39 protein-coding genes, 1 tRNA gene, 1 pseudogene and 1 riboswitch are annotated in these 40,426 nt (G+C 60.1%); of the genes and pseudogenes, 20 read left to right on the forward strand and 21 right to left on the reverse strand.

The features are described 5' to 3' along the window. Nucleotides 1-48: 48 nt before the first annotated feature. Together MR935_RS05120 and MR935_RS05125 are read right to left on the reverse strand one after the other, a co-directional pair. Entirely contained in the window at nucleotides 49-300 is a 252-nt protein-coding gene (locus tag MR935_RS05120) for a DUF6061 family protein (protein ID WP_290571647.1), read from the reverse strand. 80 nt (nucleotides 301-380) lie between these two features. Continuing rightward, nucleotides 381-503 (reverse strand): annotated as a pseudogene (locus tag MR935_RS05125) (helix-turn-helix domain-containing protein); the annotation flags it as partial. Nucleotides 504-877: 374 nt separating this feature from the next. Between MR935_RS05125 and MR935_RS05130 the strand changes: the two are divergent. Beyond that, nucleotides 878-4,384, forward strand: coding sequence for an S-layer homology domain-containing protein (locus MR935_RS05130; protein WP_290571649.1), 3,507 nt, complete (start codon nucleotides 878-880; stop codon nucleotides 4,382-4,384). A gap of 121 nt (nucleotides 4,385-4,505) precedes the next feature. On the opposite strand, the gene MR935_RS05135 is transcribed toward MR935_RS05130, so the two are convergent. Continuing rightward, a complete protein-coding gene (locus MR935_RS05135; protein ID WP_290571651.1) occupies nucleotides 4,506-5,105 on the reverse strand; it encodes a TetR/AcrR family transcriptional regulator in 600 nt (199 codons plus the stop codon). 127 nt (nucleotides 5,106-5,232) lie between these two features. Between MR935_RS05135 and MR935_RS05140 the strand changes: the two genes are divergently transcribed. From MR935_RS05140 to MR935_RS05150, 3 genes are all read left to right on the forward strand, one after another. Continuing rightward, on the forward strand, nucleotides 5,233-6,411 hold the full coding sequence (locus MR935_RS05140; protein ID WP_290571653.1) for a transglutaminase domain-containing protein: 1,179 nt from the start codon (nucleotides 5,233-5,235) through the stop codon (nucleotides 6,409-6,411). 12 nt (nucleotides 6,412-6,423) lie between these two features. After that, complete coding sequence (locus MR935_RS05145; RefSeq protein WP_290571655.1) at nucleotides 6,424-6,984, forward strand: hypothetical protein; 561 nt, start codon at nucleotides 6,424-6,426, stop codon at nucleotides 6,982-6,984. A gap of 157 nt (nucleotides 6,985-7,141) precedes the next feature. Beyond that, the gene (locus MR935_RS05150; RefSeq protein ID WP_290571657.1) at nucleotides 7,142-8,329 is read left to right on the forward strand and encodes a pyridoxal phosphate-dependent aminotransferase; all 1,188 of its coding nucleotides are present in this window, start codon (nucleotides 7,142-7,144) and stop codon (nucleotides 8,327-8,329) included. A 395-nt stretch (nucleotides 8,330-8,724) separates the two neighbouring features. On the opposite strand, the gene MR935_RS05155 is transcribed toward MR935_RS05150, so the two are convergent. After that, the gene (locus MR935_RS05155; protein ID WP_290571659.1) at nucleotides 8,725-8,898 is read right to left on the reverse strand and encodes a hypothetical protein; all 174 of its coding nucleotides are present in this window, start codon (nucleotides 8,896-8,898) and stop codon (nucleotides 8,725-8,727) included. A gap of 142 nt (nucleotides 8,899-9,040) precedes the next feature. Here MR935_RS05155 and MR935_RS05160 point away from each other — a divergent pair, with 142 nt between their 5' ends. From MR935_RS05160 to MR935_RS05175, 4 genes are all read left to right on the forward strand, one after another. Next, nucleotides 9,041-9,970 carry a DMT family transporter gene (locus MR935_RS05160; RefSeq protein ID WP_290571661.1) on the forward strand — a complete coding sequence of 310 codons (930 nt, stop codon included), beginning with the start codon at nucleotides 9,041-9,043 and terminating at the stop codon, nucleotides 9,968-9,970. Between the two features lie 79 nt (nucleotides 9,971-10,049). Further along, a complete protein-coding gene (locus tag MR935_RS05165; RefSeq protein ID WP_290571663.1) occupies nucleotides 10,050-11,423 on the forward strand; it encodes an MBOAT family O-acyltransferase in 1,374 nt (457 codons plus the stop codon). A gap of 11 nt (nucleotides 11,424-11,434) precedes the next feature. Then, a complete protein-coding gene (locus MR935_RS05170) occupies nucleotides 11,435-12,493 on the forward strand; it encodes an alginate O-acetyltransferase AlgX-related protein (protein ID WP_290571665.1) in 1,059 nt (352 codons plus the stop codon). Nucleotides 12,494-12,546: 53 nt separating this feature from the next. Beyond that, nucleotides 12,547-13,050: a hypothetical protein gene (locus MR935_RS05175; RefSeq protein WP_290571667.1), complete on the forward strand. Its 504-nt coding sequence runs from the start codon at nucleotides 12,547-12,549 to the stop codon at nucleotides 13,048-13,050. 49 nt (nucleotides 13,051-13,099) lie between these two features. On the opposite strand, the gene MR935_RS05180 is transcribed toward MR935_RS05175, so the two are convergent. The 3 genes from MR935_RS05180 to MR935_RS05190 form a co-directional block, all read right to left on the reverse strand. Further along, nucleotides 13,100-13,681, reverse strand: a complete 582-nt coding sequence (locus tag MR935_RS05180; RefSeq protein WP_290571669.1) for a sugar O-acetyltransferase — start codon at nucleotides 13,679-13,681, stop codon at nucleotides 13,100-13,102. Nucleotides 13,682-13,693: 12 nt separating this feature from the next. Continuing rightward, nucleotides 13,694-13,867: a DUF6472 family protein gene (locus MR935_RS05185; RefSeq protein ID WP_290571671.1), complete on the reverse strand. Its 174-nt coding sequence runs from the start codon at nucleotides 13,865-13,867 to the stop codon at nucleotides 13,694-13,696. Nucleotides 13,868-14,112: 245 nt separating this feature from the next. Next, complete coding sequence (locus tag MR935_RS05190; protein ID WP_290571673.1) at nucleotides 14,113-15,834, reverse strand: S-layer homology domain-containing protein; 1,722 nt, start codon at nucleotides 15,832-15,834, stop codon at nucleotides 14,113-14,115. Nucleotides 15,835-16,176: 342 nt separating this feature from the next. On the opposite strand from MR935_RS05190, the gene MR935_RS05195 reads away from it, so the two are divergent. Then, nucleotides 16,177-16,250, forward strand: a tRNA-Gln gene (locus MR935_RS05195). 239 nt (nucleotides 16,251-16,489) lie between these two features. Further along, nucleotides 16,490-16,726: an S-layer homology domain-containing protein gene (locus tag MR935_RS05200; RefSeq protein WP_290571675.1), complete on the forward strand. Its 237-nt coding sequence runs from the start codon at nucleotides 16,490-16,492 to the stop codon at nucleotides 16,724-16,726. Between the two features lie 133 nt (nucleotides 16,727-16,859). On the opposite strand, the gene sigK is transcribed toward MR935_RS05200, so the two are convergent. Then, nucleotides 16,860-17,555 (reverse strand): RNA polymerase sporulation sigma factor SigK, encoded by a 696-nt coding sequence (gene sigK / locus MR935_RS05205; RefSeq protein ID WP_290571677.1) that lies wholly within the window; start codon nucleotides 17,553-17,555, stop codon nucleotides 16,860-16,862. A 141-nt stretch (nucleotides 17,556-17,696) separates the two neighbouring features. Between sigK and yajC the strand changes: the two genes are divergently transcribed. From yajC to MR935_RS05235, 6 genes are all read left to right on the forward strand, one after another. Further along, entirely contained in the window at nucleotides 17,697-18,029 is a 333-nt protein-coding gene (yajC, locus tag MR935_RS05210; RefSeq protein ID WP_290571679.1) for a preprotein translocase subunit YajC, read from the forward strand. Between the two features lie 64 nt (nucleotides 18,030-18,093). Next, complete coding sequence (locus tag MR935_RS05215; RefSeq protein ID WP_290571681.1) at nucleotides 18,094-18,510, forward strand: TIGR04086 family membrane protein; 417 nt, start codon at nucleotides 18,094-18,096, stop codon at nucleotides 18,508-18,510. A 12-nt stretch (nucleotides 18,511-18,522) separates the two neighbouring features. Next, nucleotides 18,523-18,669: a six-cysteine ranthipeptide SCIFF gene (scfA, locus tag MR935_RS05220; protein ID WP_290571683.1), complete on the forward strand. Its 147-nt coding sequence runs from the start codon at nucleotides 18,523-18,525 to the stop codon at nucleotides 18,667-18,669. 239 nt (nucleotides 18,670-18,908) lie between these two features. Then, nucleotides 18,909-20,279: a thioether cross-link-forming SCIFF peptide maturase gene (gene scfB / locus MR935_RS05225; protein ID WP_290571685.1), complete on the forward strand. Its 1,371-nt coding sequence runs from the start codon at nucleotides 18,909-18,911 to the stop codon at nucleotides 20,277-20,279. Between the two features lie 112 nt (nucleotides 20,280-20,391). Further along, entirely contained in the window at nucleotides 20,392-20,883 is a 492-nt protein-coding gene (locus MR935_RS05230) for a hypothetical protein (protein ID WP_290571687.1), read from the forward strand. A gap of 65 nt (nucleotides 20,884-20,948) precedes the next feature. Beyond that, nucleotides 20,949-21,488: a hypothetical protein gene (locus MR935_RS05235; protein WP_290571689.1), complete on the forward strand. Its 540-nt coding sequence runs from the start codon at nucleotides 20,949-20,951 to the stop codon at nucleotides 21,486-21,488. A gap of 254 nt (nucleotides 21,489-21,742) precedes the next feature. Here MR935_RS05235 and dnaJ read toward each other — a convergent pair whose 3' ends face one another. The 4 genes from dnaJ to hrcA form a co-directional block, all read right to left on the reverse strand. Continuing rightward, nucleotides 21,743-22,885 (reverse strand): molecular chaperone DnaJ, encoded by a 1,143-nt coding sequence (dnaJ, locus tag MR935_RS05240; RefSeq protein ID WP_290571691.1) that lies wholly within the window; start codon nucleotides 22,883-22,885, stop codon nucleotides 21,743-21,745. Between the two features lie 91 nt (nucleotides 22,886-22,976). Beyond that, nucleotides 22,977-24,821 (reverse strand): molecular chaperone DnaK, encoded by a 1,845-nt coding sequence (gene dnaK / locus MR935_RS05245; RefSeq protein ID WP_290571693.1) that lies wholly within the window; start codon nucleotides 24,819-24,821, stop codon nucleotides 22,977-22,979. A 47-nt stretch (nucleotides 24,822-24,868) separates the two neighbouring features. Then, the gene (grpE, locus tag MR935_RS05250; protein ID WP_290571695.1) at nucleotides 24,869-25,414 is read right to left on the reverse strand and encodes a nucleotide exchange factor GrpE; all 546 of its coding nucleotides are present in this window, start codon (nucleotides 25,412-25,414) and stop codon (nucleotides 24,869-24,871) included. 17 nt (nucleotides 25,415-25,431) lie between these two features. Then, nucleotides 25,432-26,469, reverse strand: coding sequence for a heat-inducible transcriptional repressor HrcA (gene hrcA / locus MR935_RS05255; RefSeq protein WP_290571697.1), 1,038 nt, complete (start codon nucleotides 26,467-26,469; stop codon nucleotides 25,432-25,434). Nucleotides 26,470-26,735: 266 nt separating this feature from the next. Between hrcA and MR935_RS05260 the strand changes: the two genes are divergently transcribed. Further along, nucleotides 26,736-27,755 carry a Gfo/Idh/MocA family protein gene (locus MR935_RS05260; RefSeq protein WP_290571699.1) on the forward strand — a complete coding sequence of 340 codons (1,020 nt, stop codon included), beginning with the start codon at nucleotides 26,736-26,738 and terminating at the stop codon, nucleotides 27,753-27,755. A gap of 111 nt (nucleotides 27,756-27,866) precedes the next feature. Here the strand turns inward: MR935_RS05260 and MR935_RS05265 are convergent, their stop codons facing one another. Both MR935_RS05265 and MR935_RS05270 read right to left on the reverse strand, forming a co-directional pair. Continuing rightward, nucleotides 27,867-28,871: a Gfo/Idh/MocA family protein gene (locus MR935_RS05265; protein ID WP_290571701.1), complete on the reverse strand. Its 1,005-nt coding sequence runs from the start codon at nucleotides 28,869-28,871 to the stop codon at nucleotides 27,867-27,869. Between the two features lie 41 nt (nucleotides 28,872-28,912). Beyond that, the gene (locus tag MR935_RS05270) at nucleotides 28,913-29,713 is read right to left on the reverse strand and encodes a TIM barrel protein (RefSeq protein ID WP_290571703.1); all 801 of its coding nucleotides are present in this window, start codon (nucleotides 29,711-29,713) and stop codon (nucleotides 28,913-28,915) included. 232 nt (nucleotides 29,714-29,945) lie between these two features. Here MR935_RS05270 and MR935_RS05275 point away from each other — a divergent pair, with 232 nt between their 5' ends. Continuing rightward, nucleotides 29,946-30,962 (forward strand): LacI family DNA-binding transcriptional regulator, encoded by a 1,017-nt coding sequence (locus MR935_RS05275; RefSeq protein ID WP_290571705.1) that lies wholly within the window; start codon nucleotides 29,946-29,948, stop codon nucleotides 30,960-30,962. Nucleotides 30,963-31,050: 88 nt separating this feature from the next. Here MR935_RS05275 and MR935_RS05280 read toward each other — a convergent pair whose 3' ends face one another. Continuing rightward, nucleotides 31,051-32,046, reverse strand: a complete 996-nt coding sequence (locus MR935_RS05280) for an ABC transporter permease (protein ID WP_290571707.1) — start codon at nucleotides 32,044-32,046, stop codon at nucleotides 31,051-31,053. Further along, on the reverse strand, nucleotides 32,039-33,544 hold the full coding sequence (locus MR935_RS05285) for a sugar ABC transporter ATP-binding protein (protein WP_290571709.1): 1,506 nt from the start codon (nucleotides 33,542-33,544) through the stop codon (nucleotides 32,039-32,041). Before MR935_RS05285 ends, MR935_RS05280 begins: the two co-directional genes overlap by 8 nt. Nucleotides 33,545-33,577: 33 nt before the next feature. Here MR935_RS05285 and MR935_RS05290 point away from each other — a divergent pair, with 33 nt between their 5' ends. Next, a complete protein-coding gene (locus MR935_RS05290; protein ID WP_290571711.1) occupies nucleotides 33,578-33,727 on the forward strand; it encodes a hypothetical protein in 150 nt (49 codons plus the stop codon). A gap of 85 nt (nucleotides 33,728-33,812) precedes the next feature. Here the strand turns inward: MR935_RS05290 and MR935_RS05295 are convergent, their stop codons facing one another. After that, nucleotides 33,813-34,844, reverse strand: a complete 1,032-nt coding sequence (locus MR935_RS05295; protein WP_290571713.1) for a sugar ABC transporter substrate-binding protein — start codon at nucleotides 34,842-34,844, stop codon at nucleotides 33,813-33,815. Between the two features lie 738 nt (nucleotides 34,845-35,582). Here MR935_RS05295 and MR935_RS05300 point away from each other — a divergent pair. Beyond that, nucleotides 35,583-36,512, forward strand: coding sequence for a sugar phosphate isomerase/epimerase family protein (locus tag MR935_RS05300; RefSeq protein ID WP_290571715.1), 930 nt, complete (start codon nucleotides 35,583-35,585; stop codon nucleotides 36,510-36,512). A gap of 134 nt (nucleotides 36,513-36,646) precedes the next feature. Here the strand turns inward: MR935_RS05300 and ribH are convergent, their stop codons facing one another. From ribH to ribD, 4 genes are read right to left on the reverse strand one after another with little or no spacing between them, the layout of a single operon-like run. Beyond that, nucleotides 36,647-37,108 carry a 6,7-dimethyl-8-ribityllumazine synthase gene (gene ribH, locus MR935_RS05305; RefSeq protein ID WP_290571717.1) on the reverse strand — a complete coding sequence of 154 codons (462 nt, stop codon included), beginning with the start codon at nucleotides 37,106-37,108 and terminating at the stop codon, nucleotides 36,647-36,649. Between the two features lie 58 nt (nucleotides 37,109-37,166). Further along, nucleotides 37,167-38,375 carry a bifunctional 3,4-dihydroxy-2-butanone-4-phosphate synthase/GTP cyclohydrolase II gene (locus MR935_RS05310; RefSeq protein WP_290571719.1) on the reverse strand — a complete coding sequence of 403 codons (1,209 nt, stop codon included), beginning with the start codon at nucleotides 38,373-38,375 and terminating at the stop codon, nucleotides 37,167-37,169. A gap of 11 nt (nucleotides 38,376-38,386) precedes the next feature. After that, the gene (locus MR935_RS05315) at nucleotides 38,387-39,031 is read right to left on the reverse strand and encodes a riboflavin synthase (RefSeq protein WP_290571721.1); all 645 of its coding nucleotides are present in this window, start codon (nucleotides 39,029-39,031) and stop codon (nucleotides 38,387-38,389) included. Beyond that, a complete protein-coding gene (gene ribD / locus MR935_RS05320) occupies nucleotides 39,004-40,110 on the reverse strand; it encodes a bifunctional diaminohydroxyphosphoribosylaminopyrimidine deaminase/5-amino-6-(5-phosphoribosylamino)uracil reductase RibD (RefSeq protein ID WP_290571723.1) in 1,107 nt (368 codons plus the stop codon). The genes MR935_RS05315 and ribD overlap by 28 nt, the downstream gene beginning before the upstream one ends. 162 nt (nucleotides 40,111-40,272) lie before the next feature. Continuing rightward, nucleotides 40,273-40,406, reverse strand: a riboswitch (FMN riboswitch). Nucleotides 40,407-40,426 lie beyond the last annotated feature (20 nt).

A 40,426-nucleotide genomic window follows, 5' to 3' on the forward strand; every position in this document is an offset into this window, starting at 1 on the left:
GCCAGCTATAGAGGAAGTATTTCAATGTATCGCTGACAGATTTGATTATCAGTCGAAATCCAACTGCGGAATATTCGTTACGGTTCGCAAGTATTCTTCTGGGTCAGCATTCAAAATCAATTCCGCATAGGACAGCGGATCATTGTAGATGAGCCAGTCCAGTTCAGACCGCTGGAAACGGCTGTTTGCCACCTCATCCTCAACAGCGGTACAGTTAATGGAAATTATGCTTCCGTCAGAATATTTCAGTTCCACACAGGCGGTGTCGATATTAAACTCACAGGAAATCAGTTTTTTCATGGGGAATACCTCCAAAATTTGATATTCTGGAAGTAGTGTAAGCGTGGGTTTGTGGTGTGGTATCCTTAACTATGGGAAACTCCGCGCTCCCACTTGGACACGGCCTTGTCGCTGACGTGCAGGCGCTCGGCCAACGCGCGCTGGGTCAGTCCCTGCTCGGTGCGCAGCTGGCGGATCAGCCCACCGGTCTTTGCATGATCCATTGTTTTTCACCTCACAGAGCTATTATACCGGGTTTGTGCCGCGCGCGCAATCAACGCGCCGTAGAGCTTGCACCGGCGCGCCTGCCTCGCATACAGTGCCATAGGCAGTATGCCGCAAAATCTGCTAAAAATGGTTTTTTATTCCAGAAAATCATCTTTTGTGTTAAAGTAGGTTGATTTTCCAGCGCCAATCTGTTATTCTATAACAAATATAAGCGCCCGCATGGAACGGCTTTGCAGCTTTGCGGAGGGGAGGCGATGGCAAAATCGTACGGCGGCAAGGCACGCGGCGCGCCACAAGGGGGTATCCCCTTGTGGGAGACAGGATATCTGTCTCCCACCAATCTTTCTGCTGACAGAAAAAAGGAGGCACTATGAGAAAACGAATCGTAAGCATCATCACAGCCTTGGCGCTGTGTCTGAATCTGCTGCCCGCCATGGCGCTGGCTGCACCGGGTCTGACCGTCTCGATCGGTGGGACGGCCTTGCAGTCCGGCAAGGAATATGTTGCCGCACCAGGCGGCGGCGTGGCGGAGCGAACAGATACTACGCCAAATTACATTGCATACGATGCGAATACCGCCGTGCTGACCGTGTACGGCAAGGTTGAGATAACGGCGGCAGGCATGCAGGTTGCCGGTGGGACGCTGACCGTCACCGGCGAGGAAAAGACTGCGCTGACGCTGACGGACAACCGGGATCAGCCCACAGTTCATCTGGAAAACAGCACGCTGACGCTCGCGGGCCATGTGGACTTCACCGCCACGTCCAGCGCAAGCGCTGCCGCGCAGGGCGGTGCGATGGACACCGTCACGGACTACACCGGCAGCATCACGCTGTCCAATAACAGCAAGGGCAGCGTTGTGCAGGGCGTAAGCTTGAACCTGCGCACCATGGGGGATATCACCATCCAACACACCGGAACCGTGTACTCCCTCGGCTCTTCGTATTATGCCATTGAGTATACCGCCGACAGTCCGGCTACGCTTTCCGCCAAGACCGTGACGGTCAAGAGCAATATCAGTGCGGCGGTCAAGGGCGACGGCCTGCTGACCATCATCGACACCACAAAGGCCTCTATCAGCGGCTACGGCAGCGAGCCGGTGGTGGGAAAAGCGCGCTTTGAGTACTGCGGCGAGGTAGAGGTCAAGGAGAACGAATACGACAACGAGGGCGTTGTCGTGCAGGAGCTGACGAGCGTTGAATGCGGCAGCGTAACGCTTGTGCGCACGGCGCTTAACGCGACGCCGTTTTACGATAAGGTAACGAGCGATAAGCTGGTCATGCTGCAGGGCGGCGTGGGTACACCGCTCCTTGTCGCGCTGGAGGACGGTACGCTCTGGTTCTACGGCGGCGATATCACAAATACGGGCATCAGATACACCAACAGCGGCGAGGTGCCCAAGGGGCAGACCTATTACGAGGCGGGCGAGGGCAGCGTGCGCTTCGTCCCCATGATGTATGGCGCACCCGCACGGCTGACGCTGAATAACGCAATATTGCATGGTGAACTGAATATGTGGGGCGTCACCAGCGACCTCATCCTTACGATAGAGGGCAGCAACCGGGCAAGTTATATCGGCGGAATGCAGAACAAAGATTTACTGTTCACGCTGGCCGGCAGCGGTGAGCTGACGTTCGACAGGTTGGCGTGGGGGCAGGTGCCTGCGGGGCTTGACAAGGTGCGGCTGAATGGACTGGTGGCGAGGTATGATACCAGTCAAGATAGTCTGGTTACCGCCTATGGAAACGCGACGATGACAGCAACAGGTGGCGGCACCTTCACAGTGGGCAGTGTTGAGGAGAAGCCTGGCACATATGCGAATGTCCGGCTTGCCCTCGCGCCCGGCGCGACGCTCACCATCCCCGACGGTCTTACGCTTGAGGTCAACCGCATGGACTGGCTGGAAAACAACGGCAGCATGGTCAACAACGGCATCGTCAAGCTGACGGATAACAGTGTACAGGATGTGAAAGCTGCCATCCGCAGTCTGAAACTGACAGGCGCCGGTCTGGTCAGGGCGGTGAACGCGGGTGGCCAGCAGACGACCTATGCGAACAATGGCTCGGTGTGTATCGAGGGCACGCTCGACCTCACCAACGCCGGAACGGAGGGCGAACTGGATGCCAACGGATACCACTGGGACAACGCCGCGAACACGCTGCAGCTGAAGGATATCACCTTAATGGACAGCGTAACGCTGCCGGCCGGTGACGCGGTGACCATTGTCACCACAGAGGAGAGCTTTATCAACGATATCGCCTTCGCGGGCGGAGATGCCGCGAATGTGACCTTCTCGGGCGCGGCGCGGCTGCTCGTCGGCAGCATTGCGGATACGCAGGCATCCAGCCTGACCGTGGACACGGATACCGAGGTAGTTGTGCAAAGAGGCGGCATCAGCTTGGGCAGCGATGCAGACGGCAAGGATGCCGTGGTCACGGTAAAGGGCAAGCTGACCGCGAACGGTGATACGCCAACTCTTATAAAAGATGGGCTGCGGCTGAACGGCGGCGTGTATAACCGCGCAAATCTGTCGAGGGCACCTGTGAAGAATGTCCCGGCGGTCAACGTCGGGCAGGTGGTCGTTGGCAGCGGCGGCGTGCTGACCGTTTCCGGCGCGCAGGGCGTGCAGATCAACGGCATGAGCGCCCCGGATGGGCTGCTCGGCGCGTTCCAAGTGGAGGAGGGCGGACAGTTCATTGCGGACTGCACCGACTACAACCTCATGGTGCGCGCGGACGGCGCGGCCATCACCGCTGAGCAGGCAGAGCAGATTGTCAAGCTGCCGCAAGGCTATCTGCCGGACGGGTATGCCGTGCGGCTGGTCAACAGCGCGGATGGCTCGCAGCAGGCGGTCACTATCGCACCGGAGAACGCGGCGCTCACGCTGTATCTGGGCAAGCTCACCGGTGCGGCCGGTCAGTTGAGTGTCACCAAGCAGGATGCCCCGAATGGCGGCGGCGATATCCCGCCCAGCAGCGGCGATGTGCCTGATGGCGGTGGGGATACCCCGAGCGGCGGCAATAACGGTGGCAATAACAGCGGCGCCACGTCCGGCGGCGGCTCGAACACTGGCGCTGCGACCCGCGCAGTCAGCGTGGGCAGCAGCCAAAACGGCACGGTGACACTCAGCCACAAAAACGCCGCCCCGGGCACGGCTGTTATCATCACCGCGACCCCGGATAAGGGTTATCGGCTGAGCGGTATCACCGTTACCGACAAGAACGGCAAGCAGCTGGCGGTCACCCGCAAGAGCGACAGTGTGTACACCTTTACGATGCCTGCGGGCGAGGTGGAAATCAAGGCCGTGTTTGAAAAGGCCGATGCCGAGACCGAGCGCCCGATGCTGCAATTTGGCGATCTGGATACAGGCGCGTGGTATTACGAGGCGGTGGACTATGTGCTGCAGAACGGCCTGATGAGTGGCTACGGCGACGGGAGCTTTGGCCCGGATGACAGTCTCTCCCGCGCGATGCTGGCGCAGATCCTGTACAACAAGGAGGGCAAGCCCGCCGTGTCCGGCACAGGCAGCTTTGCCGATGTGCCGCGCGGCGCGTGGTATGCCGGCGCGGTCAGCTGGGCAAGCGAGAGAGGCATCGTTAGCGGCTACGGCGACGGCGGCTTTGGGCCGGATGATCCCATCACCCGGGAGCAGCTGGTCGTCATGCTGTGGCGCTATCAGGGCAGCCCTGCCCCCACCGGAACAATGCCGGACTTCACGGACGCGCAGCAGATCAGCGGCTACGCCAAGGATGCTGTGACATGGGCGGCGGAAAACGGCATTGTCAGCGGAAACGGCGGCGGCGTACTGGTGCCGAGCGGCATTGCCACGCGCGCGCAGGTAGCGCAGATGCTCAAGAACTTTATGGAAAACGCCTGAAAAAACGGGAATGGCGCGCATTCGCGCGCGGCGGCATACCGGAAAACGGCGTTTGACGAAAACAGCGGTCTCCTTGCGTTGAGCAGGGAGACCGCTGTTGATTTTGCCGGTGCGCTTGCGCCTAACTGCCGGGCGGTGCTTCCCGTTCAGTCATGCCGTACAGCATGGTTTGCAGCAGCGCTTCGGACTGCTGCTCGCTATCCTTGGCCGGGCTTTCGCGGAGATAGACACCAAGGAAATTGACAAACACGCGAAACTGCTGAATGGCCTGCTCCATAGATAGCTGCGGCCGCAGCCGCTCTTGCTGCAGGACAGTGCGCAGCAGGTCATCGTTGAGTGCGTCAAAAGCCGCGCGGCAAGCGTGCAGCGCCTCGGATAAGTGCGTCGGCGGCTCGATCAGAATGTCGTAAAACAACTGGCGATAGGCGGGATGGCTGCGGAAAAACTGCATCCGCACGGCAAAATACTGAGCGACTGTCACGCTGGCGGGGTCGATCTCGCTGCGCAGGTAATCGGTCAGCTCGTCAAACATCTGCTGCACGCAGGCCAGATAGAGCGTATCCTTGCTGTCGTAATAATGGTATAGCTGCCCTTTGGAGATGCCGCCGTGCGCACAGAGCAGGTTGAGCGAGCTGCCTGCGTACCCGTTCGCCGCAAATTCGGCAAGGGCGTGCGACAGGATGCGCGCGCGCCCTTTGCGGTTTCGTTCTGCCTGCTTCATCCATTTCACCTCCTCCGGTTACAGTATAACAAAAGCCGCGTTTTGTGTCTATATGATGCTTGACTGGCAAAGACTTGTGTGATAATATATAACAAACCATATAGTCTGTTTTTTGAGGAGGGGCATTATGCTGCGTAAATGGACAGCGGGACTGCTTGCAGTATCGGTGCTGTGCCCTGCCGCGCTGGCGGCCGAACCGGCGCGCGTGGAGCAAGGTGTTGTCTCCGCGTGGACGGCGGTCAGAAGCATGGCGCGGCAGAGCTGGCAGGAGATGTGTCAGTTCGTCATCGGGCAAATACGCGAACAGTCCGCCGCACCGGACGGGCAGCCGGTTGCCGTTGCCAGCTTGCAGGAGCTGGGAGAGCAGCTGCAAACGGCGATCGCTGCGGTGCGTCAGCCGCCGGTGTTTGACGTTTCCGCGCTATCTGCGCAGGCAGCGTTGGAGTTAGACGTGAAAAACCTGTATTACGGCGTGATCTCCGCCCATCCGGACTATAAATACGCCTATGATCTGCAAGCTGAGCGAAACGGTGAGCTGCTGCGCTGCACGATCCGGTACATGCCCTATCGCAGCGGGGATTACCCGGAGGGCTTTGCGGGCGCGCCGGTCGGCAGCCTGCCGGAGCTGATGCAGCTGGCGCGGGAAAATATAGCACGGCAAAGCGTCGATATCCGCATCACGAACACCGCGATGACGGTGGATGACATGAACAAAGCATTTCAGCAGGTGGGCGGTGGGTATATCCTGTGCCAGCTTGGCCGGGATGGCACGACCATCACCTTTACCCCGCAAAACCAGCTGACGCATGCGGCTGCGGCGGCGCGGCTGGACGAGATCGACCGGCTGGCCGAGACGATGCTGGCGCGCACGGTCACGGCGGACGGGAGCGCGGCGCAAAAGGCCGAGGCGCTGTACACCGAATTGACCAAAACTGTCGTTTACGACCATCGGTACTATGCCGACCGTGCGGCGATGCCCTATGATTCGACAACGGCCTACGGTGCGCTGCATGACCGGATGGCGATCTGCGGCGGCTACGCGCAGGCGCTGCAGGTGCTCTTTGACAAGGCGGGCATTCCGTGCTATACCGTCAGCGGCAAGGCAAATGGAGAATATCATATGTGGAATATCGCTTATCTGGACGATGTCTGGCAGTATTTTGATCCCACCTATGACCGCGGCCGCGCGGCATATGGCTTTTACCGCTTTGCCGTGCCCGCCGAGCAGTTGACAGGCTACCAATGGGATCAGTCGTGGGTGGAACGGTTGACACAGGCAGCCGTTTTGGCATACACCACACAATAAAAGGAGGAGAACATGATGGACAAGAAGTGGATGGTGCTCGTGGCGCTTGCCATGGGTGTACTGCTGGCCGGCTGCACACCGGCGGCGCAAACGACAGATGAGGGTACGGCCGGCAACGGTGCGTCGCAAACGGCGGATGAGGGAGTAGCCGGAGACGGTCTGGCGCAGGTGGCCTCTCTGCTCGGGCAGCAGGATGCCGATACGGCTGATCTGTTTGGCGGCGGCACGGAAAACTGGACGGCGGACAAGTCCGTCTATATCGGTCGCGTATTTGAAACCAAGCTGTATGGCGAGCCGGTAACCATCTACACCTCCTGCGGACAGGATGATGTGGTGGAATCGGTGTCGGTCTGGATAGCGGACGGCACGGGCGAGGTATCCGATCAGCAGGTGGGGGACTGGCAGATGCGCGTCTCCGAGGCCACCGGCGTGCAGATGGAGGATATGGGTCAGGCATCCGAATCCGGTACATACGCTTGGCGCTGGCAGACGAATGATACATTCTACACGCTGCGCCCGCTGGAAAATATCCTATCGCTGGACATCATTCCGGCCGTGGGTGAGCTGCAATAATATGGCTTTTAGCCATAGAAAAACTGAGAGAGTGCGAGCGGAGCGGTGCGCGGGTAGCCGCTCCGCTCGCTTTTGCGCCTGAATGGCTGGGGGAAGCACTTGCCAATGCTTTTGCACTGTGCTATAATAAACCGACAAATGAAAGGGGAATGCTGTTATGCTCAATGAGACAATGACCGCGCTGGGCAAGCACCGCTCGACCATCCGCGAGATTTTTGAATACGGCAACCGCCGTGCGGTCGAGGTGGGCCGGGAGAACGTGTTTGACTTTTCTATCGGCAACCCGTCCGTGCCCGCGCCCGACGCGGTGCGGCAGGCCATGCTGGCTGAGGCTGCGGGCGACCCGGTGGCGCTGCACGGTTATACCTCGGCGCCGGGCGCGGCTGACGCGCGTCAAGCGCTGGCCGACGACCTCAATCGCCGCTTCAGCACGGATTACACGGCGGATAACCTGTATCTGACCGCGGGCGCGGCTGCTGCGCTCTCCTGCGCGTTTAAGGCAATGGCCTGCCCGGGGGACGAGTTTGTCGTGCTTGCGCCGTATTTTCCTGAATATAAGATGTTCATCGAACAGGGCGCGGGGGGCAAATGCGTGGTCGTACCGCCGTCAGTTACGGATTTTCAGATCGACTTTGACGCCTTGGCGCAGCGCCTGAATCAAAAGACCAAGGCGGTCGTCATCAACTCACCCAACAATCCCTCGGGTGTGGTGTATACCGAGGCGACCATCCAGCGTCTGGCCGCGCTGCTGCGGGACAAGGCGCGCGCCTTCGGCCACCCAATCTACCTGATCTCGGACGAGCCGTACCGCGAGATCGTGTACGACGGCCTGACCGTGCCGTTCGTGCCGCACTATTATGAGGATACCGTGGTCTGCTATTCGTATTCTAAATCGCTTTCGCTGCCGGGTGAGCGCATCGGCTATGTGCTGGTGCCGCCGCGGGCGACCGACAGCGGCGACCTGTACGCCGCAGTATGCGGCGCGGGGCGCGCGCTCGGCTACATCTGTGCGCCGAGCCTGTTCCAGCGTATCGCGGCGCGCTGCGCGAATATGACCAGTGATATCTCGGTCTATCAGACCTGCCGCGATCTGCTGTATGACGGGCTGGTCGAAATGGGTTACACCTGCGTCAAGCCTGAGGGCGCGTTCTACCTGTTCCCGCAGACGCTTGAGCCGGATGACCGCGCGTTCTGTGAGCGCGCCAAGCAGTATGATCTGCTGCTTGTGCCCGGCGTTGACTTCGGCGCGCCGGGGCATATGCGCATCTCCTACTGCGTGCAGCCGGATACCATTCGCCGCGCGCTGCCGCTGTTTGGCAAGCTGGCGGAGGATTACCGCAAATAATTTGTGAATAGATTACAACAAAATGGAAAATAAATTGTGCACAAAACATATTTTATATGTTCATTGCACAAATATATAGATAGACAGTTAGATAATATTCATAAAAAACGCCGCTTGCTTTTGCAGGCCGCAATGTATATGATAATGGCAGAGAGCCGAAAAACGGCCTCTGCCACTTTTATTTGGAAGGGAGAGAGCAAAGGATGAAGGGCTTTTTCGATGGTCTGGTGGCCGTTCGCACGTTGGATATGGAGCCGCGCCGCGCTGTGGCGCGTAAGCTGCGCCGACAGGCGAAGTAATCTGCGCGGACGCGTGCAGCGCAGGAGCGTGAAAAAATGGCGATCGAACATGAAAGCTGAAAGACCTTCCGGACGATGCCGGAAGGTCTTTTGCGCTTACCCGAGACGCTGCTTGCCGGTCAGCAGGGCGGTCTGCCGCCGGAAGTACGCGGCGCGTTCCGCAGGAGTCGCGGGGCGGATGTGTTTTTTGCCGCAGTCCGGGCAGGCGGTTTGCTGTTCGCTGCCGATGAACACATAGTGGCAGCATTTGGTTTGGCAGGTATAGAGCATATGGCTGCACCTCCTTTGTGCTGACAGGATAGCATAAAAACCGTCCAATAAAACTCCCTTTTGCCGGAGGCGCCGGTTGACTTTAGCTGGGAGATGCGCTATGCTTCATAGCGGAAAGATATGCTGCAAAGGAGCTGACAAAATGCGGGAACAAGGGGCGGGACTGGCGCGTCAATTATACATACCGGCGGTGCTGTGCACCGCGCTGTGGGGCAGCGCTGCGCCCTGCATCAAGAAAGGTTATCTGCTGTTTGGAATCGGAGCGGGGCAGGCGTTCTCCCAGTTGTTGTTCGCGGGCTGGCGCTTTGCGCTGGCCGGACTGCTGGTGCTGTTGGTCGCCCGCTGTAAGGGGCGGCGCATCGTGCCCCGGCGCACGGAATGGCGGCCGATCCTATGGCTCAGCCTGTTTCAGAGTATGATACAGTATGTGTGCTACTATATCGGCCTGTCCGCGACCACAGGGACAAAGGGCGCGGTGCTCTCGGGTACGCAGAGCTTTTTCGCGCTGATCCTGGCGCATTTGTGCCTGAAAAATGACAAGCTCGACCGAAACAAGGCGTTGGGCTGTGCGCTCGGCTTTGCGGGCGTACTGGTGCTCGGCATGGGCGGGCTGAACAGCTTTTCCCTTGTGGGGGACGGCCTTGTGCTGCTGTCGGCGGCATCGGCGGGCGCGGGCGCGCTGGTGTCGCGCATCTTCACGCCCGGGCGCGATCCTATGCTGCTCACCGGTTGGCAGCTGCTGATTGGCGGTTTGTTCCTGCTCGCGGTCGGCACGGCAGGCGGGGGCAGGCTGACGGCGGTCACACTGCCGGGTGTGCTGCTGCTGGGGTATATGATCGTGCTCTCGGCTGCGGCGTTCACCATCTGGACGGCGCTGCTCGGCAAATTCCCGGTCGGCAAGGTCAGCTTGTTCGGCTTTTTGATCCCGGTGTTCGGCACGGTGTTTTCCGCCCTTGTGCTGCGGGAGAACGTGTTCACGCCGCGCAACATGGCCGCGCTCGCGCTGGTCAGCGGCGGTATCGCCCTGTCCAACACCGTGCGGGGGAGTAAAGCGGGCGGCGAGCAGGCATAATAAGGGCAACGCCGCGTGCGCAGCGCATTGCCAAGTCGGCTCGCGTGGTGCGGGCGGAGAAAGAAAAGGGATCGTACACATGGTTTTCAGCTCGGCTATTTTTTTATTTTTCTTTTTACCGGCTGTGCTGCTGCTCGACCGGCTGCTGCGTGGCATCAAGGCCAAAAACGCGCTGCTGCTGCTGGCCAGCCTGCTGTTTTACGCTTTCGGCCAGTGGCAGTATCTGCCGCTGCTGCTGGCATCGGTCGCGCTCAACTACTGCTGCGGCCTGCTGGCCGCCGGGAGGCATCCCAAGCTGGGTGTGGCGCTGGCCGCAATTGGCGGGTTGGGGCTGCTGGGCGTGTTCAAGTACGCCGACTTTGCGATCGGTGTGGTAAACGGCCTGACCGGTCTTGCACTGCCGCCGGTCGGTCTGGCGCTGCCGATCGGCATCTCGTTCTTCACCTTTCAGGGGCTGTCCTATGTGGTGGATGTATACCGGGACCGCGCGGTGGTCTCCCGCTCCTTTGCCAAGGTGCTGCTGTATATCGCGCTGTTTCCGCAGCTGATCGCCGGTCCGATCGTCAAATATCACGACATCGAGCGGGAGCTGCGCGAGCGCCGCACCGATTCGGAGCAGACCGCGCTGGGCATTCGGCGCTTTATCTGCGGCATGGCCAAAAAGCTGCTGCTTGCCAACACGATGGGACGCATGGCCGACGTGGTATACGCCCTGCCCGCCGGGCAGGTGGGCGCGGCGGCGGCATGGCTGGGCGCGGTGTGTTATATGCTGCAAATATATTTTGACTTTTCCGGTTACAGTGACATGGCAATCGGCATGGGACGGATGTTCGGCTTTCATTTTTTGGAGAATTTCGACCACCCCTATGCCGCGACGACCATCAAGGAATTCTGGCGGCGGTGGCATATCTCGCTGTCGACTTGGTTTCGGGACTATTTATACATCCCGCTGGGTGGCAATCGCCGTGGGCGTGCACGGACATGGCACAACCGCTTCTTTGTGTTTTTCGCCACCGGCCTGTGGCACGGGGCAAGCTGGAATTTCGTGCTTTGGGGGCTGTGGCATGGGCTGTTCTCCGTGCTGGAGGATTGCGGCGCGCTGCCCGTGCGCCGTCTGGCGGGGAGGTGGAGCGGCAGGGTGTATACGCTGCTGGTTGTGCTCGCCGGGTTTGTGCTGTTTCGGGCGGAGACGCTGCCGCAGGCGGGCGCGATGCTCGGCGCGCTATGCGGCGCGGGCGGGCTGACGGCGGGGCTGCCCGCAGTTTGCGCGCTGCTCACGCCCGCGTTTGTGCTGACGCTTGCGCTGGCGCTGCTGCTGTCGTTCCCCGTCGCGGCGCGGCTGCGGCCGAAAAACGACGGCTGGACGCTTGCCGGGGCGTTTGCGCTGCTCGTGCTATGTATGCTCGACCTGTCGGCAGGCACGTTCAACCCGTTCATCTATTTCCGCTTTTAAGGAGGGCCGCGATGAAATACAAGCTCTTTACAGCGGCCTTCGTGCTGGCCTGCCTGCTGCCCTCGGCCGGGATGCTGTTTGTGCCGCCCACCCAAGCGGCGGCGAACGAGCGGCTGTCGCCCGCGCCGGTGCTGCGTCTGGAAAGCGGCGCATGGAATCCCGCCGTGTTTGACGAGACGACGGCCTATGTGGCCGACCATTTCGCGCTGCGGCAGCAGCTCGTGACGATAAACGCCGCGCTGCGCACCGGGCTGCTCGCCTCCTCGCCGGCGGAGGATGTGATCTACGGGCGGGATGGCTGGCTGTACTATGCAAAGACGCTGGACGATTATCAGAACCGCGCCACGCTGTCGCAGGATGAGGCGCGGCAGCTCGCGCAGACCGTGCGGGCGATGCAGGATTACTGTCAGGCGCGGGGCGCGCGGTTTGTGTTCACCATTGCGCCCAACAAGAACTCACTCTATCCGGAAAAGATGCCCGCGCGCTATCTGCGGGCGGATTCCCCGGGCAATTATGCGCTGCTGCGGCCGTTTTTGCAGGAATTTGGTGTAAACTACGCCGATTTGTTCACCTATTTGTCCGGCTGGGACGAAACGCTGTATTACAAGACCGACTCGCACTGGACAAACCGGGGCGCGGCGCTGGCGCACGATTTGCTGATGGATACGCTCGGTCTGCCGCATACGGTGTCCGGTCAGGCAGACTATACGGTCGAGCGCGCCCATCGCGGCGACCTGTACGAGATGCTGTACCCAAAGGGCGCGGCGTATGAGGAGCAGCAGGTCTATGCCCACCGCTTTGCGCATGTGCGTGAGCCGCGCTCGGCCGAGGATATTCTGATCGAGACAATGTGCGTAGACGCGCCGAACGGGCGGCTGCTGTTCTGCCGTGACTCGTTCGGCAACGCGCTCTATCCCTTTTTGGCCGATTCCTTTTCCGCCGCCACGGTCACGCGCGCCATGCCGTATCCGCTGGCTGATGTGCAGCCGGGCGACACGGTGATTGTCGAGATCGTCGAGCGGAATTTGCCCAACCTGCTCAAATATCCGCCCAATTTGGGGAACGAATGAGGGATACGCCCCGTCCAACAGGATATATGACAAAAAACACGGAGGGATGTAGCATGAGAAAGAAAATAAACGCGCTTATGCTGGCGCTGCTGCTGTGCGGCGCGCTGACCGCCTGCGGCGGCGGCGCGGACAAGCGGCCGGCCGAGCCGGACAAGGCGGAGCAGTCGGTCGCGGATGACACCACGCCGGTGGAGGCAGGGGAGGAGGGCGTGCAGGCGGACATCGAGACGCAGCCCGCCGATGGCGCTGCGGATGAGCTGCCGACTGCGCCGCCGGATACCGGCGCGCCTGCGCCTGAACCCGCGCCGGCCCCCGCGCCCGCGCCGGCACCGACACCCGTGCCGGAACCCGCACCGTCTGCGCCGACCGCGTCGCAGGCCTCGGGTTACATCGGCTCGTCCGCCTCGGCGCTGGAGGCCGCGCTCGGCGCGCCGAGCGCCAAGGCCTATTCGCCCAGCTGCATGGGCGAAGGGGAGGACGGCGTGTGGACGTACAGCGGCTTTACGGTGTACACCTACCGCGAAGGCAGCACGGAGACCGTCGAAGCCGTGCAGTGATGCAGCAGAAAAAAGCCGTCCCGCATTAAGCGGGACGGCCTTTTTGGGTTTACAGGATGACGCGGCGCGGCTTGTCCGCGATTTGGCGGACGACGCGGCAGGGATTGCCCACGGCGAGTACGCCCGCGGGGATATCGCGGGTGACCACGCTGCCCGCGCCGATGACGGTGTTGTCCCCAATGGTCACGCCGGGGAGCACACACACCTGCGCACCTATCCAGACGTGATGGCCGACCGTGATGGGCTTTGCGTATTCCAGCCCGGCGCTGCGCTGCGCCACATCAAGCGGATGTCCGGCCGTGTAAAAGCCGCAGCTTGGGCCGATGAACACATGGTCGCCAAAGGTGACGGGTGCGCTGTCGAGCACGGTCAGGTTATAATTGGCGTAAAAATGCTTGCCCACACGCATATGATAGCCGTAGTCGACAAAAAACGGCGGTTCTATCACGGTCTGCTCCCCGCAGGCGGCGAGCAGCGCTTGCAGCAGGCGCAGGCGCTCGGCCGGGCGGGAAGGACGGAGCTGGTTGTACTCCATGCACAGCTCCTGCGCACGGGCGCGCGCCGCGAGGAGCTGGGGGTCATGGTTTGGGTCGTACAGCAGCCCGGCGGCGGCTTTTTCTTGTTCGGTCATTGGGGTCTCTCCTTAGTTTTGGCGGCGCACGAGCGCGTAATCATCACCCGGGCGGTAATAGGGGCAGGGGCCGGTGCGCTGGGTCAGACGGTAGAACTCGTCTTCGTCAAGATAGGCCGTGCAGAGGTATTCGTCCAGCACGCTGTCGTAGGTGTAATAGAGACAGCCGTCGCAGTTGCTGGTCATATCGTTCTCCCTCCTTCATAAGCTGTAAGGAGCATACCATATTCGCAGGGAAAACGCAAGGTACCCGCGTCTCTTATGTCAAACGATACGCCTCGTGGCACATGAAAAAACGCACGATTGTCAACATCGTGCGTTTTTCCGAGGGGACTCGCCTGTGTCCTTTGGACACGGTTGGCGTACCTTATCCTTGTAGGAGTGGTCTTGTGTGGGATCGACCGCGCGGGCGGCGATCCTTGTTGTTGATATTACTTTGCTACGTTCTCGCAGAAGCGCATCAGGATGGTGGCAACTTCTGCACGCGTTGCGTTGCCCTTGGGGTTGAGCGCCATGCCGGTGCTGCCGGTGATAAGGCCCTCAGCGTTGGCCCACTGCATTGCAGTGGTCGCGTAAGAGCTGATTTGAGCAGCATCGGTGTAGTTGTCCAGCGCGTTCGAGGCGGTCACGGCATAGCCCTTGAACGAAGCATAGCGGTACAGGATCGTAGCCAGCTGCTCGCGGGTGATCGCGGTGTTCGGCGCAAAGCTGGACGAGCTGATGCCGTTGACGATATTGTTGGACGCCGCCCAGCTGACCGCGTTTGCATAGTACGAGCCGGAGGCGACATCCGCAAAGTCGGAGGCCGAAGCCGCCGGCTCCAGCTCCAGACGATGCAGGATGGTGACGATCATCGCGCGGGTGGTGGTTGCGTTCGGGCTGAACTGGCCATCGCCCGTGCCGTTCATCATGCCGTTTTCATAGACGTACTTGACCGCTTCGCTGTACCATGCGGTAGAGGCAACATCGCCGAACGGCAGAGCGGACGAGCCGGTTTCGCCGGTGGAGCCGCCCGGCACAGTCGAGCCGCCCGTAGAACCGGAGCCGCCCGTGGCGTTGCCGGAGCCGCCGCTGGAGCTGCCCGTGCTGGTGAAGCTGACCGCTACGGTCGCGTCAGCGGCAGGCATGCCAAAGCTGTATACGTTGCCGTTTACAGCCTTTTGGGCTACGGTCGAGCCGTCCTTGTTAGTGACGGTGACACCGCTGGTCTGATAGCCCGAAGCGGGATTGACCGTGACCAGCAGGGTGTCGCCATGGACAACATAGGTGTTATTGCCGATGTCGACAGCTTCGACAGCCGCGCCGCCATCAGATGCCGACAGGACAGCCGTGCCGCCTGCGGTGGTCGTCAGCGTGACCGGGATGCTGGTGATGGGTGCGCCGCCCTGAGCGGGGATGGTTTGATAGTTTGTGACCATAACACCCTCGGCAACCTCAATGTTGAGGTTCTGGGCATTTGCCGGCACTTGCAGCGTGGTGATGTTGCTGTTGATGGCAACCGTAGCGCCATCCTCAACCACAACCGTGCCTGTGACCGCAGCGGTCACATCGAGGCTTCCGCCTTCCTTGACGGTGATGGCTTTATCAGCGCCAAGGGTGACGGGAGCGGTTACCTCGGCCTTGACGCCGCTGTCAATGCTCACGTCATCATAAGTGCCGCCCGCAATGGTAACCGTGCCGTCGGCGCTGAGCGTGTTCAGACCGGTGGCTGCACGAGCCAGCAGCATCACCGAACGCACCGGCGCGGGCAGGCTGTCAATCACTACCGGGCTTTCAAAGGTCACATACGGCCCAAGGCCGAGCGCGCCGCCTACCTGGAAGGTGATGTTACCGCCATCGGTAGCCGCCCGCATGACGCCGCCCTTGGCATTCGAGCCGCTGACATTGAGCTGGCTGCCCTTGTTGACCACGATGGTGTCTGCCCGCAGCACATAGGTGTCCGGGTCGATGACGTACACGCTCTTGGTGTCCGCTGCGATGGTGTACACTTGCTTGAGAGTGGTGTCCTTGCTCAGCTTATAAGTATAGAAAGCCGGGTCAGCACCAGTTTGCGTCCAGTCCAAGCTGACATCACTGTCTGCCGCAAATGCGGCGGGTACCATTGTGAGCACCATGCACATAGCAAGCAGTGCCGACAAGATTCTTCGCTTCATAATTGGGGGTTTCCTCCTCATAAAATGGAGTTTGAGATGTTGCGAGCTGTTGGGATAAGACCATTCCTCCTTTATCTTACACATACACAGCGTGATTGCGGCGTACTTTATCCGATTTTAACAAGGATAAGGATGGGAAATATTATACCATTGCAAACATACTTTTGCAAGTACCCCATATATAGGCAGGGAAATATTTCCTGATATGGGAATGGCAGAGGTATTAGGCCGTTGAAAAATATTGGGATAAATTTTTGTTAGAATTTTTTTGTATAAAGGCTTGACTTTTTGTAATGATATAGATATAATAATTTTTGTCAGTTTCACTGATACCAGCCAAATAGCCGAATTGTGTAAAGGTAGCACGACAGACTCTGACTCTGTTTGTGAGGGTTCGAATCCTTCTTCGGCTGCCACCGAAAAAGCAGCTTTTCACTTGGAAAGGCTGCTTTTTTCATTATTTGCGGTTGTCCGCATATCTTGCCTTTCACATCTAACACAACGGCAGCCCCCATTTGTCAGGCAGTAGGGTACATCATCGGCAAATGGGGGATTTTCTGATTTCGTGCCCAATACGACTTGATATTGTCAACATCATAAAGTGGGTCAAGGCAAACGGTGTGTCTGACGGCAGGCTCTGATGGCGGCATCACCCGTGAGCAACTGGCAACCATGCTGTAGCGCTATGCGGGCAAGCCCGGTGAGCGGCCACAGTTTGGTGCATTTTGCCGACGCACAGCAGGTCGGTGGCTTTGCACAGCAGGCGCTGGCATGGGCGAACGAGAACGGCATCATGAGTGGTAAGGGCGATGGCATCTTCGTCCCGCAGGTCATGGCTACACGGGCGCAGGTGGCGCAGATGCCCAAGAATTTTGTCGAGAAGGCGCAGTAAGGAGAATAGGACACATAAAAATAACTGCGGTGGGCACTGGATCGTACAGCGACCCAGTCTCCACCGCTTTACCTACAGCAAGGCATTTGGACGGACGGGAGGGGAAAACCGTTTTCTCGTTCGGCCGCGCGTGTCAAAGCTGTTCCATGGAGGCGCGCAGCTTTTCGAGCGCGCGCTTTTCGATGCGCGATACATACGAGCGCGATATCCCAAGCTGCGCGGCGATCTCGCGCTGGGGCAGCGGGGCGGGTAGGCCGAGGCCGTAGCGCAGGCGGATAATCTCGCGCTCACGGGGGGATAGGCAGTCTGCCAGCGCATGGTGCATGGCGTCGTAGCGGTCCTGATCGTCGACGGCGCGCAGGGCATCGTCCTCGCAGCAGATCACATCCTGTAGAGCGAGGGCGTTGCCGTCGCCGTCGGTCTCAAGCGCGTCCGAGAGTGACAGCTCACCCGCCGTTTTGCGCTTTTGCCGAAAATGCATGAGCAGCTCGTTCTGGATGCATTTGGAAGCGTAGGTTGCCAGCTTGATGTTCTTATCCGGGCGAAACGTGCTGACCGCCTTGATCAGTCCAATGGTACCGATCGAGAGCAGGTCGTCCTGCTCGGCGCTTGCGGCGTAATATTTTTTCACGATATGCGCTACCAGACGCAGGTTGTGCTCGATGAGCAATCCACGCGCCTGCTCGTCGCCCTGCTCGAGCATACGGCGTAGCAGCTCCTGCTCTTTTTCGGGCGAAAGCGGCTTGGGAAAGGATCCGTCCGTGCCCTGCACGCGCAGAACGAAGAAGAAAAACGCGCCGCCAAGCGCGAACAGCGCAGGGATCAACATAATACGCACCTCATTTTCTGTAGAGTACGGTCATCCTATGACGGCCGCAGGCTGTCCTATTCCACCAAAATAGGGCTTGTATTTTTCGGTCGTATCCGGTATAATAGCTATTATCGGTGAAATGAACGAGGAGGTGTAAATATGCTGAGTGGACAGGAGTATCTGACGGCGATCGGCCAGTTCGCGCCGTTTGTCATTCTGATCGTTCTGTTTTATTTCATGCTCATCCGTCCGCAGAAGAAGCGCGACAAAGCTGAGCGGGATATGCGCAACTCGATTGCGGTGGGCGATGAGATATCGACCATCGGCGGCTTCATCGGCCGCGTGGTCAACATCAAGGACGATGTGCTGACCATCGAGTCTTCGAGCGACCGCACCAAGCTCAAAATCTATCGCTGGGCGATTCGCGGCAAGGAGGCCGAGCCGGTCGAGACGGTCGAAGCCCCCAAGGACGCGGACAAGGATGAGAAGTAAAACCGGCATATCCCAGCCTCTTGCCGAATAGGATAGAACATCTTTTTCGGCGGGAGGATGCGCAATGACAAGAAAAACCAATGAGGGTCGCTCTCCGGCCGGCATTCTTCTGCCGGCCGCGGCGGCCGGCATGATCCTGACCCTGCTGCTGTTACTGGCCGGCGCTTTGTTGGTGCGCAGCGGTATGCTGGGCGAGGGAATGACTACGCCGTGGGCGCTGGGCGCGCTGATGCTTGGCTGCGCGGTGGCCGCGCTGTTTGCGGCTGGCCGTGCTCCGGGCGGCAAATTTGTCTGGGCGGTCGGCGCAGGCGCGTTGGTTTTTCTGCTGCTGCTGGCGATCGGCGCCGCGCTGATCGACCAGCCGGTACATATCGTCCGCATGGCGGTCAGCTTGCTCTGCGCGCTGGCGGCCTCGGCGCTCGGCGGTTTCGCCGGCGCAAATATGCGCAAGAAAAAAAGGTATCATCATGTGAAAAAGTAGGAGGGAATCACCATGAAGCATGTATCCACCCTGACCTCTGCAACGCTGAAGCAGACTGCCGCCCACGGCGGCTGCGGCGAATGCCAGACATCCTGCCAGTCCGCCTGCAAGACTTCCTGCACGGTGGCAAACCAGAAGTGCGAGCACACTGCTAAGTAAACCAAGCCTGCTTGCTTGATGCCGCAGGCTGACCGAGCCTACGGTTCGGAGCGCGTGTGGCCCGCTTGCGGCACACGGTTTCGGCGGCGCAAGGAAAAAGTCAGGCGACTGTCCTGATTTTTATCAAGCGGTGATTTGTGCCGCTTTGCTCAAAACCGCGCATAGCGCGCATATGGAAGAATCGGCAAAGGCGCGCGGTTTGCGCGCCTTTGCTAACGTTTCGGAGGAAATAGACAAACATGATCCATCGCTACACAAAAAATGGACTGAATTTCGTGCTGGATGTCAACTCCGGCGCGGTTCATGTGCTGGATGACATCGGCTACGCGGTTTCCGGCTTGATTGACGAAAAGATGGGCGAGCAGTGCCCGCCTCAGCTTGTCGAGGCGCTGCCGCAGTACAGTGCGGACGCAGTGCGCGAAGCGTATGACGAGCTGTACGAGCTGAAAAAAGCAGGCCAGCTCTTTGCCGCGGACGATTATATTGATGTCGGCAGCTATATTCCGGTCGACGCACCGGTCAAGGCGCTGTGTTTGCACGTCGCACACGACTGCAACCTCAGATGCCAATACTGCTTCGCCGCGACCGGCGACTTCGGCCAAGGCCGCAAGATCATGCCGCCCGAGATCGCCCGTAAGGCGATCGACTTTGTCGTTGCCCGCTCCGGGCAGCGGCACAATATCGAGGTCGACTTCTTCGGCGGAGAGCCGCTGATGGCGTGGGACACAGTCGTGCAGACGGTCGATTACGCGCGCAGCATCGAGCAGGCGGCAGGTAAGAAGTTCCGCTTCACCATCACGACCAACGGTCTGCTGCTCGATGAAGACAAGCGCCGCTACATCAACGAGAATATGGACAACTGCGTGCTGTCGATTGACGGCCGGCCGGATACCAACGACGAGTTTCGCAAGACGGTTTCGGGCGCGGGCAGCTATGATGTGATCGTGCCCAATTTCAAGGCGTTGGTCGATGCGCGCGACCCCGCGCTCGACTACTATGCGCGCGGCACGTTCACCGCGCACAACCTTGATTTTGCCGACGATGTTGTCCACATTGCTGACGCGGGTTTCGATCGTCTGTCGGTCGAGCCGGTCGCGGCCGATCCGGGCAGCGGCTATGAGTTGACCGAGGCCGACCTGCCGCGTATCAAAGCGGAATATGACCGCCTGACTGATATTATCGTCGAGCGCCGCAAGGCGGGCAAGCCGTTCAGCTTTTTCCACTTCATGGTCGATCTGGAGCAGGGGCCGTGCGTGGTCAAGCGGCTGCGCGGCTGCGGCGCAGGCTATGAGTATGTGGCCGTCACACCGGACGGAGATATTTATCCCTGCCATCAGTTCGTCGGCAAGGAGGAGTTTAAGCAGGGCAACATACTCGACCAGTCGTTTGACATGGATATTGCGCAAACATTTGCCGAGATGAACATTTACACCCGTCCCAAATGCCAGACGTGCTGGGCAAAGTTTTACTGCTCGGGCGGCTGCTCGGCATCCAACTACAATGCCAACCGGGATATGAATGACTCCTACGAGCTGGGCTGTGAGCTGGAACGCAAGCGCTTGGAGTGTGCGATTTACCTAAAGGCGGTCGAAAAAGGCTGCGCGGATTGAGCGATAGCAACAAATCTCATCCGCCGCGCCGGAAATGCATTGCGGCTGTGGCATCCGATGTCGTATAATGGAGACTGTATCTTCGATTTGCCCTATCAAAGGAGTGGATTCCATGCCGCAGAACGTATTGGTATCGGTGCTGGGCGAGGGCGCGTATTTGCAGCCGCTGGTGCGCGCCATACTGAAGCGTGAGCCGATCCCGGCGCGCAATCTTTGCCTGTCGGCCAAAAACGCCGCGGCCTGTCAGGCGGCGGAGGGCTATGCCGCGCGCATCTGTGAGGATGCTGCTGCGGCCATCCTTAACAGCGAGATTGTGCTGGTCACCGCCTCCCGGCGTGAGATGCCGACCTGCCTTGCACAAATATCTGACTGCACCCAGAAGCGCGTGCTTGTCACCGTGTGCGACGATGCGCGCGTCAACTTGGCCTATGTGGTTGAGCGCATTGCCGGTGCGACCGAGTTTGTCGCCGCGGTGCTGCACAAGGGCGAGGGCGGCCGCTTTTTCGCATCTTACGAAATCGCAGACAAAACGCGCCTGTTCCTGCATCAGCCCTGCCGTGATCTGGTGGACGCGCTGTGCGAGGAGCTGAACACGGCTGGCTGAGCCGGTTCTAACAAATCAAAACCGAGAATATGCTGTATCATGACCTTCCGCAAGGGGGAAGAAGAATGAGAAAACGGCATATCCTCGGTTTTTTTGATGAGCTGTCGCGCACACCGGCTTTTTTGTTCCTGTGCGCGATGTTTTTGTGCGGCGCGGCGGCGGGCGCGCTGACCGGCCTGCGTGCCGCCGCGCAGGGCGGCGCACAGACGCTGGCATCCATGCTCGCCGCGCTGCCTGCCCACCTGTTGCGAAGCGCGCTCAGCGCCATGCTTTGGCTGGCGCTGCCGCTTGTGTGCGGCCTGCTGCGCCCGGCTTCGCTGTTTCTGGCAGCGCTGGCGGCGGCGCGCGGCTTTGTGCTGGCGCTGACAGCAGCCGTCGCCCTCGGTGATACAGACGGGCTGCTGCTTTCTCTCTGCGCCACCGGCCTGCCTGCCTTGCTGAGTGTGCCCGCGCTGCTCGCCGCGTGCGCTATGGTGTGGCAGGCGGGCGAGACAAGCGGACGGTATTCCCTGCGCACCTGCCGCGCGCCGTATGTGGTCTGCCTTGCGCTGGCGGTGTGCAGCGCACTGCTGCGCGCCGCGCTCGCCGTGGTGTGCAAGCTGTAAGACAGGCGTTTTACCCGGTGAACGGGAAAGGCAGCCGCATCCGACTTGTGGAATCGAGCAATCCTTGATAGCATCACCGCGCTTTGACGGGCGCGCGGTCGTTTTCGCGCACACGATTGGAAAAAGTGAGCAAAATAAGCCGAAAGGCTCGCAAAGCGCGGCGCTGCCGGGGCATCAAAAAAGTCTGCCATGGGGCAGACTTTTTTTGATGTAGCAAGGACGGCGGATAAGCCGCTTTGCTCTGCGCCGCGCTGTTACCGCTCGCTGAAAGCGTCCTTTACCTTGTCCCAAAAACTCTTTCGCTGGCTCTGGTTGGTATCGGTGGCGCTGTCCTCAAACTCGCGCAGCAGCTTTTTCTGCTTGTCGGACAGGTGCTTGGGCACTTCGATGTTGACGCGCACGAACTGGTCACCCCGGCCGCGCCCGTTTACATTTTGAATACCCTTGCCCTTCATGCGGAACATCGTGCCGGTCTGTGTGCCCTCGGGTATCTTGTATTCCACGCGGCCATCGACCGTCGGCACCTGCAGGGTGTCGCCCAGCGCGGCCTGCGCGAAGGAGATCGGGATGTCGATCAGCACATCCTGTCCCTTGCGTGTGAAGATGGGGTGCGGCCGAATGGACACGGTGACGATCAGGTCGCCAGCCGGGCCGCCGTTCACGCCCGCGCTGCCCTGCCCGCGCTGCTGAATGGACTGCCCTTCGTCGATACCGGCGGGGATATTGACCTTAAACTTGCGCGTTTTGCGCACACGGCCCGCGCCGCCGCATTTGCTGCACGGCTTTTTGATGATCTTGCCGGTGCCGCGGCAGTTGGGGCAGGCCGCCTGCGTTTGGAACATGCCGAGCGGTGTGCGCTGGGTCTGGGTGACCGTGCCGGTGCCGCGGCAGTTCGCGCAGGTCTCGGCGCTTGTACCGGGTGCCGCGCCTGTGCCGCCGCATTCGTCGCAGGTTTCTATCCGCTCGATCGAAAGCTCTTTTTCGCAGCCGAAAGCGGCCTCCTCAAACGAGAGGATGATGTTCCGGTGGATGGATTCGCCGCGCTGCGGCGCGTTGCGGCGGGACGAGCGCCCGCTGCCAAAGCCGCCGAAGAACGAGCCGAAGATGTCACCCAGATCGCCAAAGTCCGCAAAGCTGCCGTCAAAGCCGCCTGCGCCGCCGTAGCTCGGGTCAACGCCGGCAAAGCCGAACTGGTCGTATTTGGCGCGCTTATCCTTGTCCGAGAGCACCTCATACGCCTCGTTTACCTCTTTGAACTGCTCGGCAGCCTCAGGGTTATCCTTATTCAGATCAGGATGGTACTTGCGGGCAAGGCGGCGGTAGGCCTTTTTCAGATCGTCCTCACTTGCGCCCTTTTGTACGCCGAGCACCTCATAATAATCTCTTTTATCTGCCATTGTGATTCCCTCAAATGGTAATAGAATTACAGCGCCGTAGGGCGCGACGCTCCGGCCAACCGGAGTCATCCCGCCCTACGAAAGCGTTTGCTTACTTGTTGTCGTCGTCCTTGACCTCGGTGAAATCGGCGTCCACAAAGTCGCCCTGCGAGCCTGCGCCTGCGCCCGAGTCTGCGCCGCCCATATTGGGGTCGCCCTGCGGCGCCTGCTGCTGGTAGATCTTGCCCGCCAGATCGCCGAACTTCTTGGAAAGCGCATCGGTCGCGGTCTTGATCTGCTCGGTGTCCGTGCCTTTCAGCGCGTCCTTGACGCGGTCGATTTCGGCCTGTACGCCGGCCTTTTCGTCGGCCGACAGCTTATCGCCCAGATCGCTCAGCGCCTTTTCGGACTGGAACACGAGCTGCTCGGCGCTGTTGCGCACCTCGACGGCCTCCTTGTTCTTCTTATCCTGCTCAGCGAACTGCTCGGCCTCACGCATGGCCTTGTCGATCTCATCCTTGCTGAGGTTGGTGGACGCGGTGATCGTGATCTTCTGCTCCTTGCCGGTACCCAGATCCTTGGCCGATACGTTTACGATGCCGTTCGCGTCGATGTCAAAGGTGACCTCGATCTGCGGCACGCCGCGCGGCGCGGGTGCGATGCCGTCGAGCGTGAAGCGGCCGAGGGTCTTGTTGCCGCTTGCCATCTCGCGCTCGCCCTGCAGGATGTGGATCTCAACCGAGGGCTGGTTGTCGGCCGCGGTCGAGAAGATTTGGCTCTTCTTGGTCGGGATGGTGGTATTGCGCTCGATCAGGCGGGTGCATACGCCGCCCTGCGTCTCAATGCCGAGCGACAGCGGGGTTACGTCGAGCAGCAGCACGTCCTTGACCTCGCCGCCGAGCACACCGCCCTGAATGGACGCGCCAATGGCAACGCACTCATCCGGATTGATGCCCTTGAAGCCCTCCTTGCCGGTGATGCCCTTGACAGCCTCCTGCACAGCCGGGATGCGGGTCGAGCCGCCGACCAGCAGCACCTTGGCCAGATCGGAGGCCGACAGGCCGGCGTCGCTCATCGCCTGACGGACAGGCCCCATCGTGCGCTCGACCAGATCGGCGGTCAGCTCGTTGAACTTAGCGCGGGTCAGTGTCAGCTCAAGGTGCTTCGGGCCGGTCGCGTCTGCGGTGATATACGGCTGATTGATCGAGGTCTGCGCCATGCCGGACAGCTCGATCTTTGCCTTTTCCGCGGCTTCCTTCAGGCGCTGCATGGCCATCTTGTCGGTGGACAGGTCGACGCCGTTGGACTTTTTGAATTCGCTGACCATCCAGTCGATGATGCGCTGGTCAAAATCGTCGCCGCCGAGGTGGGTGTCGCCCGCAGTGGCCAGCACCTCAAGCACGCCGTCGCCGATATCGAGGATGGAAACGTCGAACGTGCCGCCGCCGAGGTCATACACCATGACCTTCTGCTCGGTCTCCTTATCCACGCCATAGGCAAGGGCAGCGGCGGTCGGCTCGTTGATGATGCGGAGCACCTCCAGACCGGCGATCTTGCCCGCGTCCTTGGTAGCTTGGCGCTGCGAGTCGGAGAAGTAAGCCGGCACGGTGATGACGGCCTGCGTTACCGGCTGGCCGAGGTAGGCTTCGGCATCAGCCTTCAGCTTTTGCAGGATCATTGCGGAGATCTCCTGCGGGGAATAGGGCTTACCGTCGATGTCGACGCGGTAATCGGTGCCCATATGGCGTTTGATGGAAATAATGGTGCGGTCGGCGTTGGTGACGGCCTGACGCTTAGCCACCTGACCGACCATGCGCTCGCCGTCCTTAGAGAAGGCGACAACGGACGGGGTCGTGCGCGCGCCCTCGGCGTTGGGGATAACGACGGCTTCGCCGCCCTCCATGACGGATACGCAAGAGTTGGTCGTACCCAGATCAATGCCAATGATTTTGCCCATGTTCAAATAACTCCTTTAGTATGATAACTATATTTATTTAACGGTAGTCAGTTTGCGACCTTGACCATCGCGTGGCGGATGACCTTGTCGCCAAAGCGAAAGCCCTGCTGGAACACCTCGGCGATCACATTCGCCTCGAGGTTTTCGTCCTCCACATGCATGACCGCATCGTGCAGGTTGGGGTCAAACGCCGTGCCGGGGGCGGCCTCGATGACCGTTACGCCCAGCCCCTTTAGGCTTTCGGTCAGCTGCGTCATGGTCAGCTCGACGCCCTTTTTATATTCCGTGTCGGCCGTTTCAGCGCCAAGCGCGCGCGCAAGGTTGTCATAGGTTGGCAGCAGCGCCTTGACCGCGTGACCGACCGCCTCGCCGTAGGTCTGCTCGCGCTCGCGCTGGCTGCGCTTGCGGAAGTTGTCGTACTCAGCAGCCATGCGCAGGTAGCGGTCGTTCAGCTCGTCGTATTTGGACTTCCATTCATCCTGCGGCGGCTGCGGCTCGGCGGACTGCTCCCCGGCGGTTTGCTCGGCCGGGGCAGCTTCCTCCGCGGTCTGCTGCTCAGTCTCAGCCGCCTCAGGCTTGTTTTTCTTGCTCATGTCGTTTGATGCCTCCATCATTCTTTTTCATCCAAAAAGGTCTCGGCGATCAGGGTATTCAGCTCCTTGGCAAAGCGGCTGAGCCGCGCGGACAGCTTGGCATAGTCCATGCGCGTCGGGCCGACGATACCGATCGCCCCCTGACCGATCTTGCCGATATCATATTTTGCGTAGATCACAGAGGTTTCACTCAAGGGGTTTTCGCCGTTTTCCGGGCCGATAAAGAACTGAATGCCGTCGATCTTGCGTGTGCTCGGCAGCAGGTGCTTGTGGTCGATCTCCATATAGTCCAGCAGCGCGCGCGCCTTGTGCAGATCGCGGTATTCGGGAAAGCGGAGCAGCTTGCTCGTCCCCTCGAGATAGACCTTCTGGTCGCTCAGCTCCTCGATCAGCTCGGCAATGTACTCAGCCACCGGGGCGAGCAGTGCGGAAAGCCCCGCGGCGCGGCGCACGATGTCAAACCGCTCGGCGGTGATGCTGGTCAGCGGCAGGCCGGTCAGCGTTTGGTTGAGCACATAGGTGAGCAGCTCGGTCTCGTCCTTGCTGACCTCGGTCAGTGTGCGCACCAGCTTGTTTTTGACTGAGCCGGAATCGGTGACGACGACGATGACAAAGCTGGTCGGATCGACCGCGATGATCTCAAACCGGCGGATGGAGACCTGCGTCATCGCCGGGGTAATGGCGACCGAAGCGTAGTCGGTCATGCTGGAGATCAGGCGGCCGGCCTCCTGTATCAAGCGGTCAAGCTCACGCACCTTGGTTTGCAGGATGTGCTGCAGCGGGGTGTCGTCGCCCTCGGTCTCATCCGGCTGCTCCATCAGCTCGTCAACATACAGGCGGTAGCCCTGCGGCGAGGGGATGCGGCCGGCCGAGGTGTGCGGCTTTTCCAGATAGCCCATCTCCTCCAGCTCGCTCATCTCATTGCGGATGGTGGCCGGAGAGAAAGGAAGCGCGTGCCCCTCGGTCAGCACCTTGGAGCCGACCGGCTCGGCGGTGCGGATATAGTCGCCGATGATGGCCTTGAGTATTTGCTTTTTGCGTTCCGAAAGCTCCACAGGTGTGGCTCCTTTCTCAAAACGGGTTAGCACTCCGACTCTTTGAGTGCTAAAACTAATTTACCACCGAGCAGGGGCAAAGTCAAGACTCGTTTATGAATATTTTGTTAAATGAGCTTGCGCGCCCGCCCTGCCGCGCAAGCGGTCGAAAGCTGCGGTTTCGCTTGCTTTTTGGGCGCGCCGGTGGTATAGTAAAAGACGTGGGAGGCGGCGTTTTGCCGCCTGCAAAGATAGGTAACGCAGCAAGCCGAAAAGGAGAAAACAGTATGAAAGAAGTTAAAACCGGTATTGTTGGTTTGGGTCGTTTGGGTGCGGTGCACGCGGAAAATCTGGCATTCAAGATCCCGGGCTGCAAGCTCGTGGCCGCCTGCTCGCTCGAGCAGAAGGAGCTGGATTGGGCGCGGGACTACCTCAAGGTCGATTTCGTCACGACCGACTATAAAAAGATGGTCGATGAGGCCGATATCGAGGCCGTCGTCATCGTGTCCTCCTCGCCCGAGCACTGCTGGATGATCGAGTACGCGCTCGATGCCGGCAAGCATGTATTCACTGACAAGCCGCTCGGCTGCTCGCTGGAGGAATGCAAGCGCGCCGAGGCCGCTGTTGAGCGCCATCCGGACAAGATATTCTTCCTCGGCTTCATGCGCCGCTACGATCCCTCCTATGCTGACGCTAAAGCGCAGATCGACGCGGGCAAGATAGGCAAGCCCTATCTGGTCAAGGCCACCGGCCTCGATCCCGAGGCGCTGGTCGAGAGCTGCATCAAGTTTTCCAAGACCTCGGGCGGTATCTTTATCGACGCCGCTTCGCATGACATTGACCTGATGCGCTGGTTCCTTGGCGGCGAAGTGACCGAGGTGTACGCCGCGGGCACGACCTTCAAGCACCCGGAGTTTACAGAGAACGGTGATACCGAGACCGGCATGGCCATGCTTAAGTTCGACAACGGCACGGTAGCCTTTCTGCATGTCGGCCGCACCGCGCCGCATGGCTACCATACCGAGACCGAGATCGTCGCCACCGAAGGCCACATCCGTGTGGCCGGTGTGCCGTGGAAGGACCGCGTGATGGTATATGACCAGTACGGCGCGCGGCAGGAGATCATCGAGAACTTCCCGCAGCGCTTTGCCGAGGCCTATCTGCTCGAAATGGTCGATTTTATCGACTGTGTGCAGAATGACCGCAAGCCCGCGCTGACCGTGTACGACGGCACCAAGGCCACAGTCGTTACTTATGCGATCACCGATTCGTTCCACAGCGGCAAGGCCGTGCAGGTCGAATATTAAGCGGCGCGGCGGCCTGCGCCCGGTTTGACGGGCGCAGGCCGTGTGCCGATGAAAGCACATAGATATAAAGCAAAGCCGCGCGGCGATATTCGCTGCGCGGCTTTGCCGTGTTCACTTATACAGCGCGGGCTTTTCCATCATCTCGATCGGCGCCCACTGGCCGGTACCGCGCGAGCGGTTGAGCGCGTCCGCCGCAACGCACGCGGCATAGCCGTCCCAAGCCGAGGGGCCGGTCGGCGCGCCGGCTTCGAGCGCCTTGACCCACTCCTGAAACTCAATGTCATAGGCCTCGATAAAACGATCCTTCCAGTCGGTCAGCAGAGGGAAGGAGCGCGTCGCGTTGGCACGCATGACGACCGCATATGGATCGGGCAGGTTGACCGTACCCTTTTCGCACACGACCTGACACTGGATATCATAGCCGTAGCCGTCCGCCACCTGCACCTCCACATCAATGCGCGCGCCCGACTGCGTCTCGAGCAGCACGATCTGCGGATTATCATAACCCTTGGTCGAAAGCGAGGACTGGCGCACCTTGAGCACCTGACCGCTCTTATATTCCTCGCCCAGCAGCCAGCGGCAGATGTCCAGCTCATGTATGGCGACGTTGGAGACGCCCATCTCGGTCTGGAAGCCGTCCGGCTGGGAGACATTGCGGTGCGCGGCATGGATCATCAGCGGCGCGCCCAGCTCACCGGAGGCGATGATGCGCTTCATCTCGGCGTAGCCGCGGTCATAGCGGCGCATAAAGCCGACCTGTAGAAGCCGCTTGCCGCACGCCTGCTCGGCCTTGATGATTTGCTCGCAGTCGGCCGCGGTCTGGGCGAGCGGCTTTTCACAAAAGACGAACTTGCCGTGCCGCAGGCTTTCGAGCACATAGCCCGCGTGCGAGGGGTCGGACGAGGCGATGACGACCGCATCCACCTCGGGCGCGGCGATGAGCGCTTCGCCGGTCGGATAGGCGGTGATGTGCGCATACTGCGCGGCCACCTGCTGCGCGGCCTGCTCAAAATAGTCCGCACAGGCGACGACCGTGCAGCCGGGCACGAGGTCGGTCAGGCGGCGGATGTGATCGCGGCCGATCGCGCCGCAGCCGATGACACCGATTTTCAGCATAGGGAATACTTCCTTTCCGTTATCATGAGGGGGAATATGATTTACAGGCCGGCGCGCACCGCGTTGATGGCCTCGATCGCAGCCGACGAGCCGTGCTTGGGATACAGCTCAAAGGCGACCATCTGGTCGCAGCCGAGCGCCTGCATGTACTCCAGAACAGCACGGTAGTTGATGCAGCCGGTGCCCGGCTCGCCGCGGCCAGGCGCGTCGGCGATGTGTACCTGCGCGATAAGCGGCTGGTATTTTTTGATCGTCTCGCAGATCTTGCCCTCGTTCAGATACATATGATAGGCGTCGTACAGAATCTTGACGTTCGGCGAGCCGACCATCTGAACGATCTCGGCCGCGTCCTTGGTGTATTTGAGGAAGTTGCCGAGGTGGTCGGTCTCAACGTTGAGCGCCTCTAAGCAGAGGGTGATACCGGCCTTTTCGGCCATCGGCGCGACCTTGCACAGCGTGCGGTACATAGCCATGGTCTTTTGCGCGTCCGAATACTGGGGGAACAGGTCGGCGGCGTACTGCTGCGGCTCGGGCAGCAGCTCGTTGGAATGGACAGCCAGCCGCTTGCAGCCGACCTTCTGCGCGACCGCGAGCGATTTTTCGATGTAGGCAATGTATTCCTGCTCGTGCGCCGGGTCGCACAGCGAGATGGGACCGTCGCCGCCCATGCAGCTGATCTCGATCTCGTTTTCTTTGCACAGGCGAATCAGCTCGTCAAGATCCTTGCTGTCCCAGCCCCAGATCTCAACGTAGTCGAAGCCGTCCCGCTTAGCGGCCGCAAAGCGCTCGGCAAACGGCAGCTCCTTGTAGATCACTTCAATATTGACAGAAAATTTCATCATGCTCGCTCCTTCTCTCTGGTTTTCTTGCCCCTATCTTAATACGCAGGTGCGCGCCGGTCAATTTCCCGGCAAAAACATTGGTATCTTGCCCAAAAACCGTCCGCTGTTTTGCGCACAATGCGGGGCGTCGCACGGCTGTGGTCGGACTGTATGATTGTGCGCTGTGCGCGGTTTGGCTTGACGGCATCCGCGCGCACGTCCTATAATAAAAACAAGAGGGAGGTGCGCGAAAATGGCGGTGACAATGCAGGATGTGGCCGCGCTGGCTGGGGTGTCGCGTGGGACAGTCGACCGGGTGCTGCACGGGCGGCCGAATGTTGATTCTTTGGTGCGGCAAAAGGTGCTCAAAGCCGCCGAAACGCTGGGCTACCGTGTTAAGATACCGGCGTCCGCGCCGGTCAAACGCGCGGCGATTCTGATCCCGACGTGGTCGGATGGGCACTTCAACCGCCAGATCGTCAGCGGTATCCGCCGCGCGATGCGATATGTGGCCGATCCGGGCTTTGCGCTGGTCGAACAGCCGCTGCGCACAATGACCATGCAGGAGCTGCTGCGCGAGGCCGCGCGGCAGATAGACGTGGGCGTGGACGGCCTGATTCTGCGCGGGGAGAACACCGCTGAGGTGCGTGCTGTCATCGAGCAGGCCGTGCGGCGGGGCCTCGCGGTGATCACCTATGACGCGGATGTGCCGGGCAGCGGACGGCTGTGCCATGTGGGGCAGGATCTGTGGCGCGCGGGCGCGATCGCGGCGGGTGTTATGGCGCGGCTGATCCGCCCGTCCGAGCATGTGCTGGTCGTGACGGGCAACCTGCGCATGGAGGCGCACAAGGGCAGGGTGGATGGTTTTTGCCGCCGTCTGCGTGAGTTGGGCTTTGACGAGGATGCGTACCGCATCGTGGAGACAGGAGAGATTCACGGGCTGACGAGCGAGGCCGTCGCCCGCGCGCTGGACAGCGACAGCCGTCTGCGCGCCGTGTATATGAGCACGCAGCCTGTGTCCGCTTGCATCGAGGGCATCCGTCGCAGCCGGATGCGGCAGGCGCCGCCGCATGTTATTTGCAATGACCTGACGCCGACGGCTAAGCGCTATCTGCGGGAGGGAACAGTAGACTTTGTGGTTGGGCAGGCCTTCGATCAGGAATCCTTTCGCGCGGTCATTGCGATGTATCAAATATTGATGCGCAGCGAGCGCCCTAAGCGTGAGGTGTATTACACCGACCTGAGCCTGCTGACGCGCGAGATGCTCTAAACGCTTGTCATGGAGCAAGGCGGCGTTAAAATGCAAGAGGCGGTGGCTTAAGCCACCGCCTCTTTTGTTTTCTATGCAATGCGTGGGTTTACTTGGCGGCCAGACGGCGCGCCTTGGCTTCCATGCGCTCACGGGTTACATCAATGAATACAGCGATGATGATAACCAGACCGAGCACGATGTTCTGAATGGCCGAGGAAGCGGCCAGCAGGGTAAAGCCGTTGCGGAGTACGCCGATGATCAGCGCGCCAATTAGCGTGCCGAGCATGGTGCCCTTGCCGCCCATGAACGAAGCGCCACCGATGATGCAGGCCGCGATCGCGTCCGTATCCAGCGGCTGCACCGCGTTCGCGCCATTGGTGATGGACGAACGGCCAATGGAAACCAGACCGGCCAGACCGGCGCAGAAGCCCGATACCGTGTAGCAGAAGGTCAGCACGTTATCCGAATGGATACCGGACAGACGCGCGGCCTCCGGGTTGCCGCCTACGCAGTAGATCGAGCGGCCGAGCGCGGAGCGGGTCAGGAAGATGTGCATGATGACATACAGAATGATGACCAGAACAAAGCTGATCGGGATGCCGCCGCCGAGTGCGGGCAGCAGGCGCGCTTCACCCAGCCACATGGTGCCGGCCGGGAAGCCGGATACCATCTGCGAGCCGGTCACCAGCAGCGCCATGCCCCAGAGGAAGTTCTTCATACCGAGCGTGGATACGAAGGGGTGGGGCAGATGCAGACGGGTGAGCAGCATACCGTTGATCCAGCCAACCAGCGTACCGGCGACCAACGCCAGCACGATCATCAAGAAAGAATTGGTCGAGCCGCGCTGCACCAGCATACCGGCCACACAGGCTGCAAACGTCGCATTCGCGCCTACCGACAGGTCGATACCGGCGGTGATCAGACACAGCAGCATACCGATGGACAGAATCGCGTTGAACGAGGTTTGGCTGAGCACGTTCATGATGTTGCGGATATCGAGGAATTTGCCCTTGGTCACGATCGCCAGCACAGCACACAGCAGAACCAGCGCGATCAATACGCCGAGCTGATTAAATTTACCCTTGTTTTTCGTCTTAGTCATCTAAAGTACCTCCCCATGCGGCCTTCATAATGTCTTCCTGATTGAAATGCTTGCTGTCACGGTCGACGGTGGCCATCACCTTGCCGCCGCGCATGACGATGACCCGGTCAGACATGCCGAGGATCTCCGGCATTTCAGAGGAGATCATAATGACGCACTTGCCTTGCTTGACAAGGCTGTTCATTACATTGTAAACTTCTACCTTCGCGCCGACATCGATGCCGCGGGTCGGCTCATCAAAGATATAGATGTCAGCATCCGTGTTGACCCACTTGCCGATGACCACCTTTTGCTGGTTGCCGCCCGAAAGCTGGCCGACGATTTCGTCGATCGAGGGGGTCTTGATGCGCAGCGAGGAAATGTGCTTCTCGCCGCTTTCCAGAATACGCTTTTCATTCAGGAACGGGCCGTCACAGAAGCCCTTCAAATTGGCAAGGATCAGGTTGGTGCGGATGGTCTGCGCCAGCACAAGACCCTGCCCCTTACGGTCCTCGGTCAGGAAAGCGATGCCGGCCTTGATCGCATCGCGCGGAGACTTGATGCTGACCTCTTTGCCGTGGATGTACACCTTGCCGCCGTCGATCGGATCGGCGCCGAAAATGGCGCGCATGGTCTCGGTGCGGCCCGCGCCGACCAGACCTGCAAAGCCCAGTATCTGCCCGCCGTATGCCTCAAAGCTGACGTCGTACAGCACGCCGCCCTCCTCAAGATGCTCGACCTTGAGCGCGCAATCGCCCTTGGTACCAAACTCCTTCGGGAACTGGTTTTCCAGCGTGCGTCCGACCATGCCGGCGATCAGGTCATCATTGTCGGTCTCGGTCACTTTTTTGGTCCAGATGTGCTCGCCGTCGCGCATGACGGTCACGCGGTCGCAAAGCTCGAACAGCTCCTCGAGCTTATGCGATACAAAGACGATGCCGATGCCGCGGTCGCGCAGCTCACGGCAGGTCTTCATCAGCTGCTCTACCTCTTTTTCGCCAAGGGAGGAGGTCGGCTCGTCCATGATAATCATTTTCGCGTCGATCAGCACAGCCTTGGCGATCTCGATCATCTGCTGCACGCCCATGCCGAACGTGCCCGCCGCCTTGGTCGGGTCAACGTCCTGACCGAGCGAGGCCATGACCTCCTTGGCCTTTTTGTGCATCGCCGGGTAATCGAGCAGGCCGGCAGGACCCTTGATCCACTTGTTGATAAAGATATTGTCCGTGATGCTCAGCAGTTTTTCGATGTTCAGCTCTTGGTATACACACGCGATGCCTGCCGCCGCGGAGTCGTTCGGGTCTTTGAAGTGCTGCTCAACGCCGCTTACAAAGATCTGGCCTTCATCAGCCTGATGTACGCCGGTCAGCACCTTGATTAGCGTCGATTTGCCCGCGCCGTTTTCGCCGATCAGGCCGAGGATCTCACCCGGCTTTACCGCAAGGCTCATGTTCTTCAGCGCTACGACGCCCGGAAAGCGCTTGGTTGCGTTTTTCAGCTCTACTACATATTCACTCATTGCATAATCACCTTTTCTTCTCCGAGATGGGGGTTGACGCAAACCTCGGCTCCGGCCGCTCTCGGCGCGGCCGGCCCTGTGCAGATGAGCAATCGTATGCCGGAACGGTTTGCACGTCCTCCGGCCTTTTCGGAGACAACGCCGCGCAAGTCGATCCTGTCGAATTATGCGGTGCTGTCCTGAAAAAGAGACGCCCCTGTATGATTTTGGTAAAATCGGCACAGGGGCGTCGGTTTCAATTTCTACTTACACCCAAGTGAGGCGGTTATTACTTAACAGAATCCAGATAGCCCTGCAGGGTGTCCTTGCGCTGCTGCGCATTTTCCGGGGTAACAACGTCAGCGCCGGAGTTTACGAAAGCGTCGACCTCGCCGCCGTCGAGCTTGGTAACGACGGTCTCAACAGACTTGTAGCCCATCTCATACGCCATCTGCGCAACGGACATGGTCAGACGACCCTCGAGGATCGCGTTGCAGGCAGACATGGTGCCGTCAAAGCCAAGGAATACGGTGTTCTTGTAGTTCTCGTTGTTCGCGGCAACCTTAGCAGCGGCCATAGCCATATCATCGTTGTTGGCGCAGATGATGGCGATGCCTTCCGGATACTTGGAGATGATGCCTTCCATCGCGGTTACGGCCTTGTCGGCAACCGCGTCAGCGTACTGCACTTCGTTGTCGAGGAAAACGCCGCCCTCAGACTCAACGCCGGCCTTGTAGCCCGCCATACGGTCGGAGTTGGTGGTGTCGCCCTGTACGCCGGCGATCTCGATGCACTTGATCTCAGTCCAGCCCAGCTCCTTCGCCATCTTAGCAGCAGCCGCGCCGCCGAGCTTGCCGGCTTCCTGATTACCGGTACCTACGAAGGAGATGACCTCGGGCGCCTCGATCTTGGTGTCGCAAGCGACGATCGGCTTGGTCTGGCCCTTGATGAGGTTGGCTACCATGTCGGCCTGCAGCGGGGCGATGACAAAACCGTCATAGTCACCGGCGAGGTCGGTCTGGATCATGTTCAGCTGCTCATCGTAAGAGGTCTCGGACGGCGCGCCCTTGACTTCGACGGTCACGTTGTCGTGCTCCTTGTCGTAAGCCTGTGCGCCGGCCATTACGTACTGCCAATACTCGGAAGCGGTGGTCTTGAGGATTACGTCGATCTTGTAGCTGCCGCCGGCGGCATCCGCGCCCGCGCCTGCGCCTGCATCCGCGCCGCCTGCGTTCGTGCCCGCATTCGTGTTCGTGCTGCAAGCAGCCATGCCTGCGCACAGGGCGCCTGTCAGTAACATTGCCAGTAATCTCTTCTTCATGATGAAAACCTCTCTCCTTTTTGTTGCAGCGCGCACGCTGCGCCGCGCCGGAAAGCCCGACCGACAGCAGGGGGATCCTACCGTAAAGCGCATCGTCTGCCCCGCTCATGATTGTGCGTTCTGTCAGCCATTTACAGAACGTTCAAACGCTTCTGCGTTCTGGTAATATTTTAATGCATCTGAATTGCTTTGACAAGAGTTTCTTGTTATTTTTGTCGCTAATGGCGAGGTTGCATTGGCGTTCTTTGTGCAGGTTCACAAGTCTTGGTAAGAGAAACAGAAGGGTAATGCTGTGCATTGTGCAATTTTGTAACTGTAAGGCAAGATTCATAAGAAAAAAGACCGGATACAGCGGCGGTTTTGGTCAATTTTTGGAAACATCAGTGGCGTGTGAAGGTTACAGTATGGTTAAATTCGGCCATGCAGCGGCAATCTGCGCGTGCCGGATGGCGCATCAGGCGGAAAGGTGGGGCAGGGGCACGGCAAAATTTTGTGAATTTCGCCAGTCCGCACAAGCAGGACGCGGGCGGATGAGGAAAAGCGACGGTGCGGATGGGCGCCGGCGGGCATTTGCTGATCGTGCACTGTGCGATACCGGGGTGAAACCGCGCCGCATACGCCGCGCGGCGGAGGCAGGGCGCTTGCGAAACCGCGCCGCCTGTGGTACGATGGACGAAAATACAGCGAGGGGCACGCGCTGCGGGGCGTGCCGGCCGGCGAATGAAGGAGCGTTATGCGATGAAATTAGCGATCAAAACCTGCACACTGGATATGCCGTATGAAAAAATGCTGGATTTTTGCGTCGAACAGCGGGTGGCTGCGCTCGAGATCGGCACGGGCAATTGGTCGGGTGCGCCGCATTGCGACCTTGCCTTGCTGCTGTCGGACAAAACCGCGCGTGAGCGTTGGCAGGACGCGATGCGCAAAAGGGGGCTTGCGCTGTGCGCGCTCAACTGCTCGGGCAATCCGCTGGCCTATGAAAAGGATATGGATGTGACCAAGCAGACCTTTGAACTGGCGCATATGCTGGGCGTGAAGAAGATCGTGATGATGAGCGGTCTGCCCGCGGGCTGCAAGGGCGACCGTACGCCGGTTTGGATCACGACCTCGTGGCCGCCCGAGACGCAGGAGATTTTGGACTACCAGTGGAATGAGGTCGCCATTCCGGCGTGGCGGGCGATGGTCAAGTTAGCGGCGGACTGCGGCATTGAAAAAATCGCACTGGAAAACCACGGGATGCAGCTGGTGTACAACCCGGAGACCTGTCTGCGGCTGCGCGCGGCGGTCGGCCCGATGGTGGGCATGAACCTTGACCCGTCGCACCTGTTCTGGATGGGCGGCGACCCGATCGAGGCGGCGCGTGTGCTGGGCGAGCACGGCGCACTCTATCACATCCATGGCAAGGATTCCCGTCCGGAGCGGCGCTTTTGGCAGCCTAACGGGATGCTGGATACTAAACCGATCGATGCATTCGCGCGCCGCGCGTGGAACTATGTCGCGGTTGGCGCGGGGCATGGCGCGCAGTGGTGGAAGGAGTTCTTCTCGGCCGCGCGCATGGCGGGCTATGACGAGGAGGTCTCGCTGGAGATGGAGGACTTGACGCTGTCCATGCTCGATGGCCATCTGGCCAGCCTGTATGTGCTGCGCGAAGCGCTCAATATCGGCTGAATCAAGGCGAGAAGACAAAAAAGCTGCACTGGTGTGCAGCTTTTTTGTCTTAGTATAACAGATGTTTTTATTAATTATGATTACAGTGGGCGGAATGTCAGATATGTCAACTCCGGAAAAGGCTGCGCCGGACGTTACAGGCGGGGCAGCAGGTCGGCCAGCTCGAGGGCGGTCATGGCCGCGTCGGCGCCCTTGTTGCCCGCCTTGGTGCCGGCGCGCTCGATGGCCTGTTCGATGTTCTCGGTCGTGACCAGACCGAAGGACACCGGCACACCGGTTTGCAGGCCGACCTGCGCAATGCCCTTGGCGGCTTCGTTGCAGACCAGATCGTAATGGCTGGTCGAGCCGCGGATGACCGCGCCAAGGCAGATAACAGCCTTGTACTTGCCGGACTTCGCCGCCTGCATGGCGGCGAAGGGCAGCTCAAACGCACCGGGCACCCAGATGAGCGTGATGTCGTCCGTGTCAACGCCGTGGCGAACAAGCATGTCCTCCGCGCCTGCAATCAGCTTGGATACGATAAATTCATTAAAGCGCGAGGCAACGATGGCGAATTGTCCCTTACCTGCGATTAGCTTTCCTTCCAGTACCTTCATGGTATGTGTCCTCCCTTAATAATAATGATGGTAAATATAATTGATGGTGTTTGATCGGTCACAGCTTTTGCCGGAACAGATGCCCCATTTTGACCTGCTTGGTGCGCAGGTAGAATGCGTCGTCCTCCTGCGGGGCGATCTCAATCGGCACACGCGCGGCGATCTCCACGCCAAAGCCGTCCAGTCCGTAAATCTTTTCCGGATTGTTAGTCAAAAGGCGCAGCTCACGCGCGCCGAGATCCTGCAAAATCTGCGCGCCGATCCAGTATTCGCGCAGGTCGGGCGCAAAGCCCAGCTTGACGTTGGCCTCGACCGTGTCAAAGCCCTGCTCCTGCAGTTCATAGGCCTTGAGCTTGTTGATCAGGCCGATGCCGCGTCCCTCCTGCCGCATATAAAGCAGCACGCCGCGCCCTTCTTGCTCGATCTGTCGCATGGCGGCGGCAAACTGCTGGCCGCAGTCGCAGCGGCGTGAGCCGAACACATCGCCGGTCAGGCATTCGGAATGCACGCGGCAGAGCAGGTTTTTGCCATCTCCGATCTCGCCCTTGACCAACGCGACATGGTGCTCGCCGGTCAGGTCGTTGACATAGCCGTAAATGCGGAATTCGCCAAAGCGGGTGGGCATTTTGGCGCTCGCCTCGCGCACGACATGCTTGTCATGCCGGCGGCAGTAGTCCTGCAAATCCTTGATGGTGATGACCGGCATGTCCCACTCGGCGGCCTTTTCCAGCAGCTCGGACGTGCGCATCATCGTGCCGTCATCGCGCATGATCTCGCAGCACAGGCCGCACGGCTCAAGCCCGGCCAAGCGGCATAGATCGACGGTCGCCTCAGTGTGACCCGGCCGGACGAGCACACCGCCGCGCTGCGCGACCAGCGGGAACACATGCCCGGGACGGCGCAGCTCCTCAGGCTTTGTTTGGCTGTCCGCGCATTTGCGGCAGGTCAGGCCGCGCTCCTCAGCCGAGATGCCGGTCGTTGTGTCCACATGGTCGATGGAGATGGTAAACGCCGTGCCATGGTTGTCGGTATTGACCTTGACCATCTGCTCCAGTCCCAGCCGCCGTGCGATCTGCTCGCTCATCGGCGTGCAAATCAGCCCTTTGGCGTATTTGGCCATAAAGTTTACGTTTTCGGTCGTGGCGAACTGGGCGGCGCAGATCATATCGCCCTCGTTTTCGCGGTCGGGGTCGTCGATGGTCAGGATGATGCGCCCGGCGCGCAGCGCTTCGAGCGCTTGTTCAATGGTGCTGTATGGATGAGACATGAGAACACTCCTTAAAATCCGTATTTGGTGAGAACTTCCATCGTCAGGCCGCTCGCACGCGGCTGCGGCGCAGAGGCGAGCAGACGCCCAACATATTTTCCGATGATATCGCATTCGAGGTTGACCGTGTCGCCCGGATGCCGGGTCAGCAGGGTGGTCTGTGCGCCCGTGTGCGGGATGATGGAGACAGCAAAGCCTGTGTCGGTCACGGCGGCGACGGTCAGGCTGACGCCGTCGATGGCGATCGAACCCTTTTCGACAAGGTAGCGCAGCAGCGCGGCGGGCGTTTTGACCGTCACCCAAACCGCGTTATCCTCGCGCCGAAGCGCGGTGACCGTGCCGGTGCCGTCGATATGGCCGGAGACGATATGTCCGCCGAAGCGGCCGTCCGCGGGCATGGCGCGCTCCAAATTTACCGCCGCGCCGCTTTGCAGGCCGCCGAGCGATGAGCGCCGCAGCGTTTCTGCCATCACGTCGGCTGTGAAGGCGTGCGCGGTGAGTGAGGTGACAGTCAGGCACACGCCGTTGGTGGCGATGCTGTCACCGGTTTTCGTACCCTCGAGCACGGTCTCAGCCTCGATGGTCAGGCGGGCGCTCCGGGCGCCGCGCTCAATGCGGGCGATGCGTCCTATTTCTTCGATGATGCCTGTGAACATACAAGGTCTCCTTCCAGCAGAAAATCGCTGCCGAGCGGGGTGACGGACAGCTCACGCAGGGCGAGCGCGTCAGCCATGCGGTCCAATCCCGCGCCGCCGACCGGCGTGGTAGCGGCTTGTCCGCCGATCAGCTTGGGCGCGATATAGGCCTGCACATGCTGCACGATCCCAGCGCGCAGCGCGGAGAATGCAAGCGCCGCGCCGCCTTCGAGCAGCAGGCTGTCGATGCCCAGCGCACCGAGCTGCCGCATCAGGTCGGCAAGGTCGACGTGGCCGTTCTCCTCGGCGCAGATCAACGGGCGGATGCCGGCTCGCTCAAGCGAGACCAGTCGGTCATTTTTATCGATTGCAGCTAGAAAAGTGGGTGTTTCGTGCGCAGTGCGCACGATTTGGCTGTCGATTGGTGTGCGCGCGTGGCTGTCGCAAATGACGCGGACAGGGTCGCGCCCGCCCGGTATCCGGCAGGTCAGCAGCGGGTCGTCCGCTAGCACGGTGCCGATGCCGACCATGATGGCCGACAGGCGGCTGCGCGTTTCGTGCACATGGGCGCGGGCGGCTTCGCCCGTCACCCAGCGGCTGTCGCCGGTGTGCGCGGCGGTTTTGCCATCGAGCGTCATCGCGTACTTGAGCACCACATAGGGGGTTTTGTGCGTAATGCAATGGAAGAATACCGCGTTTAAGCGCTCGCATTCGCGTCGGCACACACCGGTCTCGACCGTGACGCCTGCCGCGCGCAAAAGCTGCACACCCTTGCCCGCGACCAGCGGGTTGGGGTCAAGGCAGCCGACCACGACCCGCGCGAGCCTATGCTCGAGGATCGCGTCTGTGCAGGGCGGGGTGCGCCCCCAGTGGCAGCATGGCTCGAGCGTGACATACAGCGTCGCGCCTGCCGCGTCCTCGGTGCAGCGGCCGAGTGCATGACGCTCGGCGTGCAGGCCGCCGTACTGCTCATGCCAGCCCTCGCCGATGACGCGGCCGTTCTTCACGATGACGCAGCCGACCATAGGGTTGGGGCTGACCCGCCCCGCGCCGCGCTCTGCCAGCGCGAGCGCACGGCGCATCCATTCCTGATCGTGCAAAAGATCACCTCCACAAAGCAAAAGAAAAGCGTCCCGAAAGCCACAGACCTTCGGGACGCGCGCGCAAACACAGTAAAGCCCGCCGCAATAAAAAATTCTGAAACACCAAAGGTGTTTCAGAACAGCAAACAAACAAAAAGACGGACAAAAACCCGGTTTTCGCGTATTCTTCTTTCATCCAGACTATACTGTCGGCTTCGGAGTTTCACCGAATCATGCATTGGCCTCTGACACAGAGACCGCCGCTCGCGGGCTGTACCGCCGGTAGGGAATCGCACCCTGCCCTGAAGAATCTGATATTCGGTTTTGGTAAAAC

This window comes from Agathobaculum sp., assembly GCF_022775115.1.
In the GTDB taxonomy this organism is placed as follows: domain Bacteria; phylum Bacillota; class Clostridia; order Oscillospirales; family Butyricicoccaceae; genus Agathobaculum.

Coding starts and splice junctions, on each gene's coding strand:
- MR935_RS05170 (WP_290571665.1), top strand. CDS start 11,435: ATGAAATACAAGCTCTTTACAGCGGCCTTCGTGCTGGCCTGCCTGCTG.
- MR935_RS05190 (WP_290571673.1), bottom strand. CDS start 15,834: ATGAAGCGAAGAATCTTGTCGGCACTGCTTGCTATGTGCATGGTGCTC.
- MR935_RS05130 (WP_290571649.1), top strand. CDS start 878: ATGAGAAAACGAATCGTAAGCATCATCACAGCCTTGGCGCTGTGTCTG.
- MR935_RS05140 (WP_290571653.1), top strand. CDS start 5,233: ATGCTGCGTAAATGGACAGCGGGACTGCTTGCAGTATCGGTGCTGTGC.
- MR935_RS05135 (WP_290571651.1), bottom strand. CDS start 5,105: ATGAAGCAGGCAGAACGAAACCGCAAAGGGCGCGCGCGCATCCTGTCG.
- grpE (WP_290571695.1), bottom strand. CDS start 25,414: ATGAGCAAGAAAAACAAGCCTGAGGCGGCTGAGACTGAGCAGCAGACC.
- MR935_RS05300 (WP_290571715.1), top strand. CDS start 35,583: ATGAAATTAGCGATCAAAACCTGCACACTGGATATGCCGTATGAAAAA.
- MR935_RS05265 (WP_290571701.1), bottom strand. CDS start 28,871: ATGCTGAAAATCGGTGTCATCGGCTGCGGCGCGATCGGCCGCGATCAC.
- MR935_RS05155 (WP_290571659.1), bottom strand. CDS start 8,898: ATGCTCTATACCTGCCAAACCAAATGCTGCCACTATGTGTTCATCGGC.
- MR935_RS05275 (WP_290571705.1), top strand. CDS start 29,946: ATGGCGGTGACAATGCAGGATGTGGCCGCGCTGGCTGGGGTGTCGCGT.
- MR935_RS05185 (WP_290571671.1), bottom strand. CDS start 13,867: ATGACCAGCAACTGCGACGGCTGTCTCTATTACACCTACGACAGCGTG.
- yajC (WP_290571679.1), top strand. CDS start 17,697: ATGCTGAGTGGACAGGAGTATCTGACGGCGATCGGCCAGTTCGCGCCG.
- MR935_RS05285 (WP_290571709.1), bottom strand. CDS start 33,544: ATGAGTGAATATGTAGTAGAGCTGAAAAACGCAACCAAGCGCTTTCCG.
- MR935_RS05175 (WP_290571667.1), top strand. CDS start 12,547: ATGAGAAAGAAAATAAACGCGCTTATGCTGGCGCTGCTGCTGTGCGGC.
- dnaK (WP_290571693.1), bottom strand. CDS start 24,821: ATGGGCAAAATCATTGGCATTGATCTGGGTACGACCAACTCTTGCGTA.
- MR935_RS05145 (WP_290571655.1), top strand. CDS start 6,424: ATGATGGACAAGAAGTGGATGGTGCTCGTGGCGCTTGCCATGGGTGTA.
- MR935_RS05215 (WP_290571681.1), top strand. CDS start 18,094: ATGACAAGAAAAACCAATGAGGGTCGCTCTCCGGCCGGCATTCTTCTG.
- MR935_RS05120 (WP_290571647.1), bottom strand. CDS start 300: ATGAAAAAACTGATTTCCTGTGAGTTTAATATCGACACCGCCTGTGTG.
- MR935_RS05260 (WP_290571699.1), top strand. CDS start 26,736: ATGAAAGAAGTTAAAACCGGTATTGTTGGTTTGGGTCGTTTGGGTGCG.
- MR935_RS05295 (WP_290571713.1), bottom strand. CDS start 34,844: ATGAAGAAGAGATTACTGGCAATGTTACTGACAGGCGCCCTGTGCGCA.
- MR935_RS05280 (WP_290571707.1), bottom strand. CDS start 32,046: ATGACTAAGACGAAAAACAAGGGTAAATTTAATCAGCTCGGCGTATTG.
- sigK (WP_290571677.1), bottom strand. CDS start 17,555: ATGTTGATCCCTGCGCTGTTCGCGCTTGGCGGCGCGTTTTTCTTCTTC.
- MR935_RS05180 (WP_290571669.1), bottom strand. CDS start 13,681: ATGACCGAACAAGAAAAAGCCGCCGCCGGGCTGCTGTACGACCCAAAC.
- MR935_RS05270 (WP_290571703.1), bottom strand. CDS start 29,713: ATGATGAAATTTTCTGTCAATATTGAAGTGATCTACAAGGAGCTGCCG.
- MR935_RS05150 (WP_290571657.1), top strand. CDS start 7,142: ATGCTCAATGAGACAATGACCGCGCTGGGCAAGCACCGCTCGACCATC.
- dnaJ (WP_290571691.1), bottom strand. CDS start 22,885: ATGGCAGATAAAAGAGATTATTATGAGGTGCTCGGCGTACAAAAGGGC.
- scfA (WP_290571683.1), top strand. CDS start 18,523: ATGAAGCATGTATCCACCCTGACCTCTGCAACGCTGAAGCAGACTGCC.
- MR935_RS05315 (WP_290571721.1), bottom strand. CDS start 39,031: ATGTTCACAGGCATCATCGAAGAAATAGGACGCATCGCCCGCATTGAG.
- ribH (WP_290571717.1), bottom strand. CDS start 37,108: ATGAAGGTACTGGAAGGAAAGCTAATCGCAGGTAAGGGACAATTCGCC.
- MR935_RS05235 (WP_290571689.1), top strand. CDS start 20,949: ATGAGAAAACGGCATATCCTCGGTTTTTTTGATGAGCTGTCGCGCACA.
- scfB (WP_290571685.1), top strand. CDS start 18,909: ATGATCCATCGCTACACAAAAAATGGACTGAATTTCGTGCTGGATGTC.
- MR935_RS05230 (WP_290571687.1), top strand. CDS start 20,392: ATGCCGCAGAACGTATTGGTATCGGTGCTGGGCGAGGGCGCGTATTTG.
- MR935_RS05160 (WP_290571661.1), top strand. CDS start 9,041: ATGCGGGAACAAGGGGCGGGACTGGCGCGTCAATTATACATACCGGCG.
- MR935_RS05310 (WP_290571719.1), bottom strand. CDS start 38,375: ATGTCTCATCCATACAGCACCATTGAACAAGCGCTCGAAGCGCTGCGC.
- MR935_RS05165 (WP_290571663.1), top strand. CDS start 10,050: ATGGTTTTCAGCTCGGCTATTTTTTTATTTTTCTTTTTACCGGCTGTG.